The organism is Halalkalibacter oceani (assembly GCF_023715705.1).
GTDB classification, from domain to species: domain Bacteria; phylum Bacillota; class Bacilli; order Bacillales; family Bacillaceae_D; genus Halalkalibacter; species Halalkalibacter oceani_A.
Genome location: NZ_JAMBOS010000002.1, coordinates 287,563 through 345,233, shown reverse-complemented (window position 1 = coordinate 345,233; position 57,671 = coordinate 287,563). Strand labels below are relative to the sequence as shown.

General features: G+C 47.9%; 58 protein-coding genes and 1 pseudogene (2 of these 59 only partly in view). 18 read left to right on the top strand and 41 right to left on the bottom strand.

The genetic code is table 11. From position 1 onward, the window contains the following. The 9 genes from M3212_RS03550 to ctaG all read right to left on the bottom strand — a co-directional run. Positions 1 to 315, bottom strand: partial view of a carbamoyl phosphate synthase small subunit gene (locus M3212_RS03550; RefSeq protein WP_251192565.1) — the beginning only. The gene continues 765 nt to the left of window position 1, outside the view; only the first 315 of its 1,080 coding nucleotides appear in the window; the start codon lies at positions 313 to 315; its stop codon lies off the left edge, out of view. Between the two features lie 204 nt (positions 316 to 519). After that, positions 520 to 1,686 (bottom strand): acetylornithine transaminase, encoded by a 1,167-nt coding sequence (locus M3212_RS03545; protein WP_251192564.1) that lies wholly within the window; start codon positions 1,684 to 1,686, stop codon positions 520 to 522. Between the two features lie 13 nt (positions 1,687 to 1,699). Beyond that, positions 1,700 to 2,488, bottom strand: coding sequence for an acetylglutamate kinase (gene argB, locus M3212_RS03540; protein WP_251192563.1), 789 nt, complete (start codon positions 2,486 to 2,488; stop codon positions 1,700 to 1,702). A gap of 19 nt (positions 2,489 to 2,507) precedes the next feature. Further along, a complete protein-coding gene (argJ, locus tag M3212_RS03535; protein WP_251192562.1) occupies positions 2,508 to 3,743 on the bottom strand; it encodes a bifunctional glutamate N-acetyltransferase/amino-acid acetyltransferase ArgJ in 1,236 nt (411 codons plus the stop codon). An 18-nt stretch (positions 3,744 to 3,761) separates the two neighbouring features. Continuing rightward, positions 3,762 to 4,799: an N-acetyl-gamma-glutamyl-phosphate reductase gene (argC, locus tag M3212_RS03530; RefSeq protein WP_251192561.1), complete on the bottom strand. Its 1,038-nt coding sequence runs from the start codon at positions 4,797 to 4,799 to the stop codon at positions 3,762 to 3,764. A gap of 465 nt (positions 4,800 to 5,264) precedes the next feature. Next, positions 5,265 to 5,576 carry a redoxin domain-containing protein gene (locus tag M3212_RS03525; RefSeq protein ID WP_285874016.1) on the bottom strand — a complete coding sequence of 104 codons (312 nt, stop codon included), beginning with the start codon at positions 5,574 to 5,576 and terminating at the stop codon, positions 5,265 to 5,267. A gap of 18 nt (positions 5,577 to 5,594) precedes the next feature. Beyond that, positions 5,595 to 5,786, bottom strand: coding sequence for a hypothetical protein (locus M3212_RS03520; RefSeq protein ID WP_251192559.1), 192 nt, complete (start codon positions 5,784 to 5,786; stop codon positions 5,595 to 5,597). 23 nt (positions 5,787 to 5,809) lie between these two features. Further along, positions 5,810 to 6,415 carry an SCO family protein gene (locus tag M3212_RS03515; RefSeq protein WP_251192558.1) on the bottom strand — a complete coding sequence of 202 codons (606 nt, stop codon included), beginning with the start codon at positions 6,413 to 6,415 and terminating at the stop codon, positions 5,810 to 5,812. A gap of 26 nt (positions 6,416 to 6,441) precedes the next feature. Further along, positions 6,442 to 7,356, bottom strand: a complete 915-nt coding sequence (gene ctaG / locus M3212_RS03510) for a cytochrome c oxidase assembly factor CtaG (protein WP_251192557.1) — start codon at positions 7,354 to 7,356, stop codon at positions 6,442 to 6,444. Positions 7,357 to 7,667: 311 nt separating this feature from the next. Here ctaG and M3212_RS03505 point away from each other — a divergent pair, with 311 nt between their 5' ends. From M3212_RS03505 to M3212_RS03495, 3 genes are all read left to right on the top strand, one after another. Continuing rightward, positions 7,668 to 7,895 carry a DUF3813 domain-containing protein gene (locus M3212_RS03505; protein ID WP_251192556.1) on the top strand — a complete coding sequence of 76 codons (228 nt, stop codon included), beginning with the start codon at positions 7,668 to 7,670 and terminating at the stop codon, positions 7,893 to 7,895. Between the two features lie 97 nt (positions 7,896 to 7,992). Continuing rightward, positions 7,993 to 8,448, top strand: coding sequence for a GNAT family N-acetyltransferase (locus M3212_RS03500; protein ID WP_251192555.1), 456 nt, complete (start codon positions 7,993 to 7,995; stop codon positions 8,446 to 8,448). Positions 8,449 to 8,652: 204 nt separating this feature from the next. Further along, complete coding sequence (locus tag M3212_RS03495; RefSeq protein WP_251192554.1) at positions 8,653 to 9,252, top strand: hypothetical protein; 600 nt, start codon at positions 8,653 to 8,655, stop codon at positions 9,250 to 9,252. Between the two features lie 154 nt (positions 9,253 to 9,406). On the opposite strand, the gene M3212_RS03490 is transcribed toward M3212_RS03495, so the two are convergent. Then, a complete protein-coding gene (locus M3212_RS03490; RefSeq protein ID WP_251192553.1) occupies positions 9,407 to 9,973 on the bottom strand; it encodes a helix-turn-helix domain-containing protein in 567 nt (188 codons plus the stop codon). A gap of 114 nt (positions 9,974 to 10,087) precedes the next feature. On the opposite strand from M3212_RS03490, the gene M3212_RS03485 reads away from it, so the two are divergent. Beyond that, positions 10,088 to 10,795 carry an AzlC family ABC transporter permease gene (locus M3212_RS03485; RefSeq protein ID WP_251192552.1) on the top strand — a complete coding sequence of 236 codons (708 nt, stop codon included), beginning with the start codon at positions 10,088 to 10,090 and terminating at the stop codon, positions 10,793 to 10,795. After that, complete coding sequence (locus M3212_RS03480) at positions 10,792 to 11,097, top strand: AzlD domain-containing protein (RefSeq protein ID WP_251192551.1); 306 nt, start codon at positions 10,792 to 10,794, stop codon at positions 11,095 to 11,097. Before M3212_RS03485 ends, M3212_RS03480 begins: the two co-directional genes overlap by 4 nt. A gap of 285 nt (positions 11,098 to 11,382) precedes the next feature. Here M3212_RS03480 and M3212_RS03475 read toward each other — a convergent pair whose 3' ends face one another. From M3212_RS03475 to M3212_RS03465, 3 genes are all read right to left on the bottom strand, one after another. Then, the gene (locus M3212_RS03475; RefSeq protein ID WP_251192550.1) at positions 11,383 to 12,156 is read right to left on the bottom strand and encodes an ABC transporter permease; all 774 of its coding nucleotides are present in this window, start codon (positions 12,154 to 12,156) and stop codon (positions 11,383 to 11,385) included. Further along, positions 12,153 to 13,100: an ATP-binding cassette domain-containing protein gene (locus M3212_RS03470; protein WP_251192549.1), complete on the bottom strand. Its 948-nt coding sequence runs from the start codon at positions 13,098 to 13,100 to the stop codon at positions 12,153 to 12,155. Before M3212_RS03470 ends, M3212_RS03475 begins: the two co-directional genes overlap by 4 nt. A 145-nt stretch (positions 13,101 to 13,245) precedes the next feature. Next, on the bottom strand, positions 13,246 to 13,845 hold the full coding sequence (locus M3212_RS03465) for a TetR/AcrR family transcriptional regulator (RefSeq protein WP_251192548.1): 600 nt from the start codon (positions 13,843 to 13,845) through the stop codon (positions 13,246 to 13,248). Positions 13,846 to 14,217: 372 nt separating this feature from the next. On the opposite strand from M3212_RS03465, the gene M3212_RS03460 reads away from it, so the two are divergent. From M3212_RS03460 to M3212_RS03445, 4 genes are all read left to right on the top strand, one after another. Beyond that, positions 14,218 to 15,480: a hypothetical protein gene (locus M3212_RS03460; protein WP_251192547.1), complete on the top strand. Its 1,263-nt coding sequence runs from the start codon at positions 14,218 to 14,220 to the stop codon at positions 15,478 to 15,480. Beyond that, positions 15,470 to 18,451, top strand: a complete 2,982-nt coding sequence (locus M3212_RS03455; RefSeq protein ID WP_251192546.1) for a DEAD/DEAH box helicase — start codon at positions 15,470 to 15,472, stop codon at positions 18,449 to 18,451. The genes M3212_RS03460 and M3212_RS03455 overlap by 11 nt, the downstream gene beginning before the upstream one ends. Before the next feature lie 18 nt (positions 18,452 to 18,469). After that, positions 18,470 to 18,649: a hypothetical protein gene (locus tag M3212_RS03450; RefSeq protein WP_251192545.1), complete on the top strand. Its 180-nt coding sequence runs from the start codon at positions 18,470 to 18,472 to the stop codon at positions 18,647 to 18,649. Between the two features lie 228 nt (positions 18,650 to 18,877). Beyond that, complete coding sequence (locus tag M3212_RS03445) at positions 18,878 to 20,974, top strand: methyl-accepting chemotaxis protein (RefSeq protein WP_251192544.1); 2,097 nt, start codon at positions 18,878 to 18,880, stop codon at positions 20,972 to 20,974. An 84-nt stretch (positions 20,975 to 21,058) separates the two neighbouring features. Here the strand turns inward: M3212_RS03445 and M3212_RS03440 are convergent, their stop codons facing one another. The 4 genes from M3212_RS03440 to M3212_RS03425 all read right to left on the bottom strand — a co-directional run bounded on the left by M3212_RS03440 (position 21,059) and on the right by M3212_RS03425 (position 23,593). Next, the gene (locus M3212_RS03440; protein ID WP_251192543.1) at positions 21,059 to 21,547 is read right to left on the bottom strand and encodes a BsuPI-related putative proteinase inhibitor; all 489 of its coding nucleotides are present in this window, start codon (positions 21,545 to 21,547) and stop codon (positions 21,059 to 21,061) included. 15 nt (positions 21,548 to 21,562) lie between these two features. Continuing rightward, positions 21,563 to 22,399 carry a YitT family protein gene (locus tag M3212_RS03435; protein WP_251192542.1) on the bottom strand — a complete coding sequence of 279 codons (837 nt, stop codon included), beginning with the start codon at positions 22,397 to 22,399 and terminating at the stop codon, positions 21,563 to 21,565. Further along, a complete protein-coding gene (locus M3212_RS03430) occupies positions 22,400 to 23,182 on the bottom strand; it encodes an alpha/beta fold hydrolase (RefSeq protein WP_251192541.1) in 783 nt (260 codons plus the stop codon). Between the two features lie 135 nt (positions 23,183 to 23,317). Further along, entirely contained in the window at positions 23,318 to 23,593 is a 276-nt protein-coding gene (locus M3212_RS03425) for a hypothetical protein (protein ID WP_251192540.1), read from the bottom strand. A gap of 171 nt (positions 23,594 to 23,764) precedes the next feature. Between M3212_RS03425 and M3212_RS03420 the strand changes: the two genes are divergently transcribed. Continuing rightward, positions 23,765 to 23,902: a DUF3941 domain-containing protein gene (locus M3212_RS03420; RefSeq protein WP_434084031.1), complete on the top strand. Its 138-nt coding sequence runs from the start codon at positions 23,765 to 23,767 to the stop codon at positions 23,900 to 23,902. 237 nt (positions 23,903 to 24,139) lie between these two features. Then, positions 24,140 to 24,650: pseudogene (locus M3212_RS03415) on the top strand (transposase); the annotation flags it as partial. 200 nt (positions 24,651 to 24,850) lie between these two features. Here M3212_RS03415 and M3212_RS03410 read toward each other — a convergent pair. The 3 genes from M3212_RS03410 to M3212_RS03400 form a co-directional block, all read right to left on the bottom strand. Continuing rightward, entirely contained in the window at positions 24,851 to 25,810 is a 960-nt protein-coding gene (locus M3212_RS03410; RefSeq protein ID WP_251192539.1) for a hypothetical protein, read from the bottom strand. Between the two features lie 236 nt (positions 25,811 to 26,046). Continuing rightward, positions 26,047 to 26,418, bottom strand: coding sequence for a rhodanese-like domain-containing protein (locus M3212_RS03405; RefSeq protein WP_251192538.1), 372 nt, complete (start codon positions 26,416 to 26,418; stop codon positions 26,047 to 26,049). A 62-nt stretch (positions 26,419 to 26,480) separates the two neighbouring features. Further along, positions 26,481 to 27,566: an AI-2E family transporter gene (locus M3212_RS03400; protein WP_251192537.1), complete on the bottom strand. Its 1,086-nt coding sequence runs from the start codon at positions 27,564 to 27,566 to the stop codon at positions 26,481 to 26,483. Positions 27,567 to 27,729: 163 nt separating this feature from the next. On the opposite strand from M3212_RS03400, the gene M3212_RS03395 reads away from it, so the two are divergent. The 4 genes from M3212_RS03395 to M3212_RS03380 all read left to right on the top strand — a co-directional run bounded on the left by M3212_RS03395 (position 27,730) and on the right by M3212_RS03380 (position 31,143). After that, on the top strand, positions 27,730 to 27,888 hold the full coding sequence (locus M3212_RS03395; protein WP_251192536.1) for a hypothetical protein: 159 nt from the start codon (positions 27,730 to 27,732) through the stop codon (positions 27,886 to 27,888). A gap of 221 nt (positions 27,889 to 28,109) precedes the next feature. Then, the gene (locus M3212_RS03390; protein ID WP_251192535.1) at positions 28,110 to 28,775 is read left to right on the top strand and encodes a GerMN domain-containing protein; all 666 of its coding nucleotides are present in this window, start codon (positions 28,110 to 28,112) and stop codon (positions 28,773 to 28,775) included. Positions 28,776 to 29,093: 318 nt separating this feature from the next. Beyond that, positions 29,094 to 30,284: a KamA family radical SAM protein gene (locus tag M3212_RS03385; protein ID WP_251192534.1), complete on the top strand. Its 1,191-nt coding sequence runs from the start codon at positions 29,094 to 29,096 to the stop codon at positions 30,282 to 30,284. 130 nt (positions 30,285 to 30,414) lie between these two features. Next, the gene (locus M3212_RS03380) at positions 30,415 to 31,143 is read left to right on the top strand and encodes a hypothetical protein (RefSeq protein ID WP_251192533.1); all 729 of its coding nucleotides are present in this window, start codon (positions 30,415 to 30,417) and stop codon (positions 31,141 to 31,143) included. Positions 31,144 to 31,509: 366 nt separating this feature from the next. On the opposite strand, the gene M3212_RS03375 is transcribed toward M3212_RS03380, so the two are convergent. From M3212_RS03375 to M3212_RS03365, 3 genes are read right to left on the bottom strand one after another with little or no spacing between them, the layout of a single operon-like run. After that, positions 31,510 to 32,184: a hypothetical protein gene (locus M3212_RS03375; protein WP_251192532.1), complete on the bottom strand. Its 675-nt coding sequence runs from the start codon at positions 32,182 to 32,184 to the stop codon at positions 31,510 to 31,512. Beyond that, positions 32,181 to 33,056, bottom strand: coding sequence for an ATP-binding cassette domain-containing protein (locus M3212_RS03370; protein ID WP_251192531.1), 876 nt, complete (start codon positions 33,054 to 33,056; stop codon positions 32,181 to 32,183). Before M3212_RS03370 ends, M3212_RS03375 begins: the two co-directional genes overlap by 4 nt. Next, positions 33,053 to 33,433 (bottom strand): GntR family transcriptional regulator, encoded by a 381-nt coding sequence (locus M3212_RS03365; protein WP_251192530.1) that lies wholly within the window; start codon positions 33,431 to 33,433, stop codon positions 33,053 to 33,055. Before M3212_RS03365 ends, M3212_RS03370 begins: the two co-directional genes overlap by 4 nt. Positions 33,434 to 33,612: 179 nt before the next feature. Between M3212_RS03365 and M3212_RS03360 the strand changes: the two genes are divergently transcribed. Continuing rightward, positions 33,613 to 35,394 carry a B12-binding domain-containing radical SAM protein gene (locus M3212_RS03360; protein ID WP_251192529.1) on the top strand — a complete coding sequence of 594 codons (1,782 nt, stop codon included), beginning with the start codon at positions 33,613 to 33,615 and terminating at the stop codon, positions 35,392 to 35,394. Positions 35,395 to 35,457: 63 nt separating this feature from the next. Here M3212_RS03360 and meaB read toward each other — a convergent pair whose 3' ends face one another. From meaB to M3212_RS03330, 6 genes are all read right to left on the bottom strand, one after another. Continuing rightward, on the bottom strand, positions 35,458 to 36,465 hold the full coding sequence (gene meaB, locus M3212_RS03355) for a methylmalonyl Co-A mutase-associated GTPase MeaB (protein WP_251192528.1): 1,008 nt from the start codon (positions 36,463 to 36,465) through the stop codon (positions 35,458 to 35,460). 54 nt (positions 36,466 to 36,519) lie between these two features. Next, on the bottom strand, positions 36,520 to 38,643 hold the full coding sequence (gene scpA / locus M3212_RS03350; protein ID WP_251192585.1) for a methylmalonyl-CoA mutase: 2,124 nt from the start codon (positions 38,641 to 38,643) through the stop codon (positions 36,520 to 36,522). Positions 38,644 to 38,662: 19 nt separating this feature from the next. Beyond that, positions 38,663 to 40,738, bottom strand: coding sequence for a methylmalonyl-CoA mutase family protein (locus M3212_RS03345; protein ID WP_251192527.1), 2,076 nt, complete (start codon positions 40,736 to 40,738; stop codon positions 38,663 to 38,665). Positions 40,739 to 40,822: 84 nt separating this feature from the next. Further along, entirely contained in the window at positions 40,823 to 42,373 is a 1,551-nt protein-coding gene (locus M3212_RS03340; protein ID WP_251192584.1) for an acyl-CoA carboxylase subunit beta, read from the bottom strand. Positions 42,374 to 42,452: 79 nt separating this feature from the next. Then, positions 42,453 to 43,085, bottom strand: a complete 633-nt coding sequence (locus tag M3212_RS03335) for a TetR/AcrR family transcriptional regulator (protein WP_251192526.1) — start codon at positions 43,083 to 43,085, stop codon at positions 42,453 to 42,455. A 270-nt stretch (positions 43,086 to 43,355) separates the two neighbouring features. Continuing rightward, entirely contained in the window at positions 43,356 to 44,093 is a 738-nt protein-coding gene (locus M3212_RS03330) for a SigB/SigF/SigG family RNA polymerase sigma factor (RefSeq protein WP_251192525.1), read from the bottom strand. Between the two features lie 260 nt (positions 44,094 to 44,353). On the opposite strand from M3212_RS03330, the gene M3212_RS03325 reads away from it, so the two are divergent. Beyond that, on the top strand, positions 44,354 to 44,530 hold the full coding sequence (locus tag M3212_RS03325) for a hypothetical protein (RefSeq protein ID WP_251192524.1): 177 nt from the start codon (positions 44,354 to 44,356) through the stop codon (positions 44,528 to 44,530). A gap of 235 nt (positions 44,531 to 44,765) precedes the next feature. Here M3212_RS03325 and M3212_RS03320 read toward each other — a convergent pair whose 3' ends face one another. Together M3212_RS03320 and M3212_RS03315 are read right to left on the bottom strand one after the other, a co-directional pair. After that, complete coding sequence (locus M3212_RS03320; RefSeq protein ID WP_251192523.1) at positions 44,766 to 44,906, bottom strand: lmo0937 family membrane protein; 141 nt, start codon at positions 44,904 to 44,906, stop codon at positions 44,766 to 44,768. A gap of 63 nt (positions 44,907 to 44,969) precedes the next feature. Next, positions 44,970 to 45,269, bottom strand: a complete 300-nt coding sequence (locus M3212_RS03315) for an IDEAL domain-containing protein (RefSeq protein ID WP_251192522.1) — start codon at positions 45,267 to 45,269, stop codon at positions 44,970 to 44,972. Between the two features lie 244 nt (positions 45,270 to 45,513). On the opposite strand from M3212_RS03315, the gene M3212_RS03310 reads away from it, so the two are divergent. Further along, the gene (locus M3212_RS03310; RefSeq protein ID WP_251192521.1) at positions 45,514 to 46,758 is read left to right on the top strand and encodes a hemolysin family protein; all 1,245 of its coding nucleotides are present in this window, start codon (positions 45,514 to 45,516) and stop codon (positions 46,756 to 46,758) included. A gap of 53 nt (positions 46,759 to 46,811) precedes the next feature. On the opposite strand, the gene M3212_RS03305 is transcribed toward M3212_RS03310, so the two are convergent. From M3212_RS03305 to M3212_RS03260, 10 genes are all read right to left on the bottom strand, one after another. Then, a complete protein-coding gene (locus M3212_RS03305) occupies positions 46,812 to 47,024 on the bottom strand; it encodes a hypothetical protein (protein WP_251192520.1) in 213 nt (70 codons plus the stop codon). A 137-nt stretch (positions 47,025 to 47,161) separates the two neighbouring features. Continuing rightward, a complete protein-coding gene (locus M3212_RS03300; protein ID WP_251192519.1) occupies positions 47,162 to 47,818 on the bottom strand; it encodes a potassium channel family protein in 657 nt (218 codons plus the stop codon). An 8-nt stretch (positions 47,819 to 47,826) separates the two neighbouring features. Continuing rightward, positions 47,827 to 48,075, bottom strand: coding sequence for a hypothetical protein (locus M3212_RS03295; RefSeq protein ID WP_251192518.1), 249 nt, complete (start codon positions 48,073 to 48,075; stop codon positions 47,827 to 47,829). An 18-nt stretch (positions 48,076 to 48,093) separates the two neighbouring features. Then, a complete protein-coding gene (locus M3212_RS03290; protein ID WP_251192517.1) occupies positions 48,094 to 48,981 on the bottom strand; it encodes a ComEC/Rec2 family competence protein in 888 nt (295 codons plus the stop codon). A 313-nt stretch (positions 48,982 to 49,294) separates the two neighbouring features. Next, the gene (locus M3212_RS03285) at positions 49,295 to 49,654 is read right to left on the bottom strand and encodes a response regulator (RefSeq protein WP_251192516.1); all 360 of its coding nucleotides are present in this window, start codon (positions 49,652 to 49,654) and stop codon (positions 49,295 to 49,297) included. Between the two features lie 34 nt (positions 49,655 to 49,688). After that, positions 49,689 to 50,141, bottom strand: a complete 453-nt coding sequence (locus M3212_RS03280; RefSeq protein WP_251192515.1) for a chemotaxis protein CheW — start codon at positions 50,139 to 50,141, stop codon at positions 49,689 to 49,691. Between the two features lie 23 nt (positions 50,142 to 50,164). Continuing rightward, positions 50,165 to 52,225 (bottom strand): chemotaxis protein CheA, encoded by a 2,061-nt coding sequence (locus M3212_RS03275; protein WP_251192514.1) that lies wholly within the window; start codon positions 52,223 to 52,225, stop codon positions 50,165 to 50,167. A gap of 136 nt (positions 52,226 to 52,361) precedes the next feature. Then, complete coding sequence (locus tag M3212_RS03270) at positions 52,362 to 54,083, bottom strand: putative bifunctional diguanylate cyclase/phosphodiesterase (protein ID WP_251192513.1); 1,722 nt, start codon at positions 54,081 to 54,083, stop codon at positions 52,362 to 52,364. 96 nt (positions 54,084 to 54,179) lie between these two features. After that, on the bottom strand, positions 54,180 to 57,557 hold the full coding sequence (locus M3212_RS03265; RefSeq protein ID WP_251192512.1) for a UvrD-helicase domain-containing protein: 3,378 nt from the start codon (positions 57,555 to 57,557) through the stop codon (positions 54,180 to 54,182). Positions 57,558 to 57,577: 20 nt separating this feature from the next. After that, positions 57,578 to 57,671, bottom strand: partial view of a PD-(D/E)XK nuclease family protein gene (locus M3212_RS03260; RefSeq protein WP_251192511.1) — the end only. It continues 2,786 nt past the right edge of the window; 94 of the gene's 2,880 nt are visible here — the last part of the coding sequence; its start codon lies beyond the right edge, outside the window; its stop codon occupies positions 57,578 to 57,580.

Genomic DNA, 57,671 nt, shown 5'->3' with positions numbered 1-57,671 from the left:
AATGGAATGATTCTCACAATACGTCAGCAAGGAACAGCCTGATTCATAGTGGTAGCCTTCTTCGGATACTTCACTAACAATCAGCGCGTTAACCTGGGGTGTCGCACTTTCAAAATCAGCTTCATTTACCCCGTAGTTTCCAATTAACGGATACGTGAACACAACCATCTGGCCTTTAAAAGAAGGATCACTTAACACTTCCTGGTAGCCGGTCATCCCTGTGAAAAAGACGATTTCACCATGAACCTCGCCAGTACTGCCGTGCAGAACTCCTTCAAATCTATCTCCGTTTTCTAATATTACATAGCCTTTCATCCGCTTTTCCCTCCACTCCGCCTGTGAATACTTATACTGAAATGTTGATCTTTATACATCTACTTGCTGATAAAAAGCCTTGGATAAAAGGGTAACCTCACCTTTTTCCAGGCTTGAAGCATTGTTTGTCGTCTGCGCCTGGTTTACAAATCAGAACGTTTTTCTCCAATGCCGCTGCCTCGGCTTATTCCGGCTTCGTCATTTCTATAGCGAAAGCTGTTCCTTTTCGCTGACTGCTGCAATCGCCTCTGCCAAAATGCCCGTCGCCTTTTCCAGCTCTTCTTGTTTGACAATCAGCGGCGGCAGCAGTCTGACAACGTTTGGCCCTGCCGGAAGGACAAGCAGCCCTCTCTCGCGGCATTCTGTTATAATCGGGGCCGCTTCGACATGACAGGCTACCCCGAGCATCAGCCCGTTACCTCTTACTTCCTTCACGATGCTGAAGGAGCCAAGTGTCTGTTCAAGATTATGTTTAAAGAATGCTCCCTTTTGTTGCACATCCGCTAAAAACTCCGACGTAAATACTTCGGTTATGACCGCTTCAGCGGCGGCCATTGCCAGCGGGTTCCCGCCGAATGTCGAGCCGTGACTCCCCGGAGAGAATGCTTCCTTTAATTCCTTTTTACCGATTAGCGCGCCGACCGGGAATCCATTTCCAAGGCCCTTTGCCACTGTAATGATATCCGGTGACAGCTCCAGCTGCTCGTAAGCAAACGCCGTTCCCGTCCGGCCAATTCCCGTCTGTACCTCGTCAACAATCAGCAGGCATTGATGCTGCTCGCAAAGCTGGCCGAGCTTTTCCGCATATTCCTTGCTCATCGGTAGCACGCCGCCTTCTCCCTGAATCACTTCGACGATGATGGCCGCTGTCTCCTCCGTTACCGCTTGAGCTAATTCATCCTCATCATTTAGCGTCACATAGGTGAATTCCGTTAATAAAGGACCGAAGCCGGCATGAATCTTTTCCTGCCCCGTTGCCGCCATGCTCCCGAGCGTCCGGCCGTGAAAAGACTGCTTCATGCTGACAATATGATGCTTTCCTGTCGCTTTGCGGGCGAGCTTGATCGCCGCTTCATTGGCTTCCGCACCACTGTTGCAGAAAAAGACATAATCACCGACGCTGTGGTCAACTAACAGCTGGGCAACGCGCTCCTGCCCCTCAATTTGAAACAGATTGGAGACATGCCATAAGCTGTGAAGCTGTTTCTCAAGCGCCGCATTCACCTTCGGGTGACAATGACCAAGATTACAGACGGCAATGCCGGCAATAAAATCAAGATATTCATTTCCTTCTTTATCGATTAAGGTCGCGCCCTGCCCTTTTTCGGCGGTTACATCCCATCTCGCATAGGTTGGGAATAATGCACTCATTCCAGTTTCCTCCTCACGTCGCCGACAGCTTCATCTTCGCTGATTTAACGATCGTCGTTCCTTTTACTGTGCCGTTCTCGGCGATGGTCGTTGCTTTGCCATTCATAATCATCACCGATTGCAGCGTATCCGTTAATGTCGATAACGCCGCCCTGACTTTTGGCAGCATACCTCCGTAAATCGTCCCGTCGGCAATGTATGCCTCAATCTCCTCCGCCGTGACCTGCTCAAGACATTCGCCATCCTTCAAAATACCGTCAACATCGGTCACGAACACGAGCTGCTCGGCCCCAAGCTCCCTGGCTACCGCTGCCGCGGCGCTATCGGCGTTCACATTATAATGATCACCCGCGTCATTAATGCCGATTGGCGCGATGACCGGAATAATTCCCATTTCCATTAAGGCGAGCAACAGCTCCCCATTCACCGCTTGAACTTCCCCGACATAGCCAAGCCTGGCCTGATTGACCGCCTCGACCTGCAGCAGCCTCCCGTCACAGCCGGACAGTCCGACCACTTTTCCTCCTGCCTGCTGAAGCTGGGTCACAACCTGCTTATTGACCTTGCCGCAAAGGACCATTTCGACCGTTTCAAGCACATCGGCGGTCGTTTTCCGAAGTCCGTCGACAAACTCCGATTCCACCTTAAGCTTCGTCAACATCTGATTAATATCAGGACCGCCGCCGTGGACGATGATCGGATGCCTGCCTTCCTGTTGCATGAGGAGCACGCTTTTGAAAAAGGCCTCTGAAAGCTCGGAAATCGTGCTGCCGCCACATTTGATTACACTAATATTCTTCACGTCTTCTCCCCCTGTCCGCTTAGGTTCGATAACCGGCATTTATCCGGACATAATCATATGTCAGATCACAGCCCCATGCTTTTCCGGTTCCAGTGCCGATATGAAGATCGACGTTAATGAAAACCGTTTCCTCTCCCTGCAAATACGCGGTTGCCGCCTCCTCCGAAAAGACGAGCGGCTGGCTCTTCTGCAATGTTTGGATGGGACCGATCGCAATGTCAATTGTTTCAGGGTTGATTTCACAGCCGCTGTAGCCGATCGCGCAAATGATTCTGCCCCAGTTCGCGTCAGCGCCATAGACAGCCGACTTCACCAGATCGGAACCGACGATTTTTTTGGCGATCTTCCCCGCCTCCTCATCGTTCAGCGCCCCATTGACCTGAACTTCAATCAGCTTTGTCGCTCCCTCTCCGTCTCTGGCGATTTTCTTCGCCAATGACTCACATGTTTGTTTCAAAGCTTGATAGAATGAAGACCAGTCAGGGTGCTCCGGCGTCAGTGTATCGTGTCCGGCCAACCCTGATGCCATCACGACGACCATATCATTTGTTGATGTGTCTCCGTCGACTGTAATTCGATTGAATGTTTGATTCGTAATCTGTGAGAGTGCCTGCTGCAGCACCGGCGGTTCAATTACCGCATCAGTTGTGATGAAGGAGAGCATCGTCGCCATATTCGGATTAATCATTCCCGATCCTTTGGCGACTCCTCCTATGGAAACGACTTTCCCATTTACGGTTGTCTGAAAACACGTTTTTTTGTTCATTGTATCAGTTGTCAAAATCGCCTGATTGAACGCCTCTGCACCTTCAAGGGAGGCTTCCGGCTTCAACTGTTCAATTCCGGGCAGCACTTTATCCATCGGCATATACTCACCGATTACCCCCGTCGACGTTACCGCTACATAATGTTCAGGCACCTGAAAATGAGCGGCGCTTGCTTTCCGCATTTCATAGGCGTCCTTTATGCCCCGTTCCCCTGTGCAGGCATTGGCGTTCCCGCTATTGACGACAATCGCCTGTAGCTTGCCTTCTTTCATAATGCTTTCCTTCGTCACTTGTAAAGGTGCCGCCTGGATTCGATTACATGTATAAACAGCCGCCGAGCTTGCCGGTACGTCGCAATAGATCGCGCCAAGATCGAGGCGTTTTCTCTTTACCCCTGTATATACTCCGTTCGCGTGGAATCCTTTTGGTGTAATAATGCTGCCACTCTCAACTTCGATCATTTCTGGTGCGTTAGCAATTCCTTTCATTTGTGTACCACCTCTCCATTATGGATACATCGGCACGAGTGTTAACCCTGCTTCCTCATCGAATCCATTCATCACATTAAAATTTTGTATCGCCTGACCGGAGGCACCCTTTACGACATTATCAATAACAGATACGACCGTAATCCGTCCTGTTCGTTCATCATAGGTAACACCGATGTCACAATAATTGCTTCCGTATACTTCCTTCGTCGCCGGATAGCTGCCCTGCTTACGAATTCGGACAAACGGCTCCTTTTCATACGCTGTTTGATAAAGCTCCCGCAGCTCCTGTTCCCGGGTTTCCTTCTTCGCCGTCAGATAGATCGTTGCCATAATCCCTCTGACCATCGGGACGAGATGGGGCTGAAACGTCACCGCTGCCATCTCCTCGTTCCAATCGTTGAGCTGCTGCTCAATTTCCGGGATATGCTTATGCTGATTAATTTGATAGATTTTGAAATTCTCATTCATCTCACTAAAGTGGGTGATCGCGGATGGCGTACGTCCTGCCCCGGATGTGCCGGATTTCGCATCTATAATAATCGAATCAGGCCGCACCAATCCTTTCTGAACGAGCGGCGCCAGCCCGAGTAATGTCGCGGTAGGATAGCAGCCCGGGTTTGCGATCAGCCTTGCATCGCGGATTTCCTCGCGCCTCCACTCAGTCAGCCCGTATACAGCCTGGTCGATGACCGACTTTGCCGCCGCCTCGCGCTTATACCATGCTTTGTACTGCTCGGGACTGCGCAAACGCAAGTCACCTGACAGGTCAATCACCTGACAGCCTGATTCAACAATCGTTTGCGACCATTCCGCCGATACGCCAGGCGGCGTCGCCAGAAAGACAGCCTCTACTTCATTTTTCAGCGTATCCGGATCGATCGGCTTTAAATCTTGCTCATAGATCGCTGAAAGATGTGGATAAGATTCATTAATATTCATTCCTTCTTTCGAGGACGTATAGAGCACGACCTCTTCAACGTGAGGGTGGTTTTTGAGCATCCGCAGCAGCTCCGCGCCACCATATCCTGTTGCACCAATAATCCCTACTCGCATTTTCTCTCTCCCCGTTCCGTCTCGCTCTCGTTTTTTGATCTTGGTACTCATTATATATATGTATAAAAATTAATTCAACTGTATTTTTATTTTATTTCAAATAACTTAAAAAAATCATAAACCGATTTTCTCCGCTGATGTTCTCTTTTTCGCCAAAACTGCGGGAGATAGGAGGCTACTGAAAAACTTTCCTTTTCGTAACTCGAAGATCTTGCTTCGAGGAACCCACTCGTAGCAAGGCTTTCAAAATCAGGCAACGGCTACGCTCATTACGAAAAAGCTGTTGAAAAAGTGAAAATCGAACTTTTTCAGCAGCTTCGGAGATAGCGGGATTCCCAGCCCCCTCTGCAAGAAAAAAAAGAACGCCCACCGTCCTCGGCAAGCGCTCTCTATTTATAAAGTTCCTGAAAAAACAGCGGCCGCTCTGCCCAAATTGCCCAGAACGGCCGCTGCCTTTATTCATTCTTATTCATTCAGTTGATCATAAATCAGTTGGGCGGTTTCTTCAATCTGCTCGCCCCAGTGATCATTAATCTGATGGAACAAATACTCTCCATTTTCATCAAGGATGCTAATGCCACGATAGGACATCTGATGCTCCTCATCCTTCATCTGGACATAGTCAAGTACCGTAAGCGATTCATCCGACAAAAACGAATAGGTGAATTCACCGGCCTCCTTTAACGCCAAGGAATGATCCGGCGAATCCGCACTGATGGCATAAAGGTCGGCATCCAGATCGTCAAACAATGCTACATTCTCTTGCAGCTGAACCAGCTGCTGCTGGCAAAGTCCTCAGCCAACTTCAGTAAAATGAAAGAGAATCGTTGCCCGGTCCTTGTTGGACAGCGTTACTTCTTCCCCCTGCTCATTCACCAATGTCAGCTCTCCAGCCTGCTCCTCGTCCGTACCACAGCCGGCGAGCACCGCTATCATGGAAAGCAGCGCGAGAAAGCCGATGATCGTTTTTCTTCTCCAATTTCCCATTCCATCCACCTCCTCTTTTATTATTATTCAGCTTCGTTCGATTGGACCGTTTCGATTAAATCAGCGATAATCGGCTCCTGATCCGATTGCAAACCATCATACTTCCGGATTACGTTTCCTTCCGGGTCAACCAGAAAGAAAGCGGTCGTATGCCCAATATCGTCTTCCAGCGGCTGAACAGGTGAGGCGAACGCCGTCATCGAGAGGTCGGTGATCTCTTCAATATCATAGCCGGTAAGGAACTTCCATGTCTCCCCGTTAGCCCCGACATTTGTCGCGTACGACTTCAGCAGCTCCGGCGTATCACGCTCCGGATCAACCGTGAAGGAGATATAGCCCATCTCAATTCCCTCCTCCTGCATCGCCGTCTGGAGGTTGCGCATATTCGGTGTCATCGTCGGACAAACCGACGGACAATGGGTAAAAATTAAATTGGCCAGCCAATATTGTCCGGTCAACTGCTCTGTCCCGTAAGGCTCGTCGTCCTGATTGACAAACGTAAATTCCGGTACGGTCAGTCCAGCCTCAGCTATATCAAAGTCAGATGAAGCGCCGCCACCAAGTTCATACATCCACCCACAGCCGCTCAACAGCACTACTAGCCCCACGAATATAAGTAATCGTTTCATCCTCTTTTCCTCTCTTTTCTCTTTATTTACGGCTTTACAACCGGAACATCACTGATCGTCAGCTCCCCGTCCTGCTGTTTTTCTTTGGAAAGCCACTGCTTAAACACATAACCGATTGTAAATCCGTACATCAGCTCCTGGGCGATTTTCATAAACACACCGGCAAGCTGCTGATCCATCCGCGGCTCAAGAAAACGGAATGAGTCCGGCCCGGCAAAAATGTTAAGCGGCACCTCGGCACCGGCAGGCAGGCAAAAAGCCATCACACTGGCCCAGACAGACGGATCGATATACGTTTGATAAAGCGGCACAGGGGCAAAAATAATCAAGGCGCAGGCCGGTGTAATCAGAATACCGTTGGCGAAAATATAGCCGATCCGGCGCAAATCAGACAACGGAAACATATTCGGAACCGGGGCAATCATATGCCACCACATGAGCGCCGCCGACAATAACAGCCCGTACTCATAAAAGCTGTGCAAAATGGTGTTCTGCATTAACGTGTCGAACATGAACGGAACATGGTACAAAGAAAACAGCCCATTAAAAAGAAACAACGCGACAATCGGGCTCCATACAACGCGGGCGATTTGCTCGGTAACCGGTGTCCTCCACCGTTCGATCACGGTCCGAAACATCCAGGATGGAATCCCAAGCAAAAAAAGCGGAACCGCGACAAAGTAGGCAAGGACCATCTGGGCCATATGAAAGCTGATCATAATATGGCCGGCAATATATAGTGGACTGCCCCAGCCCAGATAAAGCGCCACTAGCGCTGAAACAAAATAGAATCGCTGCCTCATCGGTACCTGTTCCCCGAGCGTAAAGGAGCGCCAGCGGCTGATCAGAATAAAATAAAGAATGCCTATAGCAAACAGCGGAATGAACAATTCAGGTGTCCAAAGCGCGCGAAAACTAAACGTGTCAAACAGTATTTCCATTTTCACAAACCTCCTTTAATGGAGAATAAACAGGGAAGCCCGTCAATCTTCGCTGCTATCATACCATAGATACTGTATAAAAGTTTTGAACAAATCCTAACAATTTTATACATGCCCACTCCACTTCCTCAGGAATGCTTTTGTCCATACAGGGAATGTTAAACGTAAATATGTGAAAAGGAGCGATGAATTATGAGCAAACGATCACGGTCAAAACGCGCCGTTCAGCAAGGAAAGGATGCTGTCCAGCCCGCTAATGAAACAGAGGGCAAGCAGCCTAATCAAAACGAGCGTAAAGGTGGGACACGCTAATGGGAAATCCACTTTATCAGGAGGCGCGTGAGGCCGTCGCCCGGGCTGAGCTCCTCGCGCTGGCCGCTGAGACGGACATCCAGCGGGAGGCGGTTCAAAAGGAATACAGCCGCGCGAAACAAGCTCTTTCCTCCGCATTCGCCAATTCAACACCGGCTGAGCAGGAACAGCTGGCGAACCTCCAGGAACAACTGCTTCAGCTCGGTGATCTCGAACAAACCGAGTAACGGTCTTGAAAAAATTCTACTACTCTCTCTCTTCCTTTTATGTTACGCTAACAGGAGAGCTTATTTCGGATGTTCTTTTATAGGAGGAAAAGAGAGAATGGTAAAGGTGTATAAGGTCGAGAGTGGAGCAAGCGCTCACCTTCAGGAACGTGTGGCGGACTTACTAATGGGACAAATGGAAGCACTCGGCCCAAAGGATGCCTATTCACAACTTTTAACAACGATTGAGCTGGCATTGGCGCCCCATTCCCAGGCTCATATTTTCGTAGCGGAAAAAGAGGACACGCTTGTCGGTGCCGCCTTTTTTAATGTAGGGCTGAGCATTGACAAAGGCGGTCATTATATTTGGTTGAACGATCTTTATGTCGATAAGCAGCACCGCAATCAGGGAATTGCAAAGAAGCTGTTGCTTCATGTCATTTACTGGGCAGAACAACAAAAGATCAAAGGCATTGAGCTTGAAACAGGGATTAACAATGAAGCGACAAAAGCCCTCTATAACTCGCTCGGCTTTTATGACATTATCTCGAAGCGGTACGGTTTCCGTTTTTAGGGACAGTCTTGTCAGCCTATATAAAAAGAAAAAAAGCGATCCACGGGAACAAATGCCCGGGGTCGCTTTTTTCATTTCTTTTTCAGCTCGCGCCCATTTCGCCGTAAACTGGGCATTTTGCTTCTTTTTTTTTCCTTTTCAACATATGATATAGCAACCTAATCAGCTAAGACATGAGGGAGTTAAAGGAGCGTGCATAAAATCATGAGAGATTCGTTTGTCGATGTGGAGTTTTCCGAAGTTTACATTGAGTTGAGCAAACAAGCCCTACACCAATTTATCAAACGAATGATGAGTCAACATTATTCACTCTTTTGGCGTTATGATGCAAAAACCATTTATCTCATGATTGAGCTTGATGGATCCAGCCACGAACTCCCTTTTGTGCGAAATAGCGATTTCCTCACTCTTTCTGCTGATTGCCTTCACATTTATGATGATACTCTGGCAAATGCCCTGGAAAAGTTATTGCAAAATGAAAAAGGCAATGGCATCGTCAAACGGGCAACAGAGGGTCCCCTCTATATTACGTCATACCAGGCCGGCGACATTGAATCTATGATTGAAATTGATGGGAGTGAAAAAGTCATGATGAACCGAAATGGATCCCTGATTCAGTACAAGGATGATGACAAGTCACTTGAACCGAAAACGTTGATTAATATGATGAACCTGGAGATTGATTATGTCTTGATGGAGCTGCACGAAGCGCTACTCGAGTCGGATCAATGGCAAATTGATTCCCATAAGAAAAAACTGAAAAAACTGCTGTCGCGACGCGAACAGGTAGAACAGCTGCTTTAGCCGTCTTTCAGGTTCCTTCACCTATTTTTACAAAAGGAGGCTGTCTCAAACAAGAAGACTGCCGTACTCTTTTTTGAGACAGTCCCGAGGCAGCGGCTTCATCCTCCGATAGACAGGAAGGATGAAGCCGCTGCCTTTCCTTTTTCACCAGGTATTACTCTCCCGGGTAAAAAATCACCAGCGTCAGCAGGCAATCCTCTTCCGCGCTCTCATTGCGATAATAATGCTCTTCATCGGCGACAAAGTGAATCCCGTCCCCCGCCTTTAGCTGATGACGCTCCGCTCTCACCTCAAGCGACAGACTTCCTTTCTGAACAACGATGTATTCCTCTACACCCGTTCGATGCGCTTCGGCACAATAAGTCGCACCAGCCTCCAGCCTCACCGTAAACAGCTCAAACGGCTTCCGGTCCTCTTTCGGAAAGATCGGATAGACGTTAAAGCGACCGTCCTGTTCGGTTATCGGCTCCACTTCAGCCGCGCGAACGATTTTCACAGATGGCTGTTGCTCTTCAAGAAAGGCCGTAAAAGACACGTTCAGTCCATTCGCGATCTTCCAGAGCGTGCTCACAGTCGGGTTCGATTCCCCCCTTTCGATTTGGCCGAGCATCGGTTTACTGACCTGGCAATGCTGCGCCAATGTGTCGAGGCTCCATCCCCGTTGCTGACGCATGTTCTTGAGGCGCTTTCCGATCAGAAAAGATAGCTGTTCTTTATCCATAAAATTTCTCCTTGTTAAAATGTATAATATAACATACAATCATATTATATAACGTACAACGGTCGATTATCTAGCTTAAATTGTAGCACGCTTTTAGGAGGATTGAACGAAAAGATGGAAAGTATCACGCTTGAAAAACGAAAAACCCCGTTTACTCAATGGCTCCTGGCGGGATCAAGCATTGCCGTCGGCTATATTCCTGCCGCCCTGACATTCGGTTTACTCGCCAAAAGCACGGGTCTCGCTTTTTGGGAAACGCTCGCCATGAGTTTGTTTGTCTATGCAGGCGCTGCCCAATACATGGCGTTAAACTTACTCGCTATAGGGACTGGCGCTTTTGAAATTATTTTTACGACTTTTATCGTCAACATCCGCCATCTGTTAATGAGCGCCTCCGTCCGGGAACGGGTCGAGGATGACCATCCGCTTATTAAAGCCCTTTATTCGTTCGGGATTACAGATGAAGTGTTCGCGGTCACCACTACGCGGGAAGGCACTGTCAAAACCGGCTTTGTCATCGGTGTCTCGCTGATTGCTTACGCCAGCTGGACCGTCCATTCGGCCGTCGGCTATTTAGTAGGTGCGATTCTGCCGGCTTCCTTGCAGCAAAGCATGAGCATAGCCCTTTACGCGATGTTCATCGCCCTGCTCGTTCCTTCATTAAAAAAACAACGGAAGATCGTCGTTTTGGCAGCCAGCGCCGCTGTGTTCAATAGTATCTTTTCCCTGTTTCTGCCAAGCGGCTGGTCGATTATCGCCGCGACGCTGCTATCGGCAGCCGGAATCGAGTGGGTAGCCGGTAAAGGAGGGAGACAGCAATGAGTACGACGATGCTGATTATTATCGCCGGAATGGCTCTCGTCACCTATATCCCGCGGATGCTCCCGCTCGTCTTTTTGAACGTCGAAAGCATCCCGCCATGGCTGCAGGCAACCTTGCGTAATGTGCCCTACGCTGCATTAGGAGCGCTGATCTTTCCCGGCATCTTCTATATTCATGATAATATTTTGTACGGGATTATCGGCGGAGCTTCCGCTTTTATCATCGCCTATTTAGGGGCCAATTTAATCATTGTCGTCATGAGCAGCATCGGAATTCTTATGTTGTTAAGCTTTCTATTATAGCTTTTGGGGAGATATGTATATAGCATCTCCCTCCATATAGATATTTTGACGGAATGTAGATAAAGACCAGAGGACATTAACACCAGAAATTAAAGGTGCTAATGTCCTCTGACAAAAAAATTTTTATTCCCTATCTAAAATAGTAGAAGGTACAGATATCTTGAAATACATCGAACAAGTTGATAAAGAGGCGACTCTCCCGTTATTCGAAAAGAAGATCGAAGTACAATTAGATGCTCCTTTAACAAAAATACGTCAGGAAATCCCGCAAAGCCTTACTCAGCCTCATTTCACACTTTGCCGATTAAACACCACTACTGCCCCAATTATAGACAAGACTAACAAACTCCCAAACCAAGCAACACTCAACCATGCATGACTACCAATCGGTGTTCCAATCAATAATCCGCGTAATGTCTCAATCAGTGGTGTCATTGGCTGGTTTTCCGCAATGAAATGCAGCCATGAAGGCATCGTCTCTGTGGGCACAAAAGCACTGCTTACGTACGGTAAGAACATGAGGAAAAAAGTAAACGCACTAGCTGTTTCGACACTGTCGGCAATCAATCCAAAGATAACCGAAAGCCAGCTGATTGCTAGCATAAATAAGCTTAGAAAAGTGATGACGCCGATCCAGTCCAAAAATCCAGCCGCTGGTCGAAACCCCACCAGTAAAGCAACGATAAATACTAATGTCGTGCTGATCATATTTCGTACAAAGCTTCCAGCTACATGCCCAACTAACAAAGCCGAGGGGTGAATCGCCATACTTCGAAGTCGGTCGAATAAACCGCCGACCTTATCCTGACAGACACTCACTGCTGTCATGGAGCTGCCGTATCCCACACAAATGATGATGATCCCAGGCACTACATAATTCACATACTCGGTGCCGATCTGAATGGCTCCACCAAATACATAGACGAACATTAACATTAATATGATGGGGAGGATAATGCTGATAAATAAAGAATCCGGGTTTCGGAAGATGTGTTTTAGATTTCGCCGAAACATTACCCATCCATCACTGAACCCCCATCCTAGTGCTGAAAAATTCATTGAGCCTCAACCTCCTTCTTTTTGGCACTCGTAGTTTTCATGAACACATCGTCGAGTGTTGGTTTACGAAGTTGAACACGAGCTGGTTCTATCCCATTGTCGTGCAATGCATTCAACAACATTCTTACTCTCTCGCCTGAGCCATCGGTAGTTACAGAGACACACAGCTCACTTTTTTCAGCGAACCCACCCTCAGCTACATGCTCAACTGCTTTGAAAAAATCGGCCTCGTTTTCAAAATGCAATTCTACTTTTTCTTCACCGACAAGGCGCTTTAACTCATCTGCTGATCCTTCTGCAACAATTCGTCCCTGATCAATGACTGCAATTTTGTCCGCGAGCTGATCAGCTTCCTCTAGATATTGCGTTGTTAAAAATATGGTGACGCCATGATTAGCCAAGTCTCTAATTAAATGCCACATATTCATTCTGCTTCGCGGGTCTAGACCTGTTGTTGGTTCATCTAAAAACAAGACTTCTGGAGAACCAAGCAGACTGATGGCAATGTCTAACCTGCGTTTTAATCCGCCTGAATACGTTTTTACAGGACGTTTGGCGACAGCAGTCAAATCAAATTTCTCCAGTAATTCTTGAGCTTGCTTCTTCGCCTCAGCTCTACGGAGATGATTTAACCGGGCCATCATGTGCATATTTTCTTCTCCAGTCAGCAGTTCATCGACGGCTGTAAATTGTCCAGTAAGACTAATCATTCTGCGAACCGATTTTTTCTCTATCGCACAATCAAAGCCGGCAATCTTAGCTCTTCCTCCATCTGCACGAATCAGTGTAGATAGAATCTGAACCGTTGTCGTTTTACCTGCACCATTTTCTCCAAGAAGTGCAAAAATCGATCCTTTGTTTACATGAAAGGATAGACCATCAAGAACGGTTTTCTCCCCATAGGCTTTCCTCAATCCATCAGCGGAAATGATCGGTGTATTCATCAAGAAGCACGCCGCCTTTCTAAAATCATTTTTTGATTGACTCATTCAGTCAATTTTAAGATTAAAATGAAACCCATCCATTGTCAATCATTATTTTTGGATGGGGGAGGCGGATGACTTGTTTTACATCGTTCTCTGAAGTAGTTTAACGTGCAGTAAACATTCTCAATATCAAATTGACTTTATGATCAAGGTTATGACTCCAATATTCTTGATCCCCTTCCATCAAGATACCGGTTATAACCGTTAAGAATAAAGCTAGCAATTCTTGCGGATCGTCCTCAATGATCTCCCCGTCTGCTTGTGCCTGTGAAAATAGAGGGAGTAGCTGTTTTATATAGACAGAACCTTGTTTTTCGATCAGATCATTGGTAACTTCAAGAACTAAATCCTTCGCACGCATGACATGCTGAATCACTCGAAAGGTATCGCTGTTGCCTTCAGACAGGGCAATTTTAGTAAAGTGGCGGATTTTCTCTAAGGCAGAAAAGTCGTGACGAGTGATTTCATCGAACAATTCATTGGTTCCTGCCGTTGCCCATTCAAGGCTGGCATGTAAGACTTCTTCTTTCGATTGAAAATAATGATACAATAAACCGTGGCTGATACCAGCTTCTTTGGCAATCACACTGATTTTGGTTAGTTTAATTCCGTTCTCCGCAAAAACCTTTATCGCTGCAGCTAATATTTGGATTTTCCGGTCATGTCGCTTTTTTTCAAGCTGTTCTTCACTTAATGGAGTCATCAGAATCAATTCTCCTCTTTGTATTTTCTTTTATTTTAGCATAATAGTAATCACTGGGAAAAATGAGTCGACGAAATGAAGCGCCTGCCCCCCCAAAAAGCCTTTACGCAATCGTCCAACGAAAATTCACCTCCCCCTTATCGTTGGGCTACCCCTTCACACGCTTGAAGAGAGAGACCTCTTTCGGAAGTACGTTACATGTCAAAAAGCCCCCACTTATGGCAACTCTTATTGTCACTTGAGTCGGCTTTTCTGTACGAAATGGCGGCCTTCTTTTTAATTTCTTTCCTCAGAGTCACCTTCCCTTTCTTTCTGGCGTTGAAAAAGATACAATGAAAGAATGGAAATTTTTCTTAAGTAGGTGAGCGGGATATGGAGCAATCATTGTTTAAAGGCGAAGCAGGTGCTTTCGCGGCGATTGAGCAGGATATTATTCATACTTATAAATTGATCACGTCCTCGCGCTATATAACGAATCGGCACCTGGAACAAATTTCGGCCGACGCAAAAAAACGGCTTTCCTATGTGGAAAGCGAGGATGATTGGCTCTATGTGTTAACTTATATGCGCGGCATTTATACGTTGGCCGATCGCGCCGCGACATACGAGGAATACGAGCGGAGATTTCACTATTTCTTTCAGGCGATGTCCGATGAGCTTGTTGCGGACCAGGAGAGAATGAAGGAGACGGGAACCTTTCGCCCTTTCCTTGAACGGCTGCTCTTCCTCGTCGTCTATCATGCCGAAGAAGCGGAAGCTCCATGGCCTCCGCTGCTGTTTCAATTGTTAAAAAGCATGGAAAGATCCTATCTCGACCCAGTCTATACGTTTTTATCCGAATCCGTCGACCGCTCGCGCTGTGCGCGTCCGCTTAGTCTGTCCTACAGCTATGCCGTGCTCCTTGCCGACGATGAAAAAGCGGCGCTGTCGATTTTACTCGCCCAGCCGCATACCTATTTAGATCAGGAATTAAGAAGCCACTTCGAACTGTTGAAGCAGCGCTCAAAATGGCAGGCGATGAAGGAATGGGTTGGCGCTTTGTTTCCTCATAAACATCAGGGGACATTCGGCTCACTCCAGCCTTTTATCGATGAAATGAAAACGACTCTTCCTGCCAATAAGAAGGAGTTTGACTCCGTCTGGAACCGTTGGCTCCTGTCGCCAAGCTACCAGCGCTTTCTTACATTCAGCAAGCATTACCGCGATGATGAGCTTGAGGAACTGCTAAACCGTTTGTTGCCTGAGCTGAAACGGAGACTGCATCAGGTCGAGGCGGCGAAAACATTCGAAAAGCTCCTCCTGACTACAAAGAGATATGAGCTCGCCGCTGATTATTTTTTAAAGCATGAACGCGATCCGTTGCGGATGCGGCCGGAAAAGATTGAACTGCTTGAAGCGATGCGCCATGAGGCGCCCGACTATGCAAAGCCGGTGTATCATCAGCTCGTCATCCGCCTGATCGAAAAGAAATCACGCCTGCATTACGAACAGGCGGCCGTCCTGCTTAAAGAGTTGAAGGGCATTTACGAGCAGGATGATACCCTCTTTCTATTTGCTGATTATTTGACGAGATTAAAGAAAATGTATCGCACCTATCGTGCGTTTATCGAGGAGTTGAAACGCATTGGCCTCTAATCTTATCGTCCATGGCGGCTGGCTTGATCAGACCTTTTTTATCTGGGGCGAGGAACCGCCCCGTTCCCGCTTTGACCAGGTCGTTAATTTTCAATATCCTTTTATGTATCCACCTTTTGAACTGAAGCTTACCCTTTTTCGCTATGACCAGGCTTCTTTTTTCGGGACATTTATTGAAAGCGAGAAAGCGGTGATCGATGTTCCGCTCGACTCTCGCAGCTATAGCTCGCTGGCCGGAACCATCACTGTCTATCAGGCACAAGAACAGATGACCCACTATTCGTTCCCGATTGAAGGACTTGTCTTTCCGATTGAAAGCCTCGTTGCCCACCTGGCGACGTTTTCAAGCTGGCAGGACGACGAGGACATTGAACTGGCGCCTGACTTAAAAAGCTGGCTGGCCATTTTTGCGGCGGTTCAGGCAGAAATTATGAACGGCGCGTTTACCCCGGCTGCATCCGGACAATGGATGCTAACCTCCTTTCCGTTTGACGAATGGTTTGAGAGCCTGCCTTTGTCAGGACGTTCGATTCGACCGAACACCTCATTTATTCAAAAAGGGGGGCATGCCCCATTATCGCTCGATTCCTTCCGTCAGCTTGTCACAGCAGCCGCTGACGAAATGATCCGATCGCTCTTTCATGAAGAGGAGGTTCGTCACGCCTACCAGTCATGGGCGCATACAATTGAGCCGAAATGGCGCGCATCGGTTGCCCAGCTTGCGCAAAGAGGAAAAGTCGACGAGACACTTACCAGCGAAACCTTTCAACAGGAAATCGGCGCTTTGCAGTCGAAGCCGTTTCGTTCCGGGCTTGTCCTGAAAGAGCCCGCTACCGCTTCAGGAATGTGGCAGCTCTCCTTGTGCATGGTCGACAGAAAGCACCCGTCGCTTTTGGTCGACATGGAGCAGCTCCAGCTCGGGGAACATCCGTGGAGAGAAAACCCGATCGCCCAATTAAAACAGGACTTAAAAAAAGCTCAGGCCCGGTTGCCGCTGCTCAAAGAACTTCGGCTGTCAGCTCCGGTCCTTTCGTTAACGGCCGAGCAGGCATACGAGCTGTTTACGGAACAGGATGAACAGCTGAACGCCAGCGGCTTTCATCTCATTGTACCGAAATGGATGACCACGAAGAAGAAACCGAAAGTCAAGCTGGCGGTCAATCATCCACTGAACCGCGAAGCGAAAAGCGAGCCGTTGCTTGACTGGCAAAGTGTCGCTTCGTTCACTTATGAACTGGCGATTGGCGATCAAGCGATTAGTCCGCAGGAATTTCACGAATTCGTTGACGGCCAGCGCCCTTTCCTCTACGCCAATGGAGAGTGGATCGCCTGGGACCGTTCCTTAGCCGAGCAGCTGCGCACGTATTTACAACGGATTGAAGAAGAGGCGTCCTTTTTGGAAGCATGGCGGGATGACCTGCTCGCCGAAGAAGATAGCGAATCGTTTGAGCTTGATATTTCCTGGGGGAACCAGCTGACAGTGGCGCTGAAGGAGCTGTATTCAGCCACGCCGTCTTTCATCGATCTTCCGGCGCAATTCACCGGCGAACTGCGCCCTTATCAGCACGAGGGTGTTTCATGGCTCGCTCATTTACGCCGCACTGGCTTTGGTGGTTGCCTCGCCGATGATATGGGACTTGGAAAGTCGGTTCAAACGATTGTCTACATCCTCTATGTTCTGGAGGAGCAGCGCAAAGCGCAGCAGGAGGAAAAGCCATTTTTGCTCATTTGCCCTACTTCCCTTCTATATAATTGGGTTCAGGAATGTAAGCAGTTTGCTCCAGATCTCCGCTTGTTCGTCCATCATGGAAAAACAAGGCTCACGGAGGAGCAATGCCACCAGGCCGGTAGCTGGGATCTCGTGCTGACTTCCTATCAGCTCACTGTGCGCGATCATGAGCTGTTACACGGCATTTCCTGGAATGGGCTGATTTTAGATGAAGCTCAGCATATTAAAAACGTCGATACGAAGCAACGACGCGTGATCAAGGAGATTAAAGCGACTCACCGCATTGCGCTGACCGGGACTCCGATTGAAAACCGGCTGCGCGAACTCTGGTCACTGCTTGATGTGTTAAACCCAGGCTATCTTGGCACGTATCAGGATTTTCAGGCATCCTTTATGCGACCGATTGAAAAAGAGCAGGACGAGGAGCAGCTCGCCAGGCTGCAAAAGCTGATTCATCCGCTTATCCTCCGGCGAAAAAAATCAGACAAAGCGTTGCAGCTTGGACTGCCTGAGAAAAAAGAGTACATTCACCGCGTTCATCTTTCGGTCGAGCAAGCGGCTCTTTACCAGGCCGTCGTCGATGATATTGTCGGGAAGCTTGATGAAGTGAGCGCCCTCGAGCGGCGGGCCTTAATTTTGCGCAGCTTAACGAAGCTCAAGCAAATTTGCAACCACCCTGCTCACTTTCTAAAGGAGGCGAACCTCCGGGACCATCAGTCGGGAAAGTGGCAAACCTTGCTGGAGCTAACCGCTCAGATGGTCGAACGCCGGCAAAAAGTGCTGCTGTTTTCACAATACAAAGAAATGGGTATGCTAATGACAGAAGCTCTGGAAGAACGCTACGCGGAAACCGTGCCGTTTCTTCATGGCAGCCTGACACGGGCGAAACGGCAGCAGGCGATCGAACGCTTTCAAACAGACAGCGATTGTCATTTCTTTGTTCTTTCGCTCAAAGCCGGAGGGGTCGGGTTGAACTTAACTGCCGCTACCCATGTCATTCACTACGACCGCTGGTGGAACCCGGCTGTCGAAAATCAGGCAACAGACAGAGCTTACCGGATCGGCCAGACGAAGGATGTCACCGTTCATAAGCTAATGACAGTCGGGACGCTTGAGGAACGGATTGACCGGATGCTAACCCAAAAGCAGGCCCTTGCCGATCATATTCTCGCAGCAGGTGAACAGCCGATTACCGAATTGACGAACGAAGAACTCATCGATTTGATCCAACTGACCCGCTAAACAGGAAAGGAGGTTACTATGAAAAAGCTTGAAGACCCTTTCTTCACCTACTGGTACGGGAAATCATCCACTCCGGAGAAAACAAGCCGCCCTACAGAGGAAACAAGGCAGGAAGAGAATGAGTATACTCGGCTGAAAAAGAAAATTCAGCAGGAAGCGATCAAAAGATGGAAGCAGCAGGACAAAGCTGATTCGTAAAGGGCGCTCTGCTCCGAAACTCCTTTGCCGCTGCTGGAGCCTTCTCAAAAGGAAACGCCGTCCTTTTGAGAAGGCTCTTTTTCATGTCTAGCTGCAATCATGCCAGTCCAAGGTACCAGACCCTTTGAATGATAAGTTTTACATAACATTAACGGTCACTTTACCACGTCCATCTTTTTTCAAGTTAAACTATATGCAAAACTTCTTTACTAGGAGGCAACCACCCCTGTGTTAACTCGCGCCAAGCTTTCTCTGTTACCGAAGCGTAAAAATCGGTTTTCGTTTAAGAAGTTGCAGACGAAGTTTCTCGTATACATTTTGCCGGCTTTCTTAGCGATCATCATGATTTTATCGTGGATCAGTTATTCATTCGCCCATGTCCTGATTCAGGACGAAATTGAGCAAAAGATGGACAAAGAATTGGAAGCTGTCATCCATGATATCAGCAATCGGATCACCTCTCATATCCGTATTCCCCAAACGGTAGCGCGTATTATCGAAACAAATGGTCCAAACCTGTCGCGGGAAGAACATCGGGACATACTGCTTCATTTGCCAGATTTAAATGAGGATACGTTAGGGATCGGCATTTGGTACGAGCCATACAAATATGAAGAAACGAGTGAATTTTTTGGTCCTTATGCCTATAAAGAAGGAGATCAAATCGAATACACAGAGGATTACGCAACACCGGAATATAATTATCCAGAGTGGGACTGGTATGTGAACGCCAAATCAGGCGAAGATGTCGTGTTTACTGACCCTTACTACGATGAAACTCTCGGAATCATGTTTATCACCGCTTCTGTTCCGTTCTTTGATCAAAACGGCGACTTTTCCGGTGTTGTGACTGGTGATATTCGCTTAACCAGTATGCAGACACTCATCAATGACATCCAGGTGATGGAATCCGGCTGGGCTTTTTTAGTCGATAATACCGGGCGGATGATCGCTGACAGGAAAGAATCAGCCGTGCAGGACATTTTAGCGGATTCGAATCAGACGTTGGCGGCGCTTGGTCAGGAAATGATGACAGAGGCATCGGCAAGCACCGAGTCTGGGAAATTTGAGGTAGAAGGCGAAACCATCAGCGTTTTTTATCAACGCATTCCTGAAACGGGCTGGCTTCTCGCCCTGGCTGTTCCAGAACAAGAATTGTTCAGTGCGATGAATACGCTTTTAGCCCGCATCGCTTCTGTCAGCGTCGCTGCTATCGCGTTAATGACGACGATTATTATCTTGATCAGCCGTTTCATCAATCGGAATATCCTCGAGGTAAATAAGTTATCTCAAGCGCTGTCGACCGGAGACCTGACCTACAAGATGAAGCTCGACAGTGGCGACGAATTCGGCACGATGTCGGAAAACTTCAATCAATCTTTGCACGATATCCAACGGTTAGTGAACCGAATTTCTGATTCATCGAACAATGTGCTGAACTATGTCAATCAGATGGACAGTGCTTACGACGATACGCGAAAGGCCGCCGACGAGATTGCTTTGTCAATGAGTGAGGTCGCTGTCAATACAGAGCAGGAAGCAACGATCATTGCTAGAATCAAAGGTGGAGCGAAAGAAAATTCACAGGGCATGCAGCTGATTGCCCGCAATATGGAAGCCTTGAACAGTTCAGCGGCGGAAGCCGAGCGCGCGGCGAACAATGGAAATGAGACATTGGCCGCGCTAACAAAACAGATCAACTCGATAGAAACAACAGTGACCGTATCAGACAGCAGTGTCCGGCAGCTTAAAGAACGTTCTGAGAGAATCAATCAAATTACTTCTCTCATTGCCGAAATCTCGGCTCAAACTAATTTGCTCTCTCTTAACGCTTCAATCGAAGCGGCTCGTGCCGGAGAACATGGAAAAGGCTTCGCGATAGTCGCCGATGAAGTGCGAAAGCTATCTGAGCAGACGGCAAAGGCGGTCGCGCAAATCGCCCATACAACTGATGATATCCGCAAAACTGTTGACGAAACAGTTGGGCATATGGCCGTCGGCACAGAAGCCGTAAAGGCCGGCAGTCAGCTTGTCGGGCAGACGGAAGCAACATTCGATCATATTCTCCGCTCGATTCAAACCGTGGCAGACCAGTCAGAGGAGGTCAGCGCATCAACCGTACAAATCGCTTCGAATACAGCTGCGATCGGCAACGACTTAGACATGTTGAGCACGATGTCACAGGATAATGCGCAGTATACGTCGCAGGTCGCCGCGGCAACCGAGCAGCAAAGTGCGACGATGCAAGAAGCTGCCCGGACAACAGAACACATTTCCAGGCTGGTCAATGAATTGATTCAATTGGTCAAAACATTTCGGTATTGAAACGACGCAGAGCCTGAGATACAAGGTTGGCTCCTCCCCCTTGTCTCAGGCTCGCGGCTTCGGCTTTTGCCTCCCACTGTCTCATTAGTCCAGATTAATCGTCACGTATTGGGTAAAGGATTCCCCTTCAGTTAGCGGCTCATTGTCAATCGCCGCAACCAGCAGTTCACCTTCCAGCGTGTAGCTTCCGGCGGGAAGCTCCGCCGCATCGATCTGCTCGCGAAAGGTCTTTTTTTCATGCGGGGAAAATTCCTCATATATGATCGCCATCATAAAAACACGCTCATCAGAAAAGCGGTACACCTCGCTTCCCTCCGCGTTTCGCAGGAGCAATTCATAGCGCTGCCCCGAACTGAATGCGAGTGTATGATCATGTTCATCCTCGTTTACGACCTCCAGCTCAATGTGAATTTCCTCCCCGTCCTGCTCCGCCCGAAGCTCCATAAGCCAGTTGTCAGGCATCGTCTCCTCACCTCGCTTTTCATCTGTTGTTTCGCTTTCCTCAATGACCCCGTCCTGCCCGGGGCCACATGCTGCCAGCACAAGCAGCAGCATGATCAGCCATGTCTTCACCTGCTCCCCGCCTCCTTACTCCTTGCGAAACAAACCGAAAATCCCGGCTGTTTCCACAATATTCGTAAAGGCCTGTGGGTCGACCTCCTGTAGGACATGCTTCAGCTCGTATAATTCATAACGGGTAATGACAATCATTAACATCTCTTTATCGTCCGCCATGTAGCCGCCCTTCGCCGGAAGCCTTGTCAGCCCCCGCGTTAACCGGTCGTGAATCGCCTTTTTAAGCTCCTCCGCTTTCGTCGTGACGATCATCGCCGTCAGCTTAACATGGCGCGTATGAATCGCATCAATCACCCTTGAGGTCACATATAAGGTGACGAGCGTGTAAAGGGCTTTCTCCGGATTAAATAAAAGCCCCGATGTGATCACGATTAAGCCGTTGATCACAAAGAAATAAATCCCTACCGGCCGGTCGCTGACCCTTGATAAAATTAAGGCGATAATATCGACCCCGCCTGATGAAGCTCCCCACTTCAGTGTTATACCGGCTCCGATTGCCGCGATCACCCCGCCAAAGACGGCATTTAACAGGATATCCGGCGAAAATTCATAAACAGGCAACAGCTCAAGAAACAAGGTCGTCAGCGCGACATTAATAAAGCTATAGAGCGTAAAGCTTTTCCCGATCTTCAGCCAGCCGACAATCGCCACGGGAATATTCAAGACAAATAACAAGATCCCTGTCGAAATTGGCAGCACCGAGGCCAAAAGCTGGGCAACTCCTGTAAAGCCACTGGCAAAGACGTTAGCCGGGATGAGAAAAAAGTTAAGAGACGCCGCTAAAAAAAGCGCTCCAACCGTCACAATAACCAGCTTCTGAATTTCTTGCATCCATTGAATTGATTTCATTTATGATGATACCTTTCTGTCGAGAAGATGCTCTTCACACCAGGCAATCGATTTAAGAACAGCCGCTCTCGTCACTTTATGCGGTGTTCTCTCCTCGGCGGAAAAATGAAGACGCTCTGGCTTGTCCTGATAGCTCGCCGCAATTGTCTCGTGCAGCTTTTCCGAGAAAGGAAACGGAATCACCTGGTCCTCCGTTCCATGCCAGATGAACAATGGGCGTCCCGCCAGCTTATCAAGCTGCTGCGACAGATCAAAAGGACGTATTTGAGAAAGGACTCTTTGCTTCAGCTCCGGATCAAGCGGCTCTCCATCCTGTTCAAGCATCTCAATCTGAGCTTTCGCATACGTTTCGTAATAAGCGGTGCCCATGAAGGAAACGGCGGTTTGAATCCATGGATACGCGGCAAGCGCGCCGTACATCGTAATCGCCCCCATCGATGTCCCAATCACGCCGAGCCGGCCTGCATCGACTTTTCCCTCGGCAACCAAAGCATCCTTGATCTGCTGAAGCTCTTTAATCGACGACAGTACAATCTCCCAAAAGGCAAGATCTCTTTTTTTCCCAGAAAGTCGCCCCTCTCTTTCCCCATGATGGAGCGCGTCCGGAAGTAAGACGCGAAAGCCCTTTTCGGCGAGGAGGTAGGCGACGTGGAGGTTGTGTTCTTTCGCACTTGTATACCCATGTAAAAAGAAAACAGCCGGCGCCTTCCGTTCTTCCCATTCAGCCTTAACGACATCGAGCACCGGTATCTGTGCAATTTGTCTATTGCGAATAATAACCATTCTATCCACTCCATCCTTCCAATCTTTTTCCTTATTATAGCATTCCCATTATTCAATTACATACTTCACCTTCTTCACTGAAATAGTAAAACCCGCTACCAGGGAAAGGATAGCGGGTCAGCTGTTTTCATTCAGTTACGACTGCTGCTGCTTTTCATTATAATACTGAACACTTGTCATCGCACCTTCATTGACCATTTTATTATCGGCATAATCATGCGGATGCGAATGCCCCAGCTTTTTTTGTTTTTCCTTTTTTGAGTTTTCTGCCGTTTGACCGGTTAGTTTTGAATAGGTTTCAAGGGCTGCTCTTTTGGCTCTTTCTCTTGTATCAGGATTGCGCAAAAGCACTGTTGCTGCTCCTGCCGCACTTGCTACCGCCGTTGCCATCAACGTTTTTTTCATTGCCATGACCATCTCCACCTTTCAGAATTTGATTTATGTACTACGTTCCCTGCTTGTTGAAATGATAAACCTCTTTTTAGCAGTCTGCCTGGCTAATCGAGGGAAAAGCAACAGTTCATTTTTCTGATAATAAGCGGGAAAGCAGAACATCCTATACGTATAGAAAGAAGGTGAATGATGACGATGACAACAACCGGGGACAACAACAAAAAGAAACAGGATTCCAATGCCCGTAATCAGCAAAAAAATGAACAGGCGGCGGAAAATGCCCGCCGCGGAAAGCATAGCTATTCGAAGAAAAGTGATCATCTCTGATCACTTTTCCAGTCTGTCGACAAAGTCGGCAGACTTATTTTGTTTCGTAGACAAGGTTTGGCTCTTCGACCTCGCTACCGGGATCGGGGGCACGCTTTCCGCAGGCGGACGTTGAACTAACCGGCTTCGCCGGTGGATTTCAACCTGCCCTTCCTCCTGCAGGAGTCGGCCCTCCCATCCCGTCCGCTTTTTCTAGTAGGAAAAAGGGGGAGCTTTTCCTCAAATAAAGACAGGTGATACCGTGAGTATAACTCCAATCCAAGTGTGTGTCAGAACTGTCCAGTGCTTTCCCAATGTACCAAAAACAAAGACCATAAGAAGCTGGTCTTACGCCACATTATAGAGAGAGGTCTATGCAAGACGAAAAGAAACGATTGAACAAGTCTTTGCCGCTCTTAAACAAAAGCATGAACTGCGTTGGACGAACTTGAAGGGGCTCGAACAAAATTCCATGCAGACGATGCTCGTTTTTGCTGCCATGACTTTGAAGAAACTGGAAGCATGGCACTGGTGGAACCCCCAAACCGACAGTGCCATCTCCAGTAAGCCATACGAAACATGCAAAAGAGGCTGGGAAAAATGGTTGTTTTTTAAACCTTTTGCCCAGCCTCTAAGCAATGAGCGGAACCGCCACGATCTTTTAAAGCCCGTTGTGAGTGGGTTTTTCACAACGGGCTTGTGGCGTGTGAAGCCATTGCCAGTAGGTCCAAAGCTAGTTTTGTCTCAAGCTCTTTGTCGAAGCTGCTGAAAAAGTACGATTTTAACTTTTTCAGCAACTTTTTCGTAATGAGCGTAGCCGTTGCCTGATTTTGAAAGCCTGCTACGAGTGGGTTCCTCGAAGCAAGGCGCGCAACGCGCGGAGCCATAAAACTCTTCTTCGAGTTACGAAAAAGGAAGTTTTTCAGTGGCCTCGTTTTGTCTACGGTCATAAAAAGTGATCATCTCTGATCACTTTTCTTCTTCCTCGTCGTCTTCCGGCAAGAGCTCGACCTGCTGTTCGCCAAAGCCGCGAAGATGATGATCCCAGTAGGCGATTCTTTCAATCCTCTGGTTCTGATCGGCAATAAACCAGATCGATCCATTTTCAACATCGTAAACGATAATCTGTTTGCCATCAATTCGATCACGTACGTATTGATTGCCATACAGCCGGTACACATCGCGCAGCTCGTCCCCTACCTGAATCCCCTTTGAAGTCGGAAAGCGGTCCGATGAGATGAAGAGATAGCTGACCTTGTCATCCTGTATCTCTACCTGCAGCTCGGGTACCTCTTCCGTCCGTTCATAGCCGTAGCGGTCCTTATACGTATAAGGAACCATATCACCGATAAAGCCATTCAGTTCGGCAGCCTGTCCAAAGCCTGTATTCCAGTGCACATCAGGATAAAGCCCGGACACTTTTTGCCGCGAATCACCGACGACCAGACCGGCAATTTCCATAAAAGCTGGGGTATTCACTTGGAGAATGTTCTCGTTTTGATAATAGTAGCCATCAAACCCAAGCCGAATTACGTCATCGAGACGGATCATTTCGCGATTGTTTCTTTCTACGATTGAAAGGTCCCGCAATTGAGGAACAGCTTCAAGCGGGTTCAGATCCTGCTCCTTTTCCTGCTCCTCATCCTTCACTTGACCGCTTTGCGCTTCCTGCTGCTCTTTTCGTTTTTCACGGAGAAACTCGTTAATCTCCCGTGAAGTAAACGCCCATTCCGCGTTTATAAAGTGCAGATTCATTAAAATCGGACGCAATGGAACCAATAAGCTGCCTGCTTCCTCTACTACCTCTCCCTGATAGCGCTGTTCTTGTCCATCTATGTAAAAATAAATGTTCTCAGCAGCCGCACCCTTCGCGGCAAAGACAAGACAACAAAAAAGCATTACGATGCCATATGTAACTTTCTTCTTCATGATTGGCCCATCCTCCACTCGTCACAACCTCTAAAAAAACCTATTACTAGTTTACTAGAAATATAGCAAAAGCACACGTCCTAACTTTTACACAACGCACGCGCCACCAACGATGTAAGACCCGAGCACAAAGTCGCAGAAACGACAACAAGCAGGAAAGAAACCCGCTCTCCTACTTGTCGTTACGCTCACGTGAGCCCCGGTAAAACGAATCTCCCTGCCTAAAACCCCTTTTTTTATTTTGCCTTGTGAAGCTCTTCCGGAGAACGGACAACCCATTCTGCACCAGACACCGTTTCCCCTGTCCAGGCAAGCATCCCGCCGGCGTAATTTTTCACATTCGAAAAGCCTTGATTCTGCAAATATAGAGCGACATTCTGGCTCCGGTTTCCGCTCCGGCAAACGAAAAGATACTCCTGATCTTTATCAAGCTCCGCCGCGATCGTCGGAATCGTCTGCATCGGAATCAACGGCAGTCCCGGAATATGCGCTTCCTCATACTCATCCGGTTCGCGTACATCAATAATGATCGGACGGTCATCCTGCTGTAACAGCTCTTTTAATTCTTCGGGTTCCACTTGAATAATCCCATCTTGTTCAAATGCCATCATTACCACTCCTCGGTCTGTTTTTTCTTCCTCTTCCACGATACAAATCCGCTTCGATCATGTCAATTCGTCGGCTTGCTGCGCAGCCTCCACAGACGGTACGTATGCGAGACAATCACCTTCCCTACAGCATAGGTCGGTACGGCAAGCAGTAAACCTAACAAACCGGCAAAGCGGCTCGCCACAAGCAATAGGAGAATAATCGTCAGCGGATGGATATCAAGCTTTCGACCCATTATTTGCGGTGAAATTAAATTGCTCTCAATCTGCTGGACGATTACGACGACAACCACGACCCACAGTGCCATAAACGGCGAATCAATGAAGCCGACGATCACTCCCGGAAAGGTGCCAATCCACGGACCGACAAAAGGAATGACATTTGTAAACATCGCTACGAGCGCTAATACGAGCGGATAGTCGAGCCCGATAATCAAGTAGCCGATATAGACGAGTACACCGACACAGAAGCTGACAATAATTTGCCCCTGAATATAGGAGCTTAGCGCCTCATCCATGTCATGAAGCACACGGCGTCCTTCCTGCTGCTGCTTGGCCGGGAAGAATTTCAGCACCTGCTTCGGAGCCTTATCCCCCTCTTTCAGCATGTAAAACAGGACAAACGGAATGATGATGAGAATGATCACGACATTGGCGATAAAGCCGATGAAACTGGCAATATTCGAGCCGACTGTCGAGACAATCCGATTTAAGTAATCAGCAAGCTGTGATGTTAGCTCCTCAAATGAGACCGTCTCCCCCGGCTGAAAACGGGCAATGTATTCATTTTCCTGTAAGTTGATAAACATATCCCGGATTTCATTAATAAAAATTGGCGCATTTCGCACGAGACTATTAAATTGCTTCTGCAATTCCGGTCCGACAAGCAGGACCAATGCCGTCAAGAGCGCGATCGCACATAAATACAGCGCCAAAATTGCCAGGCCGCGCGGCATCCAGCGCGATAAAAAGTTAACAAACGGCCGCAGCAGGTAAAACAGCACACCCGCTAAAACAATCGGTGCAAATAACGTCTGCACGAGAACAACGATCGGCTGAAAAATCCAATCCACTAATGTTCCCAAATAAATAATTAAAAAAATAAGCGCGATTCCATATCCAATACGGAATGCTTTCGATTGTGGCATAAGCAAAATCCCTTCCTGTTGACAGTTTTTTTCATTATACCATCTCCATACCAATCCTACCCCATTTATGTCCAGAAGAAACGAAGAAGATCAACAGTCGAAGTTTAGCCTGAAAAATGAAGGGTATGTACTCTATACAATTCCTTATTAGGAGGGAGAAATGATGGACAATAGAAAAAATGTAGACGTCGAAGAACGACATGTTGAGAAAAAAGAAAACAACAGCATGGTCATGGCGACTTTTATTAAATATGCAGCCTATTTAATTATCTTCTTCGGGATTATCTGGTTTTTGATCGAGTATGTATTTCCAATGTTTTAACCGTTTCGCTCCGTGCCGTAGCTGGAAGGTCCCAAGTGGCGGACTTTCCAGCATTCATTTTGTCAAATTGGAGCGGACTAGGTCTAAATTCAGGATTGAATTTCAACCTGAATGTTGTAGAATTTAACTGATAGGACTTATCCTACATACTTGCGTAAGAGGAAAGCTCACTATCCTCTGTGTGGAAATCGTTCACACACGATGTAAAAGGGGGAAGAACAATGAAAAAGCAATGGATGGTGCTCTTTACCAGTTTCCTGCTTCTAGCGCTTGCCGCGTGTGGACAAGGAACAACATCACCGGAAGAGCCTGAACCGGCTCCTGATAACATTGAATTAGAAGAAAATGAAGACCTGTCAGGAGAAGAGACACCGGCAGATGAAGAAGAACCAGTGACGGACGAAACACCTGATCAATCAGAAACGCCTGAAGGTGAGCCTGAGGGCGAAGCTCAGGACAGCACGAGCACGCCTGTCGAGTTGGTTTTCTCTGACGATCAGGTCATGGATATGTTTAGAGTAGAACGGCAAATCGAGGCAGCAGAGGATGAGGTTTTTGTCGCTACCCTGCAAGAGTGGGTTGCCGGTCCAACCGAAGCCGAGGAAGGTCTCGTGTCCTTAATTCCTGACAATGTCGAAGTTCAATCCGTTGAAGAAGTGGAAGGTGTCGCTCATGTTTCTTTCTCCGCTGAACTGCTGGAAACACAGGCAGGTTCAGGTACGGAAGAAATGATTCTTCAGCAAGTGGCGATGATCATGAAGCAATTCGGCTTCAACGAAACGCAAATTTTAATTGACGGGGAAAGTCACCCGGAGCTGTTCGGTCATATTGACACAAGCGTGCCAATCGTCGCCGACAGTCTCGAAGACTACAAAAAAGTCGAATAAGAAAATCGCACAGCTACTTTTCTTAGAAGCGCTGCGTGCGAATGATACTTTTTTCAGAAAGAAAAGCCCGGGTTTAAAGGTTGATCTCACCTTTTGACCCGGGCTTTATGTAGTACACTGGAGGAACACCAAGCCGCCAGGACTCTCTTCGGAAAACGATACGAAACATGCAAAATCGGTTTTGGGTGTTATCTCTCAACGCTGTTTTGCCTACGGTCCGTAAATAGAAGACCCCTCCATTTTTCTAGCTTTTTTGACTATTTCGTTTTTTTATTGTTATACTTGACGTGATGTTTATTACAAAGGAGGATGATCTGTTTGGCACAACCTAAATATGTTCTGGATATTGACAAAATCAAGGAAATTCCAGCATCAGAACGGGCGAAGCTAAAAGAAATCACAGAAAAATTTGTTTTCCGCGTCAATGAATACTATCTCGGTTTAATTGATTGGAATAATCCGAACGATCCCATTAGAAAGTTGGTTATCCCCAACGAAGGAGAATTAAGTGAATATGGGCGTTGGGATGCTTCTGATGAAGATACAAATTACGTCGTTCCCGGCTGTCAGCACAAATATGAAACGACCGCTTTGCTCATTTGTTCTGAAGTATGCGGCGCCTATTGCCGCTATTGCTTCCGCAAACGGCTTTTTCGCAATGATGTCAAGGAAGCGCTGTCTGATGTAAAGCCCGGCCTTGACTACATCGCCAACACACCTGCGATAAACAATGTCCTCCTCACAGGGGGCGATCCACTGATCCTCGCCACAAAAAAACTGCGTATGATTATCGAACAGCTCCGTCAGATCGAACATGTAAAAATTATCCGGATCGGCTCAAAGCTTCCGGTGTTTAACCCGATGCGAATTTACGAGGATGAAGCGCTGCTCGACCTGATTCGTCAGTACTCCACAGCTGAAAACCGGATTTATATTATGGCTCATATCAATCACCCAGTAGAAATCACGGAGGAAGCGAAGAAAGCATTTGCGGCCTTGCACGACGCCGGGGCGATTGTCGTTAATCAAACTCCGGTTCTGAAAGGCATCAACGATGATCCGGATGTACTAGCTGAATTGCTGGACAAGCTTTCATGGGCCGGGGTGACGCCTTATTATTTCTTTATTAACCGTCCTGTCGCCGGTAATAACGACTTTGTTCTCACCCTTAAAGAAGCTTACCGTATTGTTGAAGAGGCCAAAGCGAAAACGTCCGGATTAGGGAAACGCGTCCGCCTGTCGATGAGTCACACATCCGGTAAAATCGAGATTTTGGCAATTGAAGATGGAAAGGCGTATTTAAAATATCATCAGTCACGTGACAATGACTATGGAAAGTTCATGGTTCTCGACTGTCCGGAAGAGGCAGCCTGGTTTGATGATTTGCCGGAAAATGAACAATACTGGAGCCCGCCAACGAAAAAAACAGATCAGGTTATCTCCGTCAACGAGCTGCCCGAGATGCCACAGAAGCGCAAAAGGAAAACCAGCTCCGCCGTTCTTTCTTAATACTTTTACACGAATCGATGATGATGTCCTGCCCCTTTAAAAACCTATTTTTCTTCATGATTCGCTCTAGGAAGACGATCTTCGACATGATACACTAAAAGAAATATTTGCTAAGTGGAGTGAAGAACGGTTGAAATGGGTGGTATTTTTGGGCATACTCTGTTTTCTTTGTGCCTGTCAGGCAACGGAATCATCTGTGGATTTGCAGGTAGAAAATCAAAATAGTCATTTACATGTCGAATTTGAAACGATGGAAGCTGGTGAATGGGACGGGCAGCAAGGATTCTTTATCACGATCGCGGCGACTTCCACGATGGAACAGTATCAGACTGAACAATTTTCCTTTGCTCTCGATTCGGTGTTAACAGATGAAAACGGAGCGACATATGAAGCACTGCATAGTGAGACACTTCCACCTTTGGAAAGTGACGAGGATCAGATCAGGGTGCGTCAGTTTTATACCCCGGAGCTTCCGAATGATCTCAGCCATCTCAATATCATTGTATTTGCCAAGCCTCTCTACTACAAAAGAGAACTTGTCATTCCCGAGATGACGGACGGCACGACAAACCGCTTCATCAATGACCTTGTTATAACCAAGGCCGAAACCGATGGCGAGCGTCTTATGATCGAGATCAGTGACATCCAGCCGATCAGCGGACTGAGCGTAACTTTAATTCAGGATAATGAAGAAATCTATCCGGTCTTTTCAACGACCCACTATCTAGAAGACACAAATCAGCTAATTGCGAACTATGACTTCGCCACTCCGCTGCCGGACTCCTTCACGCTAAAGCTGACCCGTTTGCACGTCCAAGAACAGATTTGGCAGCTACCGCTAACAATTCCAGTGAGTTAGAGGGAAATGCAATATGAAGAGGCTGAGACAAAGGGTTGTTTTTTTTACCTTTTGCCTAGCCTCTTTCAGTTTGATTCGCATAAATTTATTTAGTCATTGGTGGAACTAGAAACAACGTTTATCACGTCTTAGTTTGCTTTAGTAGTATGACGATGCCTTATTTTTCTTGTCCGAAGACAGTCCCCCATTTATCACGATCGAACTGACGGACCAAACGTTGATTTTTCTTAATCAGGATTCGGAGACACAGACATTGGAATGGTACAATGAACTGCGCAAAGCAATGAACGATACAGCTTAATAACCAGGCCACCAGGCCAGGGGAAAAGATTGAGTTCATCTTTTCCCCTGGCTCTTTCACTTCATTTATGGCTTGACGACCGCCCGCTTTGTCAGGCTTCGCATCACACTGATCAATCCGAGTGATAAAAGCAGGCTGATGACGATGCCGACAGCAGGAGAAATGTCGGTTACCGGCAGAAAATCAAACTGCTGCTGGCCGATGTGGCCCCATACATAGTCAAAAATCGAAATAATGACAATCCCGATGCCGATAAAGGCGAGACCGATGAGCCAGTGAAATAGATAAAAGCCCGCACTGATCAGCCAGCCGACGAAATAAAAGACAATCAGCTGGAAAAATGCCATCACGAACGTCAGCCCGAGGCTTTCTTCGCTTAGTCCCCAGCCGAATAACATTCGCTCCGCTCCATGGAGAAGGCCGGTGACAATCACGAGAAAGACGCTTAACAGCATAGCCGCAGCGGCCACTCCGCTAAAATAGTCACGCCGCGTAATCCCATTTGAAACATAATAGGTTAGCAAGCCGCCCATTGATAAAATCCCGAGCACGAGCATATAAATCCGGTTTGCCTGCATCGCTCCCTGCAAAAGCGACCATTCCCACTCCCCATTCGGATTCGCCGCGAATACCGCGACGCCAAAGATCGCAAGGAGGCAAAATCCAAGATACCAGATCGTCCAAATCAGATACATGTGAAAAGTGCCGCGCAGCACTTTTTTCGCTTTCTGATTCATCATTCTTCCTCTCCTTCCGTCAAATGAATAAACAGCTCCTGTAAAGCAATCGGGCCGATTTCCAGGCCGTTTAGCCTTGCCTGTTCCCGCTCCTCTGCCGTCAGCTTCCCGTAAATCATCGCTGATTTTGTCCCGCCAAGGCTTTGCTGCTTCAGCACGTTCCGGCCGGCGATAAACGCCTCGACATTTTCTTTCGCACCTGTGACTGTGGCGCCCTGCTCGAGCAATTCATCCGTTTTTTCATGAAGCAGAAGCGAGCCTTCCTTTAACACAATCACTTCTTCAAATAGCGAATCCATTTCGGAAATTAAATGCGTCGACAAAATGATCGTCCGCGGGTGCTCCATATAATCCCGCAGTACTTCCTCATAAAAGCGTTCACGTGACGGGGCATCAAGACCTAAATAGGCTTCATCAAAAATCGTAATCGGGCAGCGGCTCGCCAGACCGACCGTAATGCCGAGCGCCGCCTGCATCCCGCGTGACAATTTGTCGACCCTCTGCGTCAGCGGCAGTTTAAATCGTTGCGCCAAGTACTCGGCATACTGCTGATCGAACAGCGGCCGCAGTTTGGCGACATCCTTCAGCCATTTGGCGACGGTGTCCGTTTCATATTCTCGCTTTTCCTCACGGACAAAAACAACACTTTCCATAATACCGGCATTTTCATACGTCTCAGCTCCATCGACCATCATTTGTCCGGAAGTCGGCTTTTGAAAGGCGGCGAGCAGCGACATTAAAGATGTTTTCCCGGCTCCATTGCGGCCTAACAGCCCGTATATTTTTCCGCCTTCCAACTCAAATGAAACATCGTCTAAAACGGTCTTATTTCCAAACTGAAGCGTCACATGCTCGGCTTGAATACGATTTGTCATTCCTTTTCATCCCCTTCTTCAACGGATTGAATCATCGCCTGGACTTCTGCGACGGAAATACCAAGCTTTCTTGCTTCCTGAACCGTTCTCCACACATATTCATCTTTAAACCTTTGCCTGCGTTCTTCGAGCAGCTTGCTTCGCGCTCCTTTTGCGACAAACATCCCGATCCCTCTCTTCTTGTATAAAATTCCTTCATCGACCAGCTGATTAATCCCTTTTAAGACGGTTGCCGGATTGATTTTATAATGAGCGACTAACTGATTGGTCGATGGCGCTTTTTCTTCTTCCTGCAGCTGACCAGCTACTATCTCCTCTTCAATCATTTCCCGGATTTGCTGAAAAATCGGTCGATTATCATCTAAGGATGACCGCACATTGTTTCACCACCTTATGTTATTTGGTTAGTTAGTTGTGTAATTAACCATATAACAGAGATACCCTTTCTGTCAACAGGCGTCTAAAAAAATAGGCGAGCGTCATTAGGATTGTTCCTCATTTTTTGGTAAACTAGTGAGAAGTAAAGTTCGTTTAAGAGAATCGAGGGATTGTAAAAATGAAAACCGTCGTCACGACGTTGAATGCGAAATACATCCACACATGCCTGGCCTTGCGCTGTTTGAAGGCTTATGCAGAACCTGATTTCCCAATTGAAATTGTTGAATATACGATCAAGGACCCGACCTTGTCGATTGTTGCCGACCTCTATGAGCGCAAGCCGGACGTGATTGGGTTCAGCTGTTATATTTGGAATATCGAAGAAACGATTAAAGTGATTAATCAGCTGAAAAAAGTGCTGCCGAAAACAAAAATCGTCCTCGGGGGTCCCGAAGTTTCCTATGATACGAAAGAATGGATGAACACATTGCCCGCCGTTGATTTTATCGTCATCGGCGAAGGGGAAGAAACATTTAAGCAGTTTCTGGAGGAGCTTTCGACAACAGAAAAATACCACTTCGTCTTCGGACTTGCCTATCGCAAGCAGGACGAAGTGATGATCACGGCTCCCCGCCCAAAGCTAAAGCTTGGCGACCTCCCGTCACCGTACCGCTTTGCCGAGGATTTACCCGCTCTCGGTCAGCGTGTCACCTACTTTGAAACGAGCCGGGGGTGTCCGTACAGCTGTCAATTTTGTCTATCTTCAATCGAAGTCGGTGTTCGTTATTTTGATATCGAACAGGTGAAGGCCGATCTTCTTTTTTTAATTGAAAATGGGGCGAAATTAATTAAATTCGTTGACCGGACGTTTAATATTAAACGCGATTATGCGCTCGAGATGTTCCGCTTTCTGATTGACAACCATCAGGGGTGTGTTTTTCAATTTGAAATTACCGCTGACATTATGCGGCCGGAAGTATTGGAGTTTTTAAATGAGCATGCGCCGAAGGGAATCTTCCGCTTTGAAATCGGGGTACAGTCGACGAATGACGCGACGAACGAGCTCGTCCAGCGCCGGCAAAACTTTGAAAAGCTGACACGGACAGTGAGAATGGTGAAGGACGGTGGAAAAATTGACCAGCATCTCGATTTAATCGCCGGTTTGCCGGAGGAGGATTACAACAGCTTCAGACGGACATTTAATGACGTCTTCGCCTTGCGTCCTGAGGAATTGCAACTGGGATTCTTGAAAATGCTGCGCGGGACAGGCCTGAGGCTGCGGGCAAAGGATCATGATTATCTTTATATGGACAATGCCCCATATGAAATTCTTGGTAATAATGTGCTGAGCTTTGACGAAATCGTCCGAATAAAACGGGTCGAGGACGTCCTCGAAAAGTATTGGAACGATCACCGGATGGACCGGACAATTGAGTACTTGGTTGAGCAGGAATTCGCCTCCCCGTTTGACTTCTTCCAGGCATTCGGTGATTACTGGGACAAACAAGGATGGTCGCGGATTGGTCATCAACTGGAGGACTTATTCCGCCGGCTTGATCAATTTCTGACTACGATCACGACGAAGACATCTCCTGACGTCATCCGCGCCCTGATGATGGTCGACTTTTTTGAAAATCACAAACATAAGCCGCGCAAAACATGGTGGACATTCTCGCTCTCAAAGGACGAGCAGACGCGCTATATCAAGCTGCTCGCCAAGGAGCCAGAGCTTGTCTCCGCTTCCTTCGCCACTTTTCGGCTGAGCGAAAAGGAGCTGCACAAGCATACGATGATCGAACGGATTCCCCTTACCCTGACAGCGGAAAAGGATGGCGGATATCGAGAGCAGGAAAGTCTGCTTCTCGCTTACTTTGATCCGAAAGGGATGAAAACAAACGTCTATACCATACCATTTGAAGTGCTTTTAGCAGGTACAGAGAGCCGTTACAAAGAGGGATAGTCAAAATTTTAGAGGGGCTGGATAAAAGGTTTTTCTCCTTTTTCCGGCCCCTCTTCCATGCTTTTATTGCTTGTTTACATAGATTTCATGCAGGCTTAAGGCAGCTTTTGTCGGACTGAGCTTGCCGTTCAGCACTTTTTCCTTTACCTCTGGAAGCTCGCTTTTAACCCGCTCATTGTCGTAAAAGCCGGCCAGTAGCTGCTCCTCGATCAAAGAGCGAAGCCAGCTGTCGGCCTGCTCCTTCCGTCGCTGCTCCAGCAGATTTGTTGCCTTCATATGCTGCTGGAACTGTTGAATCAGCTGCCAGCATTCAGTGATTCCGTTTTCTTCAAGCGCTGAGATCGTCTTGACCTTCGGCTCCCAGCCGTCCGTTACAGCAGGGAGCAGGTGAAGAATCCGCTCCAGCTCAACACGGGCCTGCTCGGCGAGCGGCTTGTTTTTGCCGTCCGCCTTATTAATCAGCAGAATATCAACCATTTCCATAATGCCCTTTTTCATCCCTTGCAGCTCATCCCCTGCTCCCGTCAGCATCAGCACGACAAAGCAATCGACCATGGAACGGACGGTAATTTCACTTTGTCCGACACCAACCGTCTCGACAATAATCACATCATAGCCTGCCGCTTCACAAAGCATCAGCGATTCCCGCGTTTTTCGGGCGACTCCGCCTAATGTTCCCCCGGTCGGAGAAGGACGGATATACGCTCCTGGATGCTTGGAAAGCCGTTCCATCCTCGTCTTATCGCCAAGAATACTTCCCCGTGAAAGCGAGCTTGTCGGATCAATTGCCAGCACCGCCACCCGATGACCGCGCTCACAAAGCATTGTGCCGAACGCTTCAATGAATGTACTTTTCCCCGCTCCGGGCACACCGGAAACGCCAATTCGTATCGACTGTCCCGTATAAGGCATGATCGCTGTCAGAACGTCCTGCGCCAGCTGAAGATGTTTTGCGGCATTGCTCTCAACGAGGGTGATCGCCCTGGCCAGCATCGCCCGGTTATTTGCCCTGACGCCTTGGACATAGTCCTCCAGCTTCAATTCCTTCCGTTTCGGTAAAGGTTTCTCCATATCAGGCTCCTTTCTGGCAGAGACTTTTGCAAGCTGCTTAAGACGTCAGCCGGTTTAAGACGATGCTTCATAGCCGAGGCGCCGATTTAATTCCTCGATAATCTTCTGTGCCGCTACCGGTATGACCGTTCCCGGACCAAAAATCGCCGCCGCCCCTTTCTCCCGCAAATATGGATAGTCCTGCGGTGGAATGACTCCACCGATGATCACAAGGATGTCTTCACGCCCAAGCCGCTTTAACTCCTCAATCACCTGCGGCAAAAGTGTGTTATGGCCTGCCGCCAGAGAGCTCATTCCTAAAATGTGGACATCATTTTCAACGGCCTGTAAAGCAGCCTCCTCCGGCGTCTGGAAAAGCGGTCCAATATCAACATCAAAACCCATATCAGCAAAGGCGGTAGAAATCACCTTCGCCCCGCGGTCATGGCCATCCTGGCCCATCTTCGCAATCATAATCCGCGGCCGTCTTCCTTCCTGCTCGGTAAACCGGTCCGTCATCTCGCGAATCGTCTTCATCTCTTCCTTCTCCCCATATTCTGAACGGTAGACGCCACTAATCGAGCGGATCACCGCTTTATGCCGGCCAACTGCCTTTTCATAAGCGAGTGAGATTTCCCCAAGGCTTGCCCTCGCCCTGGCCGCTTCCACCGCAAGCGCAAGGAGATTGCCTTTACCCGAGCGGGCAGAAGCGGTAATCGCCTCGAGACGCTGCTGCACGTCCTCCTCATTGCGGTTCTTTCTGAGTTCTTCCAGGCGCTTCATTTGCGCCGTCCGGACAGCGGTGTTATCAATATTCAGAATCTCCAGCGGCTCCTCCTCATCCGGCCGGTAACGATTGACACCAATGATCACTTCTTTGCCGGAGTCAATATGCGCCTGCCGTCTCGCCGCCGCTTCTTCGATCCGCATTTTTGGCAGTCCTGTCTCAATCGCCTTCGCCATTCCTCCAAGCTGCTCCACCTCTTCAATATGGCTCCATGCTTTTTCCAGGAGCTCGGCTGTCAGCTTCTCGACATAGTATGAACCGCCCCACGGGTCAAGCACATTCGTAATCCCTGTTTCCTCCTGCAAATAAAGCTGTGTGTTGCGGGCGATTCTGGCCGAGAAGTCGGTCGGCAGCGCAATCGCTTCATCGAGCGCATTCGTATGAAGCGATTGCGTATGACCGAGAGCGGCAGCCATCGCCTCAATGCAAGTACGGACAACATTATTAAAAGGGTCCTGCTCGGTCAAGCTCCAGCCTGACGTCTGCGAATGAGTCCGGAGAGCCAGTGATTTATCATTTTTCGGCTGAAACGACTTCATCAGCTTCGCCCAGATCAGGCGCGCCGCCCGCATTTTGGCGACCTCCATAAAATAGTTCATCCCGATCGCCCAGAAAAAGGAGAGCCGCGGCGCGAAGGAATCTATATCCATCCCGGCTTTAATGCCGGTACGCACATATTCGAGCCCGTCAGCAAGTGTATAGGCCAGTTCAATATCAGCCGTCGCTCCCGCCTCCTGCATATGGTAGCCGGAGATGCTGATGCTGTTGAACTTCGGCATATGGATAGACGTATATTCAAAAATATCGGCAATGATTTTCATTGAGGCTTCAGGCGGGTAAATATAGGTGTTGCGCACCATGTATTCCTTCAATATGTCATTTTGAATCGTTCCCGACAGCTTCGAGAGTGGCACGCCCTGCTCCTCCGCCGCGACAATATAAAAGGCCATAACCGGCAAAACAGCACCATTCATCGTCATCGAGACCGACATCTGATCAAGCGGAATTCCGTCAAACAACAGCTTCATATCAAGAACGGAATCGACGGCCACCCCCGCTTTTCCGACATCACCGACGACACGGGGATGATCGGAGTCGTAGCCGCGATGCGTCGCCAAATCAAAGGCGATTGACAGCCCTTTCTGACCCGCCGCCAAATTCCGGCGGTAAAAAGCGTTGCTTTCCTCAGCTGTAGAAAAGCCGGCATACTGTCTGATCGTCCATGGACGCGCTTTGTACATCGCCGGATACGGCCCGCGAAAAAACGGGGCGATTCCAGCAACATAATCCAAGTAGGGGAGATCTGCCGTATCGTCTTTTTGATAAAACGATTTGATCGGGATTTGTTCCATCGTTTGAAAGCTCGTCTTTGCTTCACTCTTTTTCATTCCTCCTGGTGAGGGAAAGGACATTTGCCGGAAGTTCGGTTTCTTACTCATCGTCTTCTCCTTTCAGCCAATCCTGTAAGGCATACAAAAAAGTATAAGCATTCGTCTGACGGCCAATCGCTTCGTCAAGTCCGGCCTGCTTTAATCTGGCTGTTACTTGTTGATTTAGCAGCCCGGCGATGAAATATTTTTTTCCCGGTGCTGATTGTTTCCATTCTTCAAGCAAACCGGGCGCCGACGTTTCATAAGCCTCATCGCGTCCGCACAGAACGATTATTTGGCTTTGGCAAAAGAAATCGGCCTGCTCCCTGGTATCAAGAGATGTCTGACGGACGTCAAAGCCACCGCATTGAAAGAGGCCTGCGATAAAATCAGCGCGTGCCTTATAATCAGCAAGTGCTCCCAGCCCGACAATCAGCACGGATGGCATACCGCCCTGCTTAGCGGCAAGCGTCCTGCTGCGACGACGCAGCTCTTCATACGGTTCGGCAAGACGACGTTGCGGAATCGCGGCAATCGTCGCCTCGCTTCCGTCCTGCTGCCTGAAGCTTTGCTGAAGCGGCGAAAACGGGGTGCCGTCTTCAAGCAATTGCTGCATCTCTTCCAGCGTCTGTGGCGGCTGTTTGATCCCGTTTTTTATCCGGGCGCGCTTCTGCTGAATCCGATCTCCGTATTCTCGCATGGTTTCCTCCTGGCGCGCTGGGGCTGAATCTGACTTCTCCATCAGGTTGATATATTGATTATTGCCGACTATAACCTGCTCACGCGTTTCGACCTGCTGAACCCGCTTTTTCCACATTGCTTCAATCTCATCCTGGATGATGCCTCGCTGTAATGCTTTCACGATTCCACCGGCTTCATCAATTGTTAGAAAGCGCTTCCATGTTTTTTTAGCGAGTTCCTCTGTCACATGCTCGACATACCATGAGCCACCGCTCGGATCAATTGTTTGCCCAATATGCGCCTCCTCTCGCAAAATAAGCGACGTATTTCTCGCGATCCTTCTTGAAAACGGTGTCGTCTGCGACAACGCTTCATCAAATGGACTCACCTCGATGCTGTCGACTCCGGCAACCGCTGCCGCAAAGGCTTCGCTCGTTGACCGCAAAAGGTTAACATGCCTATCCTCAGTTGTTTTCGTAAACAACGATGTCCGCGCGTGAATCATCATTTTCTGCGCTTCCTCCCCGGCACCAAACTCAGCCATAATCGCTGCCCACAACGTCCGGGCGGCACGGAGCTTGGCGATTTCCGTGAAGTAGTCGCTGCCGACAGAAAAGGAAAACACGATCGCTTTACCAGCGTCATCAGCTGTCAGCCCTCTTTCCATCAGCGCTCCAACATAATCTGCACCTGTCGCCAGCGCGCAGGCTAATTCCAGCGCTGCACTGGCGCCTCCGTTATGATAATGATGACTTTGAACCAACACGGTCCGCAAGTCTGGAGCATGTTGGTTCGCCCACTTGACCGCCAAAGCCATTTGTTTATAGGCTTCTGCCAATGGATAAACCAGCTTGCCATGCTTTGCGAGCTGATGCAGCGGGTCGGCTCCGACCACGCCAAGCATCGGCTTCTCTTCCTTGGATGAAATCAATGCCAAAGCAGCGAGAAACGGTGTCGCTATTTCTCCCGCATCAAGATAAAGTGGATAGTGGCCTGGATCAATCGCAGAGAACAACTCACGCATATCGTCAAGGTCGAACAAAGGGACGCCGTCAAACTGCTCTTTTTCCAGCCCGGCGATGCTGCCGCGCTTCACATCCTCAGCAATTGTAATATGCAGCACCTCCTGCCCCATAGCGAGCGCCTGCTGCAGCTCCTCGTTCAATTGCTTCGGCGTTGCGGCTGAAAGCGCCTGGCTAATCATCCAGGAGGACGGCTCGGTCCGGGTCCCTCTCGTGAACGGAAATTGCCCCGGCAGCTGATCTTGCAAAAGGAGCTCTTCTGCATCCTTTCTTTGATACATCGGTTTAAGGACGATGTCATCGGGTAACGCCGTCAGTAATGTTTCAAACGACTTTCCTTTTAATGATTTTTCCGTGACTTGTTGCCATTCTTCATAGGATGGGATCGGAAATTCACTGAATTGAGACAATACTTCGGTTTTTTCCATAGTCATGGCAGCCTCTTAAGGCCCCTTCACTCCCTTCATTTGCACTTTTATTTTTTAAAAAGACACAACACAGTAAGTGAAAACGCTTTCTTAAAGAGGGATATTTCCATGCTTTTTGTCAGGCAGCTTCTTCTTCTTATGACGCAGCATTTCTAAAGATTGGACCAGAACTCTCCGCGTATCGCGCGGATCAATGACATCGTCCACCATCCCGTGCGCAGCGGCGATGTACGGATTGGCAAAGCGTTCGCGATATTCAGCAATCTTCGCCTTTCTCGTCGCCTCCGGGTCAGCGCTCTCGCGGATTTCCTTCGCATAAATGATCGTCGCTGCTCCTTCAGGACCCATGACGGCGAGCTCGGCATTGGGCCAGGCAAAGACGAGGTCGGCGCCGATCGCCTTGCTGTTTAACGCCACATAAGCTCCGCCGAAAGCCTTGCGCAGGATCACGGTTATCTTCGGCACAGTCGCTTCGGAATACGCATACAAAATTTTCGCCCCATGTCTGATGATACCGCCATGCTCCTGCTTCACACCCGGAATAAAGCCGCTGACATCCTCAAATGTAATAAGCGGGATATTAAAGCAATCACAAAAGCGGATAAAGCGGGCGCCTTTATCGGATGAATCTATATCGAGACCGCCGGCCATGTTTTTCGGGTTATTGGCGATAAGGCCAACCGTCTCTCCGGCAATCCGGCCAAAACCGACGACGAGATTTTTCGCAAAGCGCGCCTGTACCTCCATGAAATCACCATCATCGACTATCGACGTCAGCACCTGGCGCACATCGTATACCTTCGTTCCATCGACAGGGACGATGTCAACCAGCTCCTGAACTCGCTCTCCAGGCCCTCTGTTCGCCGCAGACGGTTTGTGAATCGCCTTCTCTTCATAGCTGGAAGGAAGAAATTCCACCAATCGTCTAACCTCAGCCAGCACCTCTTCTTCCGTTGCCGCCGCAAAATGAGCATTGCCACTTTTCGTTGAATGAACACTTGCTCCGCCAAGATCCTCCTGATTGATCTTTGCCCCGGTTACACTTTCAATGACCTTTGGACCTGTAATAAACATTTGACTCGTTTTTTCCACCATAAAGACAAAATCAGTAATCGCCGGTGAATAAACCGCACCGCCAGCGCATGGGCCAAGGATGACGGAGATTTGCGGAATAACGCCTGAATAAATGGAGTTTCGGTAAAAGATATGTCCATAGCCGTCTAGCGAGAGGACGCCCTCCTGAATCCGCGCTCCGCCTGAATCATTCAAGCCGATAATCGGCGCGCCATTCTCCGCCGCCAGGTCCATGACATTGACAATTTTCTTCGCATGCATTTCGCCAAGGGCGCCGCCAAATACCGTGAAGTCCTGGGCAAACAGGAAAACGAGCCGGCCGGCGATCTTGCCGTAGCCTGTCACTACACCATCTCCTGGTCCTTCTGCGAGTCCTTCCGCCGAGCTGCGATGCTCAATAAAAGGGTTTAATTCAACGAAACTGCCTTCATCAAGCAACAGGTCAATGCGCTGTCTTGCTGTCAGCTTTCCACGCTCATGCTGCGCATCAATTCGTTTTTGTCCACCGCCAAGCTGCACTTTTTCACGTCGTATCTCTAATTCCTGAATATGATCAAACATATCCATCACTCTTTACACCACCTTTTGTTATGTAAAGGTTTCTCTTCTCCCATCCAAGCCTACATCTCTCCAAATGAAGGGTCTCTTAGCCTAGCTTATTTGTCAGAAAGAATCTAGCATATTCCGGCTTTGCCAGCGCTTCCTTTGTCATCACAGCATGCATAATCAGATCCGCATAAATATCGGCGATTTCTTCAATCGAATACTGGCCCGTTTCTTTGTACCACTTATACGTCCAGTTCGTCATCCCGAAAATCGCCATTGAAGTAATCGGCACGGGAATTTCCTTTCTAAATTCTCCACAGGTGATTCCTTCGTTGACGACGCGAAACATTTTTTCTTTGTAGCGGTCGCGCTTGCGTTTAATCGTTTCGAAATACTCCTTGCTTAAATAGAGCGATTCCTGGTAAAAAACTGTCACATGCGGGCGGTACAGATCAAACATCATAACAAATGATCTGACCGTTTCATAAAGCCGCTCGGCCGGTGTCGAAAACCGGTTATACGCATCCTCGGCTTTATCAAGAATGTATGTGATAAAGGAATCATGGACCGTGTAGAGAAGTTCATCCTTCGACTTAAAATTATGATAAAATCCCCCCTTTGATGTTTCGCTTTCCTGCACGATCCGATCAACGGTTACGGCGTGAAACCCGTTTTCTTCAAAAAGTCGTAATGCTGTTTCTATAATTCTCTCTTTTGTAGGCTTTTTCTTCATTTTTATCTCTATATCTCCTTTCACGTAAAGCAGATACCCGCAGACTGACTAGTCGGTCGGAAGGTATTAGGATTATTATACGAAATGTTCTGACTTTTGTCAATGTTATTTTTGCAATCGCTTTCTTTTCTTTATAAGCCTGGAAATTACGTGGTTCTCCGTTTCGTTCCGTACGGAGCAAAGAGAAAAGACCCCGCTCCTCTCTTTGCTCCGCACTTTCATTCGCTCTTGTCCCAATCCGGGCTCTATTTTAACCTCGAGTACAGTTTTTTAGCTGACACAGCATTTTAAATTATCAAGCGCTTTTCGTTTTAAACGCGATACTTGCATTTGGGAAAGACCGAGCTTCTCCGCCGCCTGCTTTTGCGAAAAACCGTCCATCACGGTTAAAAAAATTATCTGCTTTTCTTTTTCCGTCAATCCGCTCAGCATTTCTGTCAGAGCGAGGGAGTGATGGATTTGCTCAAATTCATTTTCAACCATCGGGATGACATCAAGCAATGTCAGCTCCTCGTCATCACGATGAACCTGCTTAAACAGGGAAACCGATTGGTACGACTGCCACGCCTGCTGACACTCCTTCACTTCCCGTTCACTGACCTGCAGCGCCTCGGCCACCTCGGTCACTTCCGGTACCCGTTGGAGTATGCTCGTCAATTCATCCATCTTTTTGTGAATACGCGGCCCTGTTTCTTTTATCCGCCGTGGCACATGAACACTCCAAGTCTGATCCCGTAAATACCGTTTTATTTCTCCAATAATCGTCGGGATGGCAAAAGCTTCAAAAGATCGTCCGCGATCATATTGATACCGTTTAATCGCCAGTAATAAACCAATCATTCCTACCTGAATCAAATCTTCATTCATCTGGGGGTGGAGTGTGTATCGGTGAGCATATTTCCATACAAGATGTTCATACTTTCTTAGCAGATCCTCGATCCGCTCTTCATTGATAGCATTACCCTCAAGCTGGTGTTCCTGTTTCACTACAGTAATCAATGAAATCACCTTCTTCCTCCATCTTTTTACCTATGGCAAGAGAAGAGAAGCGTTTCTATCTGTTTTACGCTCCTCTACCCCACATAGCGTAATCAACAGTTCATTCCTTTTGCGATCGTTTCGATAGGCTGCTTTCCCCGTCAGGATGGTTTCTTCTTCAGGCGATTAAGTGGTAAAATCTAGCTTGCTTTTATTATACAACATTTTCGAACCATTCTCTTCACCTGCCATATAATAAAGCGAACGAACGGAAAGGAGGCTGGCCCCACATGAGCTTTCATCCGGAGCGCATGAAAAAACTGCTTGCTCTCGACCCGTTTTTAGCCTCTGCCTATGATGAAGTTCGGCAACACTTTCAGTCGGAGGAAGAAGCTCTTCATTATTTGTTTTTACATTATGTTAAAGGCGAGCCTATTTTTCAAAACGCTTACAACCTTTTAACGTAAATTTTGATAGAAGAACTGACTGGAAGAGGCGGGATATCGCAGATTACTTCTTGCGGTTAGTAGTATCTATTTCGTGCATCCTTTTGCTCCTGAAATCGTCTTCGCTAAGTTGCTCTGACTGCATAACGGCTTTTAAATGATCTGAGTGGCTGTTCGACCTTCCCTCCCTACTACGAGAAACAACAGCAGCACAAACCAAGACATTGGTTTGTGCTGCTGTTTCATTTTCCTCCTGCTAAACTCTTCTCCCGGTTACGAGGCGGATGATTAGTACAATTAAGGCAACAACCAGCAGCAAATGGATCAGATTGCCTGCTACCTCAAAGCTGAATCCCAGTAACCAGAGAATCAATAAAATAATTAACAGTGTCCACATCAGTTTCACCTCATTTACGATTTTATTGGTGCTCTTCTTTTCATTTCCCTAATTAAATCTGTTTCATGTCTCAAAAGTTAAATGGAGTTCAAATCCGTTTTCAACGACGGTTTTTCCTTTGCGATGATCATCGACCAACTGTTTGTACTGTTTCGAATATCGCAGAAATTGTTCACGGTCATTTGCTTCTAATGCTTGGTCAATCTCCTCAAGCAGTCTCTTCTTCTTGTCGTGATAGAGCGAGTATTCAAGGATCGCCTGTGCGTATAAGGACTGAACCGTTGCTTCTGAACGTCTTTGCAGGCTTCTGATGATCTGCAGCTGCTTCATCACATTATTATCCATCGCGAACTGGTTATTCATCCTAATCCCTCCTCAGCGTTTTCTTTACTTGATAAATACCCACGAGATCATATCGCGAAACATTGCTTTGTTCCTTACTCATTTCTATCGCTTTCCTCACAGCTCACTGCTACGGGAATATGCGCTGTTCAAAAGACATAACCAAATGTCTAGTAATTTTTCATCATACGGACATCATAACAGTAACGATTGAATGAGGTTTACGTTATAATAAACAATAAAACCTCTTGGAGTGTGATATTGTTTGGACGAAATACCGTTAAGTATGATCACCCTGTTTTTCATTTTATTAATCCTGTCGGCTTTTTTCTCCTCGGTTGAAACTGCTTTTTCAAGCGCCAATAAAATCCGTTTAAAAAGCTACGCTGATGAGAATCGCCCTGGCGCGAAAAAAGCGCTCTACATTATAGAGAATTTCGATAAAGCGTTATCAACTATTCTCGTCGGCAATAATCTCGTTAATATTGCCGCGGCGACCATATCCGCACAGCTGGCGACGGATCTCTTCGGTCCGAGCACCGGCGTATTTGTCAGTACATTTGTCGTCACGATTCTCGTGCTCATCTTTGGCGAAATTATGCCAAAATCCTTTGCCAAAGAATTCGCGGAACCATTTTCATTACGCGTTTCCGGGATTCTTATGATTCTGATTACGATTTTAACTCCTGTCACCTGGGTGTTTCTTCAGCTAAGAAAGGCTGTCTCCCTGCTTATTCGAAATAAACAGGCTACTCCTTCTATTACAGAGGAAGAATTAAAAGTAATGGTGCAGATGAGTGAAGATGAAGGTGTCTTAAATGAAAATGAGAAAGAGCTTGTCCACCGTTCTTTAGATTTCGATGATATTCTTGTCGGGGAAATTTTAAAACCGAGAATGGATATTACGGCGATCAATCTCAATCAATCGGCGGAGGAAATTAAAGAGATCTTCTTCCGGGAACGCTTTTCACGTTTACCTGTTTATGACGGTACGATTGATCATATTATTGGCATTTTGTCCGAGCGGGACTTTCTCACCGCCTATATTCAAGACAGCAATGTCGATATTCCCTCGTTGATCAGGGAGCCTTTACTCGTTGTGGAATCGATGAAAATTTCAGCTCTGTTACCGGAGCTGCAAAAAAATAAAATTCATATGGCGATTGTGATCGATGAATTTGGCGGAACGTCAGGGCTCGTGACCCTTGAGGATATTCTCGAAGAAATTGTCGGGGAAATATGGGACGAGCATGATGAAACGATCAAGCTTGTGAAGCAGCTAGATCCACAGACGTATCTTTTCCATGCCGATTACTCACTTGATGATTTCGCGCGGCTGATGAACGTTGAACTGCCGAATACGTCCTATTATACGTTGGGAGGCTGGATCGTGGAGGAATTTCAGCGGATTCCTGCAAAGGGGGATCAATTTACCTATGAGCATCTTTCCTTACACGTCGAGGAAACGGAAAATCGCAGGCTGCGACTGATCAAAGTCACGCTTCATTAAGAGAGGCTGGGCAAAAGGTAAACAACCTTTTGCCCAGCCTTTGTTGCGGGAAGTTAATCCTCAGCCTCTATTTGGTCAATTTCATTCTGCACGATATGAATGACTTCCTTGCGATCATCATCATAAAACAATAAAGACTGTTTATTCTTATCATAAGAAATCAATCTCACATGCAACGTTTGCCTTCCTATTTTTGGTCGAATAATTGTTAATCTGAGCAATTGGTTTCTCTCTATCCAATCTTGTAATGGAAAGTACTCTTCCATTCTTACTTCCTCCTTGCACATCTTCTCCTTACTATTTACCCTTATTTTCATCATTATCACGTTGCTTTTGTTGTTTATAGAGAGAACCTCACTTCAGCATCTTATGATGATTATCATTTGATCGTGCCGTCATAAACCTACATTCCTTCGTCCTCAAACCGTTTCAGGTCGTTTTTATGTCCGATCACGATGAGAATATCCCCCTGCTGGATTTGATCCGTCGGAGTCGGAGCAATATTAATATCATCTCCTCGTTTTATCCCAAGAATCGTGCAGCCGTACAGCGCCCGAATATTCAACTCAACAAGTGACTTACTGGAAACCTTATCTGTCGCAATCAGTTCAACGATACTATAATCAGGAGAAAGCTCGATGTAGTCTACGATTTTTTCCGAAATGATATGCTGGGCGATGCGGATGCCCATATCTTGCTCCGGATGAACAATACGGTCAGCGCCGATCTTTTCCAATACACGCTGATGATAATAGTTTTGTGCTTTGACCCATACTTTTTCGACACCCAGTTCTTTTAATAGCAATGTACAAAGAATGCTTGATTGAATATCATCACCAATCGCCACAATCACATAATCAAAATTGCGGATGCCCAATGACTGAAGCGCTTTTTCATCCGTCCCATTGGCGATCACACTATGAGTGGAATGGGGTGTAATGTCGTTGACTTTTTCTTCTCGCGAATCGATCGCCAACACTTCATGGCCTAATTTGTAGAGCTCTTTGCAAACACTGCTTCCAAAGCGGCCCAGTCCAATAACAGCAAATTGTTTTTTCATCCGTTCCCCTACCTTCCGTTTCGTTTATAACGGCTGTGCTGACGCTTTCTCAGTCTCTCAAGCGGATCGGCCTTCTTTGGCGCGTCAACCTTTTCCGCCTTCAGCAGCTGGTCGCCGGCAAGCTCAATTTCCAAATGGAGTCCTTCCCTCACCGGAAACGAAAATGCCTCTTTCGGAAAGATCATTTCCTTCTCCTCTGACCCGACCAGCAGCACGACAAAGGTCTGATCGACCATCCTGTCTATCACGGCCTTCACTCTGTTCACCTCTTTCCTCTATTCGCCATGCTCCAAGATTATTTCATAAGAAGTTCCATCGGTCTCGACAATGATCTGCCCATGCTGATCCGTTCCGAACAAAGGAATAGCCTTTTCTTTAAAAAGCTCGACAACTTCAGAATGCGGATGCCCGTATTCATTATCTCTACCTGCTGAATAGATCCCAGCTTCAGGATTCACTGCTTCCAGGAAAGCCGGCGTCGTGGAAGTCGAAGAGCCATGATGCCCTAGCCGTAAAATGGTCGACTGCAAATGAGCTGAGCGCGCGATGATCTCTTCCTCCGCCTCTGCTTCCGCATCTCCCATCATTAAAAATGAAACTTCGCCAAAATGAAGCTTAACGGCGATCGAGCCGTTATTCAGGTCACCGGTCAGTTCTTCCGGATGCAGCACCTCAAGCAGCAGCGGACCAACTTCAAACTCCTCACCGGCACGCGGCTCATAGTAGTCTGCTCCGGAAGCTTCAAGAGCTTCTACCATCCGCTCAAATGTCTTCGTCGTGTGACTGTCACCCGACATCCATACTTCTTCCACCGGAAACGCATCTAATACTTGATCAGCCTGGCCGATATGATCAGCGTGAGGGTGGGTCGCAATAAACAAATCAATCCGTTCCACCCCTCTGCCCTCAAGCAAAGAGACGACCTCTTCCCGATCGTGCCGCCCGGCGTCAATCAAAATCGTCGCCTCTTCCGTTTGAAACAGTGTCGCGTCCCCTTGCCCGACGTCAAAAAAGGTGACAATTAAATCCCCCTCCGCCACAGGAGGCGGGGTGGGGGAAGCCATCTGCTGCTCGGGAAAGCAGCCGGCACAAATAAAAAGCAGGCTTAGTAAAATTCCAGTTATAGTCCATTTGTACTTATTCATCTCTTTTTTTCCTTTCACAGCAAAACCCCACCTGCCAGTTTATTAGCAAATGGGGACCATTTCATATTTCCCGGCAAGAAAACATCCGACCTTTTTCCTGCCATGGATAGTATAACATATAAACGCTGAAAAACGCCCTTCCTCCGATGCCGGCAACAGTTTCTCCTGCACGCGGCATGCAGAGGGGCTGCCTTCATCCGCTGGGGTATAGCAATGGCTTCGTTCGCTACTCGCCTAGAGAAGAGAACCCCGCTCTTCTCTAAGCTTTCAAAACATGTAGCGACTTCGCTCATTGCTTCGACCATCCTCAAAAGGGAAAAGCACCCTGGGTCTAGCTTAATACTTTTTTGATCGCTTCTAGGACGCGGTCGGCTTGGAATGGTTTGACGATGAAGTCTTTCGCGCCTGACTGAATCGCATCGATAACCATTGATTGCTGTCCCATCGCGGAACACATGATGACTTTCGCTCCGCCATCAATCTGCTTAATTTCTTTAAGAGCCTGAATGCCGTCCATTTCAGGCATCGTAATATCCATCGTGACGAGATCAGGATTTAATTCCTTATACTTCTCAACAGCTTCAGCGCCGTTTGCTGCTTCACCGACAACTTCAAAACCATTTTTTGATAAAATATCCTTAATCATCATCCGCATAAATGCTGCATCATCCACAATTAATATTGACGCCATACGACCACCTCATTACCTTTTCTACATAAATTAGTTATGAATCTGATTCCAAAATTACTTTTTCTAAGTTTAATAGTGTAAACAGTCTGTTGTCCAGCTTGACCACACCACGCAAATATTCAGCCTCCACGCCGCCGACAACTTCTGGCGTCGGTTCGATCTTTTCATGTGGAATGTCAAGCACATCATTCGCGCCATCGACAATGACCCCGATTTCCAGCTCATCCTTCGCAATCACGAGAATCCGGGTCGATTCATCAAAGCTTTTATCCGCTAAACCAAACCGTTTGCGCAAATTGATGATCGGTGTAATCATCCCGCGTAAGTTCATCACTCCCGTCACAAACGGAAAGGTTCTCGGAATTCGCGTGACAGGCTGCATCCGTTCAATCGATTGAACATAATCCACTTCAATCGCGTACTCTTCATCTTCTAACTGAAAAACGATCACTTTTAATTCTTGTTTCGTAGCAATTTCACTGGACAATGTAACGGCCTCCCTTGGTAAGATTACTTAATTAACGCATTCGAATCAACGATTAAGGCAACCTGTCCATTTCCAAGTATGGTTGCTCCTGAAATCGCAAAAACATCCTTCAAATAGTTTCCAAGTGACTTTAATACAATATCATGCTGGCCAATTAAGGAATCAACAACGAGACCGGCCACCTTCTCCCCTTTATGAACGATCACGAGGGAATAAAACTCATCATCCGTCTGCTCGCCCGGTACTTGGAAAATATCCTTAAGGAAGACAAGCGGAACGACCTTCCCGCGGAAGTCAATGACCTTCTGGTTGTGGGCGCTGTATACGTCCTGTTTGTTGACGATCGCCGTTTCCACGATTGAGCTAAGCGGGATCGCGTATTTCTCATCTTGGAGCTCCACAAGCATGACATCAATAATCGACAGCGTTAATGGCAGCTGGATCGAGAAGACAGAACCTTTTCCAAGCTCTGAGTTCACGGTCACTACTCCGCCTAATGACTCAAATGTATTGCGGACGACATCCAGTCCGACCCCACGGCCAGAGACATCGGTAATCTTTTCGGCCGTACTGAACCCGGAGGCAAAGAGCAGACCAAAGACTTGCTGATCTGTCAGCTTCTCGGCATCCTCTTCGGAAATTACGCCATTTGTTAATGCCTTGTTAAGTACTTTTTCACGATCAATGCCTGCCCCATCATCTTCAATTTCAATGTAGACATTGTTTCCACTATGATATGCTTTCAGGCGTACTGTTCCTTCTTCCGGCTTGCCGAGCTGGCGACGCTTATCCGGTGTCTCAATACCGTGATCGATCGAGTTTCTGAGCAAGTGAACGAGCGGATCGCCAATTTCATCAATGATCGTCCGGTCAAGCTCTGTTTCGGCTCCGATAATCTCGAGATTGACTTTCTTATTCAAGTCTTTTGATAAGCTTCTAACCATGCGTGGAAAGCGATTAAACACTTGTTCAACCGGCATCATTCTCATATTCAAAATAATTTCCTGAAGATCACCGGAAATTCTCGACATTCGCTCGACCGTTTCATTTAATTCATTGTTCTTCAGATCGCTGGCGATTTGCTCAAGCCGTCCGCGATCGATGACCAATTCTTCAAACAAATTCATCAACACATCAAGGCGTTCGATATTCACGCGAATCGTCTTATTATGTTCAGAGGCTGCTTTTTTCGGCTGAGAGGAAGCTGCTTCCTTCACGGCCGGCTTGCTTGTCTGCTCCGGCTTCGCAGCCTGCTCTGCAGCTGCCGACGGACTCGCCTGCTCTTCTTCTTCCACATGGGAAAGCTTTAGTTTATTTTGATCAATCTGCTGAACATGAACATTGGTAATCTCAGAAACTTTTAAAATCCGTTTCTTTATTTCTTCCGCTTCAATCTTCGTAATGACGGTGACAAGGAAATCCTGGTCAAATTTCTCTTCTTCCAGCTCTTCGGCTGGAGGAGACGACTTAATGATTTCACCAATTTGTTCGAGCACCTCAAATACCATAAAGACCCGGGCTGCTTTTAGCATCGCGTTTTCATCGAGCGTCACCTTCACCTGATAGGCGGTATAGTCCTGCTCAAACGACTGCTGCAGAACAGTCCGTTCGAACTCATCATACGTTTCGGACAGGACTTCTTCACCAGAAGTCACCTGCTTTTCTTCCTTCACCGGCGCCTCTGCTGTGGCGGCAATCGTCGGCTCGCCCTTTTCAATTCTTTCAAGCTGGGCGACGACTTCACTCACATCGTGCGACCCGGTTCCTCCGCCGGCAATATCGGTTACCATTGCTTCTAAATCATCGACGGCCGCAAATACGACATCCAGTACTTCCGAAGTAGCCTGAAGCTTATGATTGCGAATTAAATCCAGGACATTTTCCATGTTATGCGTTAAGTGAGCCAGGTCCTCAAAGCCCATGGTAGCCGCCATGCCTTTCAGTGTGTGTGCAGAGCGAAATACTTCGCCTACAATCGAAATGTCATCAGGTGCTTGTTCCAACTTTAAGAGATTGTCGTTAATGGCCTGAAGATGTTCCTGACTTTCGTCAAGAAAGACATCTAGATATTCTGAATTAACCAAATTCCTATTCACCTCGATGTTTTCCGAAAAGGTCGACTACAACGCAACCAAAATTCGGAGCTTTTTTCTCATAATAGCATATTTTTCATCTAAAAAAGTAGATTCTCGCTAGGAAATAAGAAATAGTTTAAAAGAATTAGGGATTTTTGTCGTTTTGTCCAGAAAAATGTCCGCCTTTATCAGCTAAAAAGGTTTGGTAATCAGAGGCTGACAGCGGTTTTGAATGAAGATAACCCTGGACGGTATCACAGCCCTGCTCTTTTAAGTAAGCGAGCTGCTCTTCCGACTCCACCCCTTCGGCAATGACCGCTATTTTCAGAAAATGAGCGAGATTAATAATCATCGCAATCACCGCCTCGCTATTTTTGCCTTTTCCAAGGTTCCGGATAAATGACTGATCAATTTTTAATGCATGGATCGGCATTTGTGCCACATACTGAAGCGAGCTATAACCTGTGCCAAAATCATCGAGACTGATATTAATCCCTAAAGCGCGCAGCTGGTGTAACACCTCGAGCGTCCGTTCAAAGTCAATCGTTACACTTTCCGTTATCTCAACCTCAAGCAAATGCGGGGGGAGCTGCGTCTCTCTCAGTACTTCCTTGACCGTGTCGACGATGTCCTTTTGCAAAAACTGGCGTAAAGAGAGATTGACAGACATCGCGATAGGCGGGTAGCCCTGGTCAATCCAGCTTTTTTTCTGTTGGCAGGCCTCTTTTAATACCCATTTGCCAATCGGGACAATCAAGCCCGTCTCTTCCGCAATCGTAATAAACTTCTCCGGAGATATGAACCCTTCCTCGGGATGCTTCCAACGGACAAGCACCTCTTCTCCGCAAATCGTTCTCGTATTCACATCAAATTTCGGCTGAAAATAAAGCGATAATTCACCTTTGTCCAACGCCCGCCGCAAATCATTTTCGACATAGAACCGTTCGTAAAAATAAGAGCGCATATCACTTTCATAGAACTGATAGCTGTCGCTGCTTTTCGTTTTGGCACGAAACATCGCCACATCAGCTGCTTTAATCAATCCCTCCCCGCTTCTGCCATGCTCTGGAAACAGGGAAATGCCGATGCTTCCGGTTAAGGTGAATTCATAGCCATTGATCAGCAAAGGCTGGCGAATATGCCTCAGCAGCTGCCTGGCGATCCGCACGATATCCTTCTTCTCTGCTTGCCCGGGAAGGATGGCGACAAACTCATCTCCCCCCATGCGCGCCAGAATGTTTGGCGCGAAAAGGTTAGCCTTAAGTCGTGCGGCCAGTTCTTTCAGGGCCAAATCCCCCAAAAAATGACCGAGCGTGTCGTTAACGAACTTAAAACGGTCTAAATCAATAAACATGACAGCGAGCTGCTCTTGCTGTCGAAGGAGCCCCTCCAGCTGCTCTGCCACATATTGGCGATTTGGCAAGCCTGTGAGCGCGTCCTCCTTACTCATCTGCTTTATCTTTTTCTTTGTTTGTACATGCTTTGTCACATCTTGAACAATTCCGATTACGCCTTGCGGACTGCCATCCATTTGGCGCGGAACAATCGTCATTAAGGCGAAGACCTTTTCCTGCCGCCGGTTTAACAGCTCGGTTTGAAAGCACGACACCTCTCCATTCAGCGCCGCTTTCATAAACAACGCAAAAATCGAACGCTGGCTTTCTCCGAGTACATCATAAACGCCCATTGAAAGCAGCTCAGTCTCGTTAAACCCGGTTAATCGGCTCGCAACAGGATTGACCTCCGTAAAACGTCCTAAGCGATCTATGATAAATATGGCATTCGTCGTATAACGAAATAATGAACGATACTGCTGCTCGCTGTCGTGCAGCTTTTTTTTCAGTTCAGTTAAGTTCATTTCATCCATCGCATTCTCCTTTGATCACCTTCAGCTCTATCCTTCCCCCTATTGCCTGTGTGCCATTTCCCTTTTATCAAGTGCTCAGCTTGACCGGCTTCTCTATCACTCAAGCTGAATGCACTCGTATTCTTCCTTCCCTGCCTTCTGTGCGCGCAACGTTTTCAACAACTGAATTGCGCGTCGGACCCTGTTTTCCTGCTCAGTCCCTACAACCAGCTGATGAAGCGGCTGCCGCTGATCCCGCAACACGTAGAGCGATACCGCTACGTCCTTCCTTCCTGTTTCCTGCTCATAAGCCATTTTATATAACGTAAGCTGGTCACGGTAAACGGTCAGCAGCTCGCTGCCTGAGGACCGGATACGATTCGTCTTGAAGTCGATAATTTCATGCCGCCCTTGCCGTTCGACGATTTTATCGATTTCGCCAATCACTTCAACGCCTTCCATTTCCGTTACAAACGACCATTCATTCGCAACCGGGGTGCCGAGCCGCTGCCGCTGCTCCTCGCTGTAATTCATCAGCAAGGCTTTCATCGCCGCAATGTAAGTCCATTCATCGTCGACCTCTTCGGCTGCCAGAGCCTCCTCCATTGCCGTGTTCGTAGAAAAGCCGTAATCACGTAATTCACAGGCCCGGTGAATAAGCGTTCCCAATTTCGAAGAATCAAGTCCGGTTCCCTCGGAGCCCTTACTCTGTTCCTCCGCTTCAAAAGCTAGAGACTCAGGCACCCCGACGACAAAGCGGTAAAAATAGTCGAGTGGATCACGACAAAAGCTCATAATCTCTGAAACAGTGAGCGATAATGACGGGACCTCTCTTTGGATGAGCTGTGGAGCTGCGTAATGGGCCACGGCCCGTTCTGTCTCTTTTTCAATTCGTTCAAACTCCGTCACTCGTTGGACCAGCTGCTCCAGATCTGTCGCGGCACAGGCTTCCTCAATCATCGTCATCCATGAATGCGATGTTGTGGACTCGCCCATCATGACGAGATAGTCGCGTGCTCTAGTCATCGCCACATATAATAACCGCTTCGTTTCTTCCTTTGCTTCCAAGGCAGCGCGTTCTTTTACGAGCGGAAAGCCGGGTGTCTGATAGCAGACTGGCTTTTCATCTACCTGCTCGGCTTCCTTCTCAAGATTGAGCACAATTCCAAGCTCCGGATCAAAGCGAATTCTCCCTTTATCCGTTTGCGTCGTCCGTTCCAGCTGCGGGAGAAACACAATTGGGAATTCCAATCCCTTTGAGGCATGGACCGTCATAATTTGCACGACATTCCCTTCAACCTGCTCAACTTGCGCTTCTCCCTCTTTCTCACTTAGGGCAATGATTTCGTCAAGCTCGGCCAGCAGCGCTTCCAAATCAAGCGCGCGCCTTTGCGCAAGCAGCTCGATCAGCTTTTCGACATTCCTCACCTTCTGCAGCCCTTGCTTCTGTAGCAGAAGCATTGCTTTCAGCCCGGTCTGCTGAAACAGCCCGGTCAGGACTGTGACAGGGGCGTGTTGAACAGCAAGCGGCGTCCAACGGGCCAGCCATTCTCTCAGCTGTTTGAAGCACGCCCTCACCCGCTCAGAAAGGCCGGCATACAAAGAGTGCGTTTCATCATAGACGAGCTCAAAAAGCGCCTCTGTTTCCTGTAAGCCCTGTTTGACTTCAAATAGTTCAGCAAGCGTCAAACCAAGGAGCGGACTGCGGAGCAGTGCCAGCAGATAGATCTCTTCAAACGGCCGGTTCAGCCAGCGCAGCAGCGTAACGAAATCAATGATCTCCTGCCGCTCATAAAAGCCGATTCCACCGCTGACGACATACGGGATATCATATTGATCCAAAGCACGCTCCAATGCTAAAAGCTGTGTCCGGGCAGGAATGAGAACCGCGACATCCGCCCAGGTCGGTTGCACCCATTCATCCCCTTTTTGCACGAGTGGTTCCCCTGCGCGGATCATCGAAGCCAAGCGTCCTGCCAAAAGCGAAAAAGCCTCCTCCTCGCGCTCTTCCTTTTCAGGCAGGACCGCCAGCTCGACGCAAGGCTTTTCTTCCTCGCGGCGGCGCACGGCCCGCAACGGCGCATACACGGTTTCAAACTGATGAACCCGCTTCTCTGTCATCACATGGGAGAACAGCCCATTTACGGCTTGGATGATTGAGGCTTCCGTTCGATAGTTCGTGTTCATTAAAATCACTTCGGCACTTTCTTCCGAGACGGCATCGTCTTCTTTTTCATTCATTAATGTGACATTGGCCCCGCGAAAGCGGTAGATCGACTGCTTCTGATCGCCAACGATAAATTGATAAGCCGGGTTAATTTGCTCCAGCATCGCCAGCTGGAGCTGATTCGTATCCTGAAATTCATCAATCATCATATGACGGAATTGCTTCGCGCAAGCGTCGCGAATCCCGGGATGACGCAGCAATGCGACTGTCTTTTGCTGCAAATCATTAAAATCAAGCACGCCGGCTCTTTCCTTTTCCCGCGCGTAGCGGGCAGCGAATTGCTGCAACAGTCCGACGACCGCCTTCATATAGCTGCGCGTTTCCTGCTCGGTCCGGCCGCTTATGCCGATGCTTTTCCATGTCTCTTTCAAGGGCTTCCAATGCTCGGCACAGAGCTGATAAAGCGCCGGAGCCTTCTCGACCCAGCGTTTATCAACTTTCTGCGGCATCAGCGTCTCCAGCCTGGCAAAGTAGGCATGTGCCTCCCCTTCCTGCGGCGGTGCCATCGTCGCGAAAGCTGCCGCTATCCGTTCGACATGCGCCTGCTGAGCTTTCGTCAGTTCCCGTGGATCAGGAAAAGACCGAACACAGGCAAGTGCCTGTTCATGAAAGGCTGAAACGAGCCTATCCTGCTCAATCAGAAGCTGCTCCTCCTGCAGCTTCAGCATGTCCGCCGGATCAAGCTTCTCGATCGCCTGTTCATCAACGACCAATTCACGAATCGTGTCATGCAGCTGTTCTACCGTTTCGATTAGCTGGGTCTTGCTCATCAGTTCAAGCAGCGGGACTGCCTGCTCGTACAGTGTGCGTTCCTCAAACATCTCTTTAGCGATCGCTCTTTTCTTCCTTCTAGCCTCGACCTCATCAAGGAGTCGTGTTCCCGGAATCAAATTAGCCGTCATCGCGTACTGACTGAGCAGCCGTTGGCAGAAGCTGTGGAAAGTTGAAATATACGCCCGCTCCAATGCTTCCTTTTGCTCTTGCCAAAAGCGGCGCTCCTTCTCAGACTCCGCCTCAGCTTCCTTTTCAAGCAGCCGCTTGCGGATCCGGTCCTTCATTTCACGCGCCGCCTTGTCCGTAAATGTAATCGCAACGATTTCCTCCACGGAGGCTCCGGCAGGATCATTCTGATCAAGCAGACGCCGTTCACAAAGGCTGACAAAGCGCTCCGTCAAAATTCGCGTTTTTCCCGATCCGGCTCCAGCTGACACTAAAATGAAAGGCTTCGCGCTGGAAATCGCCTGCCATTGCTCTTCATTAAATTGCATCTTTCGTCTGTTCCCCTCCCTCATGCCTTGATCGCATGATCTGCTTTTTGCTCTTCCGTCACGCGGCATACCGTCCTGTACGGACAGCTGTTGGCGCACTCCTGCGGCTCGACG

Coding starts and splice junctions, on each gene's coding strand:
- M3212_RS03545 (WP_251192564.1), bottom strand. CDS start 1,686: ATGAGTGCATTATTCCCAACCTATGCGAGATGGGATGTAACCGCCGAA.
- argJ (WP_251192562.1), bottom strand. CDS start 3,743: ATGAAAGGAATTGCTAACGCACCAGAAATGATCGAAGTTGAGAGTGGC.
- argC (WP_251192561.1), bottom strand. CDS start 4,799: ATGCGAGTAGGGATTATTGGTGCAACAGGATATGGTGGCGCGGAGCTG.
- M3212_RS03520 (WP_251192559.1), bottom strand. CDS start 5,786: ATGGGAAATTGGAGAAGAAAAACGATCATCGGCTTTCTCGCGCTGCTT.
- M3212_RS03515 (WP_251192558.1), bottom strand. CDS start 6,415: ATGAAACGATTACTTATATTCGTGGGGCTAGTAGTGCTGTTGAGCGGC.
- ctaG (WP_251192557.1), bottom strand. CDS start 7,356: ATGGAAATACTGTTTGACACGTTTAGTTTTCGCGCGCTTTGGACACCT.
- M3212_RS03505 (WP_251192556.1), top strand. CDS start 7,668: ATGGGAAATCCACTTTATCAGGAGGCGCGTGAGGCCGTCGCCCGGGCT.
- M3212_RS03500 (WP_251192555.1), top strand. CDS start 7,993: ATGGTAAAGGTGTATAAGGTCGAGAGTGGAGCAAGCGCTCACCTTCAG.
- M3212_RS03495 (WP_251192554.1), top strand. CDS start 8,653: ATGAGAGATTCGTTTGTCGATGTGGAGTTTTCCGAAGTTTACATTGAG.
- M3212_RS03490 (WP_251192553.1), bottom strand. CDS start 9,973: ATGGATAAAGAACAGCTATCTTTTCTGATCGGAAAGCGCCTCAAGAAC.
- M3212_RS03485 (WP_251192552.1), top strand. CDS start 10,088: ATGGAAAGTATCACGCTTGAAAAACGAAAAACCCCGTTTACTCAATGG.
- M3212_RS03480 (WP_251192551.1), top strand. CDS start 10,792: ATGAGTACGACGATGCTGATTATTATCGCCGGAATGGCTCTCGTCACC.
- M3212_RS03475 (WP_251192550.1), bottom strand. CDS start 12,156: ATGAATTTTTCAGCACTAGGATGGGGGTTCAGTGATGGATGGGTAATG.
- M3212_RS03470 (WP_251192549.1), bottom strand. CDS start 13,100: ATGAATACACCGATCATTTCCGCTGATGGATTGAGGAAAGCCTATGGG.
- M3212_RS03465 (WP_251192548.1), bottom strand. CDS start 13,845: ATGACTCCATTAAGTGAAGAACAGCTTGAAAAAAAGCGACATGACCGG.
- M3212_RS03460 (WP_251192547.1), top strand. CDS start 14,218: ATGGAGCAATCATTGTTTAAAGGCGAAGCAGGTGCTTTCGCGGCGATT.
- M3212_RS03450 (WP_251192545.1), top strand. CDS start 18,470: ATGAAAAAGCTTGAAGACCCTTTCTTCACCTACTGGTACGGGAAATCA.
- M3212_RS03435 (WP_251192542.1), bottom strand. CDS start 22,399: ATGAAATCAATTCAATGGATGCAAGAAATTCAGAAGCTGGTTATTGTG.
- M3212_RS03430 (WP_251192541.1), bottom strand. CDS start 23,182: ATGGTTATTATTCGCAATAGACAAATTGCACAGATACCGGTGCTCGAT.
- M3212_RS03425 (WP_251192540.1), bottom strand. CDS start 23,593: ATGGCAATGAAAAAAACGTTGATGGCAACGGCGGTAGCAAGTGCGGCA.
- M3212_RS03420 (WP_434084031.1), top strand. CDS start 23,765: ATGACGATGACAACAACCGGGGACAACAACAAAAAGAAACAGGATTCC.
- M3212_RS03410 (WP_251192539.1), bottom strand. CDS start 25,810: ATGAAGAAGAAAGTTACATATGGCATCGTAATGCTTTTTTGTTGTCTT.
- M3212_RS03405 (WP_251192538.1), bottom strand. CDS start 26,418: ATGGCATTTGAACAAGATGGGATTATTCAAGTGGAACCCGAAGAATTA.
- M3212_RS03400 (WP_251192537.1), bottom strand. CDS start 27,566: ATGCCACAATCGAAAGCATTCCGTATTGGATATGGAATCGCGCTTATT.
- M3212_RS03395 (WP_251192536.1), top strand. CDS start 27,730: ATGGACAATAGAAAAAATGTAGACGTCGAAGAACGACATGTTGAGAAA.
- M3212_RS03390 (WP_251192535.1), top strand. CDS start 28,110: ATGAAAAAGCAATGGATGGTGCTCTTTACCAGTTTCCTGCTTCTAGCG.
- M3212_RS03375 (WP_251192532.1), bottom strand. CDS start 32,184: ATGATGAATCAGAAAGCGAAAAAAGTGCTGCGCGGCACTTTTCACATG.
- M3212_RS03370 (WP_251192531.1), bottom strand. CDS start 33,056: ATGACAAATCGTATTCAAGCCGAGCATGTGACGCTTCAGTTTGGAAAT.
- M3212_RS03360 (WP_251192529.1), top strand. CDS start 33,613: ATGAAAACCGTCGTCACGACGTTGAATGCGAAATACATCCACACATGC.
- meaB (WP_251192528.1), bottom strand. CDS start 36,465: ATGGAGAAACCTTTACCGAAACGGAAGGAATTGAAGCTGGAGGACTAT.
- scpA (WP_251192585.1), bottom strand. CDS start 38,643: ATGTCCTTTCCCTCACCAGGAGGAATGAAAAAGAGTGAAGCAAAGACG.
- M3212_RS03345 (WP_251192527.1), bottom strand. CDS start 40,738: ATGACTATGGAAAAAACCGAAGTATTGTCTCAATTCAGTGAATTTCCG.
- M3212_RS03340 (WP_251192584.1), bottom strand. CDS start 42,373: ATGGATATGTTTGATCATATTCAGGAATTAGAGATACGACGTGAAAAA.
- M3212_RS03335 (WP_251192526.1), bottom strand. CDS start 43,085: ATGAAGAAAAAGCCTACAAAAGAGAGAATTATAGAAACAGCATTACGA.
- M3212_RS03325 (WP_251192524.1), top strand. CDS start 44,354: ATGAGCTTTCATCCGGAGCGCATGAAAAAACTGCTTGCTCTCGACCCG.
- M3212_RS03320 (WP_251192523.1), bottom strand. CDS start 44,906: ATGTGGACACTGTTAATTATTTTATTGATTCTCTGGTTACTGGGATTC.
- M3212_RS03315 (WP_251192522.1), bottom strand. CDS start 45,269: ATGAATAACCAGTTCGCGATGGATAATAATGTGATGAAGCAGCTGCAG.
- M3212_RS03305 (WP_251192520.1), bottom strand. CDS start 47,024: ATGGAAGAGTACTTTCCATTACAAGATTGGATAGAGAGAAACCAATTG.
- M3212_RS03300 (WP_251192519.1), bottom strand. CDS start 47,818: ATGAAAAAACAATTTGCTGTTATTGGACTGGGCCGCTTTGGAAGCAGT.
- M3212_RS03285 (WP_251192516.1), bottom strand. CDS start 49,654: ATGGCGTCAATATTAATTGTGGATGATGCAGCATTTATGCGGATGATG.
- M3212_RS03270 (WP_251192513.1), bottom strand. CDS start 54,083: ATGGATGAAATGAACTTAACTGAACTGAAAAAAAAGCTGCACGACAGC.
- M3212_RS03265 (WP_251192512.1), bottom strand. CDS start 57,557: ATGCAATTTAATGAAGAGCAATGGCAGGCGATTTCCAGCGCGAAGCCT.